52 protein-coding genes, 1 other RNA gene and 3 pseudogenes (2 of these 56 cut by a window edge) are annotated in these 55356 nt (G+C 72.7%); 28 read left to right on the top strand and 28 right to left on the bottom strand.

Annotation, left to right across the window (positions count from 1 at the left end; translation table 11 throughout):
* From ACIHCM_RS02020 to ACIHCM_RS02045, 6 genes are all read right to left on the bottom strand, one after another.
* Positions 1 to 1388, bottom strand: the 5' portion of a protein-coding gene (locus tag ACIHCM_RS02020; RefSeq protein ID WP_399887795.1) for an ATP-binding protein. The gene continues 1363 nt to the left of window position 1, outside the view; only the first 1388 of its 2751 coding nucleotides appear in the window; its start codon is at positions 1386 to 1388; its stop codon lies beyond the left edge, outside the window.
* A 48-nt stretch (positions 1389 to 1436) separates the two neighbouring features.
* The gene (locus ACIHCM_RS02025) at positions 1437 to 1826 is read right to left on the bottom strand and encodes a WhiB family transcriptional regulator (RefSeq protein ID WP_399887798.1); all 390 of its coding nucleotides are present in this window, start codon (positions 1824 to 1826) and stop codon (positions 1437 to 1439) included.
* Between the two features lie 147 nt (positions 1827 to 1973).
* Positions 1974 to 2822 (bottom strand): alpha/beta fold hydrolase, encoded by an 849-nt coding sequence (locus ACIHCM_RS02030; protein WP_399887800.1) that lies wholly within the window; start codon positions 2820 to 2822, stop codon positions 1974 to 1976.
* Positions 2823 to 2920: 98 nt separating this feature from the next.
* Positions 2921 to 4066, bottom strand: a complete 1146-nt coding sequence (locus ACIHCM_RS02035) for an XdhC family protein (protein WP_399887802.1) — start codon at positions 4064 to 4066, stop codon at positions 2921 to 2923.
* 40 nt (positions 4067 to 4106) lie between these two features.
* Complete coding sequence (locus ACIHCM_RS02040) at positions 4107 to 5063, bottom strand: FAD binding domain-containing protein (protein WP_399887804.1); 957 nt, start codon at positions 5061 to 5063, stop codon at positions 4107 to 4109.
* Entirely contained in the window at positions 5060 to 7648 is a 2589-nt protein-coding gene (locus ACIHCM_RS02045; RefSeq protein WP_399887806.1) for a molybdopterin-dependent oxidoreductase, read from the bottom strand. The genes ACIHCM_RS02040 and ACIHCM_RS02045 overlap by 4 nt, the downstream gene beginning before the upstream one ends.
* 494 nt (positions 7649 to 8142) lie before the next feature.
* Here ACIHCM_RS02045 and ACIHCM_RS02050 point away from each other — a divergent pair, with 494 nt between their 5' ends.
* The 4 genes from ACIHCM_RS02050 to ACIHCM_RS02065 all read left to right on the top strand — a co-directional run bounded on the left by ACIHCM_RS02050 (position 8143) and on the right by ACIHCM_RS02065 (position 11405).
* The gene (locus ACIHCM_RS02050) at positions 8143 to 8982 is read left to right on the top strand and encodes an alpha/beta hydrolase (RefSeq protein WP_399887808.1); all 840 of its coding nucleotides are present in this window, start codon (positions 8143 to 8145) and stop codon (positions 8980 to 8982) included.
* A 25-nt stretch (positions 8983 to 9007) separates the two neighbouring features.
* Positions 9008 to 9760 carry an SDR family oxidoreductase gene (locus ACIHCM_RS02055; protein WP_399887811.1) on the top strand — a complete coding sequence of 251 codons (753 nt, stop codon included), beginning with the start codon at positions 9008 to 9010 and terminating at the stop codon, positions 9758 to 9760.
* A 168-nt stretch (positions 9761 to 9928) separates the two neighbouring features.
* Positions 9929 to 10804, top strand: coding sequence for an alpha/beta fold hydrolase (locus ACIHCM_RS02060; RefSeq protein WP_399887813.1), 876 nt, complete (start codon positions 9929 to 9931; stop codon positions 10802 to 10804).
* 31 nt (positions 10805 to 10835) lie between these two features.
* The gene (locus ACIHCM_RS02065; protein WP_399887815.1) at positions 10836 to 11405 is read left to right on the top strand and encodes an HdeD family acid-resistance protein; all 570 of its coding nucleotides are present in this window, start codon (positions 10836 to 10838) and stop codon (positions 11403 to 11405) included.
* A 235-nt stretch (positions 11406 to 11640) separates the two neighbouring features.
* Here ACIHCM_RS02065 and rnpB read toward each other — a convergent pair.
* Both rnpB and ACIHCM_RS02075 read right to left on the bottom strand, forming a co-directional pair.
* Positions 11641 to 12044: RNase P RNA component class A (gene rnpB / locus ACIHCM_RS02070), an RNA gene on the bottom strand.
* Between the two features lie 33 nt (positions 12045 to 12077).
* Positions 12078 to 12637, bottom strand: a pseudogene (locus ACIHCM_RS02075) (Uma2 family endonuclease).
* 146 nt (positions 12638 to 12783) lie between these two features.
* Here ACIHCM_RS02075 and ACIHCM_RS02080 point away from each other — a divergent pair.
* From ACIHCM_RS02080 to eda, 4 genes are all read left to right on the top strand, one after another.
* On the top strand, positions 12784 to 13533 hold the full coding sequence (locus ACIHCM_RS02080) for a MerR family transcriptional regulator (RefSeq protein WP_399887817.1): 750 nt from the start codon (positions 12784 to 12786) through the stop codon (positions 13531 to 13533).
* The gene (locus ACIHCM_RS02085) at positions 13530 to 14150 is read left to right on the top strand and encodes a hypothetical protein (protein WP_399887819.1); all 621 of its coding nucleotides are present in this window, start codon (positions 13530 to 13532) and stop codon (positions 14148 to 14150) included. Before ACIHCM_RS02080 ends, ACIHCM_RS02085 begins: the two co-directional genes overlap by 4 nt.
* Before the next feature lie 13 nt (positions 14151 to 14163).
* Positions 14164 to 14946: a peroxide stress protein YaaA gene (gene yaaA / locus ACIHCM_RS02090; protein ID WP_399887821.1), complete on the top strand. Its 783-nt coding sequence runs from the start codon at positions 14164 to 14166 to the stop codon at positions 14944 to 14946.
* A gap of 74 nt (positions 14947 to 15020) precedes the next feature.
* Positions 15021 to 15656: a bifunctional 4-hydroxy-2-oxoglutarate aldolase/2-dehydro-3-deoxy-phosphogluconate aldolase gene (gene eda, locus ACIHCM_RS02095; protein ID WP_399887823.1), complete on the top strand. Its 636-nt coding sequence runs from the start codon at positions 15021 to 15023 to the stop codon at positions 15654 to 15656.
* Here the strand turns inward: eda and ACIHCM_RS02100 are convergent.
* The 3 genes from ACIHCM_RS02100 to ACIHCM_RS02110 are packed head-to-tail and all read right to left on the bottom strand — an operon-like array spanning position 15631 to position 18571.
* Complete coding sequence (locus ACIHCM_RS02100; protein ID WP_399887825.1) at positions 15631 to 16965, bottom strand: bifunctional RNase H/acid phosphatase; 1335 nt, start codon at positions 16963 to 16965, stop codon at positions 15631 to 15633. The two genes, eda and ACIHCM_RS02100, sit on opposite strands and share 26 nt — an antisense overlap.
* A gap of 11 nt (positions 16966 to 16976) precedes the next feature.
* Entirely contained in the window at positions 16977 to 17720 is a 744-nt protein-coding gene (locus ACIHCM_RS02105; protein ID WP_399888700.1) for a zinc ribbon domain-containing protein, read from the bottom strand.
* On the bottom strand, positions 17717 to 18571 hold the full coding sequence (locus ACIHCM_RS02110; RefSeq protein ID WP_399887828.1) for a Nif3-like dinuclear metal center hexameric protein: 855 nt from the start codon (positions 18569 to 18571) through the stop codon (positions 17717 to 17719). Before ACIHCM_RS02110 ends, ACIHCM_RS02105 begins: the two co-directional genes overlap by 4 nt.
* A 187-nt stretch (positions 18572 to 18758) precedes the next feature.
* Here ACIHCM_RS02110 and ACIHCM_RS02115 point away from each other — a divergent pair, with 187 nt between their 5' ends.
* Both ACIHCM_RS02115 and ACIHCM_RS02120 read left to right on the top strand, forming a co-directional pair.
* The gene (locus ACIHCM_RS02115; protein WP_399887830.1) at positions 18759 to 19988 is read left to right on the top strand and encodes a hypothetical protein; all 1230 of its coding nucleotides are present in this window, start codon (positions 18759 to 18761) and stop codon (positions 19986 to 19988) included.
* A 107-nt stretch (positions 19989 to 20095) separates the two neighbouring features.
* Positions 20096 to 20251 carry a hypothetical protein gene (locus ACIHCM_RS02120; RefSeq protein WP_399887832.1) on the top strand — a complete coding sequence of 52 codons (156 nt, stop codon included), beginning with the start codon at positions 20096 to 20098 and terminating at the stop codon, positions 20249 to 20251.
* Between the two features lie 33 nt (positions 20252 to 20284).
* Here the strand turns inward: ACIHCM_RS02120 and ACIHCM_RS02125 are convergent, their stop codons facing one another.
* From ACIHCM_RS02125 to ACIHCM_RS02135, 3 genes are read right to left on the bottom strand one after another with little or no spacing between them, the layout of a single operon-like run.
* Complete coding sequence (locus ACIHCM_RS02125; protein ID WP_399887833.1) at positions 20285 to 21253, bottom strand: 3-oxoacyl-ACP reductase; 969 nt, start codon at positions 21251 to 21253, stop codon at positions 20285 to 20287.
* 44 nt (positions 21254 to 21297) lie between these two features.
* Entirely contained in the window at positions 21298 to 22374 is a 1077-nt protein-coding gene (locus tag ACIHCM_RS02130; protein ID WP_399887835.1) for a Zn-dependent alcohol dehydrogenase, read from the bottom strand.
* A gap of 24 nt (positions 22375 to 22398) precedes the next feature.
* Positions 22399 to 23256, bottom strand: coding sequence for a MaoC/PaaZ C-terminal domain-containing protein (locus ACIHCM_RS02135; RefSeq protein ID WP_399887837.1), 858 nt, complete (start codon positions 23254 to 23256; stop codon positions 22399 to 22401).
* A 244-nt stretch (positions 23257 to 23500) separates the two neighbouring features.
* Here ACIHCM_RS02135 and ACIHCM_RS02140 point away from each other — a divergent pair.
* Positions 23501 to 23947, top strand: a pseudogene (locus ACIHCM_RS02140) (response regulator); the annotation flags it as partial.
* A 250-nt stretch (positions 23948 to 24197) separates the two neighbouring features.
* On the opposite strand, the gene ACIHCM_RS02145 reads toward ACIHCM_RS02140, so the two are convergent.
* The 3 genes and pseudogenes from ACIHCM_RS02145 to ACIHCM_RS02155 form a co-directional block, all read right to left on the bottom strand.
* Positions 24198 to 24344: a hypothetical protein gene (locus ACIHCM_RS02145; RefSeq protein WP_399888755.1), complete on the bottom strand. Its 147-nt coding sequence runs from the start codon at positions 24342 to 24344 to the stop codon at positions 24198 to 24200.
* A pseudogene (locus ACIHCM_RS02150) lies at positions 24340 to 24525 on the bottom strand (SigE family RNA polymerase sigma factor); the annotation flags it as partial. The pseudogene ACIHCM_RS02150 and the gene ACIHCM_RS02145, both read right to left, overlap by 5 nt.
* A 93-nt stretch (positions 24526 to 24618) precedes the next feature.
* Positions 24619 to 26064, bottom strand: coding sequence for a DHA2 family efflux MFS transporter permease subunit (locus ACIHCM_RS02155; RefSeq protein ID WP_399887839.1), 1446 nt, complete (start codon positions 26062 to 26064; stop codon positions 24619 to 24621).
* Positions 26065 to 26261: 197 nt separating this feature from the next.
* Between ACIHCM_RS02155 and ACIHCM_RS02160 the strand changes: the two genes are divergently transcribed.
* The 6 genes from ACIHCM_RS02160 (at position 26262) to ACIHCM_RS02185 (ending at position 33238) form a co-directional block, all read left to right on the top strand.
* The gene (locus ACIHCM_RS02160; protein ID WP_399887841.1) at positions 26262 to 26831 is read left to right on the top strand and encodes a TetR/AcrR family transcriptional regulator; all 570 of its coding nucleotides are present in this window, start codon (positions 26262 to 26264) and stop codon (positions 26829 to 26831) included.
* A gap of 49 nt (positions 26832 to 26880) precedes the next feature.
* The gene (locus ACIHCM_RS02165; protein WP_399887843.1) at positions 26881 to 28044 is read left to right on the top strand and encodes a GDSL-type esterase/lipase family protein; all 1164 of its coding nucleotides are present in this window, start codon (positions 26881 to 26883) and stop codon (positions 28042 to 28044) included.
* Between the two features lie 153 nt (positions 28045 to 28197).
* Complete coding sequence (locus ACIHCM_RS02170) at positions 28198 to 29937, top strand: MFS transporter (RefSeq protein ID WP_399887845.1); 1740 nt, start codon at positions 28198 to 28200, stop codon at positions 29935 to 29937.
* Positions 29938 to 30211: 274 nt separating this feature from the next.
* A complete protein-coding gene (locus ACIHCM_RS02175) occupies positions 30212 to 31153 on the top strand; it encodes an N-acetylmuramoyl-L-alanine amidase (RefSeq protein ID WP_399887847.1) in 942 nt (313 codons plus the stop codon).
* 159 nt (positions 31154 to 31312) lie between these two features.
* Positions 31313 to 32128, top strand: a complete 816-nt coding sequence (locus tag ACIHCM_RS02180; protein ID WP_399887849.1) for a hypothetical protein — start codon at positions 31313 to 31315, stop codon at positions 32126 to 32128.
* 99 nt (positions 32129 to 32227) lie between these two features.
* A complete protein-coding gene (locus ACIHCM_RS02185; RefSeq protein ID WP_399887851.1) occupies positions 32228 to 33238 on the top strand; it encodes an LLM class F420-dependent oxidoreductase in 1011 nt (336 codons plus the stop codon).
* 4 nt (positions 33239 to 33242) lie between these two features.
* Here ACIHCM_RS02185 and ACIHCM_RS02190 read toward each other — a convergent pair whose 3' ends face one another.
* The 3 genes from ACIHCM_RS02190 to ACIHCM_RS02200 are packed head-to-tail and all read right to left on the bottom strand — an operon-like array spanning position 33243 to position 36836.
* On the bottom strand, positions 33243 to 33995 hold the full coding sequence (locus ACIHCM_RS02190) for a hypothetical protein (RefSeq protein ID WP_399887853.1): 753 nt from the start codon (positions 33993 to 33995) through the stop codon (positions 33243 to 33245).
* Entirely contained in the window at positions 33982 to 35556 is a 1575-nt protein-coding gene (locus ACIHCM_RS02195; protein WP_399887855.1) for a substrate-binding domain-containing protein, read from the bottom strand. Before ACIHCM_RS02195 ends, ACIHCM_RS02190 begins: the two co-directional genes overlap by 14 nt.
* Positions 35553 to 36836 (bottom strand): hypothetical protein, encoded by a 1284-nt coding sequence (locus ACIHCM_RS02200; RefSeq protein ID WP_399887857.1) that lies wholly within the window; start codon positions 36834 to 36836, stop codon positions 35553 to 35555. The genes ACIHCM_RS02195 and ACIHCM_RS02200 overlap by 4 nt, the downstream gene beginning before the upstream one ends.
* Positions 36837 to 36994: 158 nt before the next feature.
* Between ACIHCM_RS02200 and ACIHCM_RS02205 the strand changes: the two genes are divergently transcribed.
* A complete protein-coding gene (locus ACIHCM_RS02205) occupies positions 36995 to 37291 on the top strand; it encodes a hypothetical protein (protein WP_393104262.1) in 297 nt (98 codons plus the stop codon).
* Positions 37292 to 37385: 94 nt separating this feature from the next.
* Here ACIHCM_RS02205 and ACIHCM_RS02210 read toward each other — a convergent pair whose 3' ends face one another.
* From ACIHCM_RS02210 to ACIHCM_RS02220, 3 genes are read right to left on the bottom strand one after another with little or no spacing between them, the layout of a single operon-like run.
* Entirely contained in the window at positions 37386 to 38456 is a 1071-nt protein-coding gene (locus ACIHCM_RS02210) for a prenyltransferase (RefSeq protein WP_399887860.1), read from the bottom strand.
* Complete coding sequence (locus ACIHCM_RS02215; RefSeq protein WP_399887862.1) at positions 38453 to 39187, bottom strand: class I SAM-dependent methyltransferase; 735 nt, start codon at positions 39185 to 39187, stop codon at positions 38453 to 38455. Before ACIHCM_RS02215 ends, ACIHCM_RS02210 begins: the two co-directional genes overlap by 4 nt.
* Complete coding sequence (locus ACIHCM_RS02220; protein WP_399887864.1) at positions 39181 to 40722, bottom strand: glycosyltransferase family 4 protein; 1542 nt, start codon at positions 40720 to 40722, stop codon at positions 39181 to 39183. Before ACIHCM_RS02220 ends, ACIHCM_RS02215 begins: the two co-directional genes overlap by 7 nt.
* Positions 40723 to 40953: 231 nt before the next feature.
* Between ACIHCM_RS02220 and ACIHCM_RS02225 the strand changes: the two genes are divergently transcribed.
* The gene (locus ACIHCM_RS02225; RefSeq protein WP_393104254.1) at positions 40954 to 41592 is read left to right on the top strand and encodes a TetR family transcriptional regulator; all 639 of its coding nucleotides are present in this window, start codon (positions 40954 to 40956) and stop codon (positions 41590 to 41592) included.
* 333 nt (positions 41593 to 41925) lie between these two features.
* Here the strand turns inward: ACIHCM_RS02225 and ACIHCM_RS02230 are convergent, their stop codons facing one another.
* The gene (locus ACIHCM_RS02230) at positions 41926 to 42159 is read right to left on the bottom strand and encodes a ferredoxin (RefSeq protein ID WP_399887866.1); all 234 of its coding nucleotides are present in this window, start codon (positions 42157 to 42159) and stop codon (positions 41926 to 41928) included.
* Positions 42160 to 42162: 3 nt separating this feature from the next.
* Positions 42163 to 43620, bottom strand: coding sequence for an aldehyde dehydrogenase (locus ACIHCM_RS02235; RefSeq protein ID WP_399887868.1), 1458 nt, complete (start codon positions 43618 to 43620; stop codon positions 42163 to 42165).
* Positions 43621 to 43797: 177 nt separating this feature from the next.
* Here ACIHCM_RS02235 and ACIHCM_RS02240 point away from each other — a divergent pair, with 177 nt between their 5' ends.
* The 8 genes from ACIHCM_RS02240 to ACIHCM_RS02275 all read left to right on the top strand — a co-directional run bounded on the left by ACIHCM_RS02240 (position 43798) and on the right by ACIHCM_RS02275 (position 52375).
* Positions 43798 to 44820, top strand: coding sequence for an MBL fold metallo-hydrolase (locus ACIHCM_RS02240; RefSeq protein ID WP_399887870.1), 1023 nt, complete (start codon positions 43798 to 43800; stop codon positions 44818 to 44820).
* Positions 44821 to 45031: 211 nt separating this feature from the next.
* Positions 45032 to 45736, top strand: a complete 705-nt coding sequence (locus tag ACIHCM_RS02245) for a GNAT family N-acetyltransferase (RefSeq protein WP_399887872.1) — start codon at positions 45032 to 45034, stop codon at positions 45734 to 45736.
* A gap of 301 nt (positions 45737 to 46037) precedes the next feature.
* The gene (locus tag ACIHCM_RS02250; RefSeq protein ID WP_399887874.1) at positions 46038 to 47246 is read left to right on the top strand and encodes a prenyltransferase/squalene oxidase repeat-containing protein; all 1209 of its coding nucleotides are present in this window, start codon (positions 46038 to 46040) and stop codon (positions 47244 to 47246) included.
* Positions 47243 to 47878: an SCO2322 family protein gene (locus ACIHCM_RS02255; protein ID WP_399887876.1), complete on the top strand. Its 636-nt coding sequence runs from the start codon at positions 47243 to 47245 to the stop codon at positions 47876 to 47878. Before ACIHCM_RS02250 ends, ACIHCM_RS02255 begins: the two co-directional genes overlap by 4 nt.
* On the top strand, positions 47871 to 49091 hold the full coding sequence (locus ACIHCM_RS02260; protein WP_399887878.1) for an energy-coupling factor transporter transmembrane component T: 1221 nt from the start codon (positions 47871 to 47873) through the stop codon (positions 49089 to 49091). Before ACIHCM_RS02255 ends, ACIHCM_RS02260 begins: the two co-directional genes overlap by 8 nt.
* A complete protein-coding gene (locus ACIHCM_RS02265) occupies positions 49088 to 50806 on the top strand; it encodes an ABC transporter ATP-binding protein (protein WP_399887880.1) in 1719 nt (572 codons plus the stop codon). Before ACIHCM_RS02260 ends, ACIHCM_RS02265 begins: the two co-directional genes overlap by 4 nt.
* Positions 50803 to 51699 (top strand): ECF transporter S component, encoded by an 897-nt coding sequence (locus tag ACIHCM_RS02270; protein ID WP_399887882.1) that lies wholly within the window; start codon positions 50803 to 50805, stop codon positions 51697 to 51699. Before ACIHCM_RS02265 ends, ACIHCM_RS02270 begins: the two co-directional genes overlap by 4 nt.
* Positions 51700 to 51958: 259 nt before the next feature.
* Positions 51959 to 52375 (top strand): transglycosylase SLT domain-containing protein, encoded by a 417-nt coding sequence (locus tag ACIHCM_RS02275; RefSeq protein ID WP_399887884.1) that lies wholly within the window; start codon positions 51959 to 51961, stop codon positions 52373 to 52375.
* Positions 52376 to 52486: 111 nt separating this feature from the next.
* On the opposite strand, the gene ACIHCM_RS02280 is transcribed toward ACIHCM_RS02275, so the two are convergent.
* The gene (locus tag ACIHCM_RS02280; protein ID WP_399887886.1) at positions 52487 to 53722 is read right to left on the bottom strand and encodes a cytochrome P450; all 1236 of its coding nucleotides are present in this window, start codon (positions 53720 to 53722) and stop codon (positions 52487 to 52489) included.
* Between the two features lie 161 nt (positions 53723 to 53883).
* Between ACIHCM_RS02280 and ACIHCM_RS02285 the strand changes: the two genes are divergently transcribed.
* The gene (locus ACIHCM_RS02285) at positions 53884 to 55053 is read left to right on the top strand and encodes a steroid 3-ketoacyl-CoA thiolase (RefSeq protein WP_399887888.1); all 1170 of its coding nucleotides are present in this window, start codon (positions 53884 to 53886) and stop codon (positions 55051 to 55053) included.
* Here ACIHCM_RS02285 and ACIHCM_RS02290 read toward each other — a convergent pair.
* Together ACIHCM_RS02290 and ACIHCM_RS02295 are read right to left on the bottom strand one after the other, a co-directional pair.
* Positions 55037 to 55315, bottom strand: coding sequence for a DUF397 domain-containing protein (locus ACIHCM_RS02290; protein ID WP_393104236.1), 279 nt, complete (start codon positions 55313 to 55315; stop codon positions 55037 to 55039). The two genes, ACIHCM_RS02285 and ACIHCM_RS02290, sit on opposite strands and share 17 nt — an antisense overlap.
* Positions 55275 to 55356, bottom strand: the end of a protein-coding gene (locus ACIHCM_RS02295; RefSeq protein ID WP_399887890.1) for a helix-turn-helix domain-containing protein. Its footprint extends 767 nt past the window's final position; 82 of the gene's 849 nt are visible here — the last part of the coding sequence; its start codon lies beyond the right edge, outside the window — the gene reads right to left on this strand; its stop codon occupies positions 55275 to 55277. The genes ACIHCM_RS02290 and ACIHCM_RS02295 overlap by 41 nt, the downstream gene beginning before the upstream one ends.

The raw sequence follows: 55356 nt of genomic DNA on the forward strand, positions 1-55356 counted from the left end.
CGGATCCGTCTGACATCACCCAGGAGGCCGGGCGCGACGACCTCCTGCACTGCCGCCAGCCGGCCCGACTCGACCGGCCCCAGCAGCCGGGTGTCAGCCTGCGCGGCAAGGTCGGCGGCATCGCTGCGCCGCCCGACCTCGCAGGCCAGCTCGGCGGCGTGGAGCAGCAGCGAGGTGCGGCGGGTGCCGCTCTCGGCGAGGTCCGCGGCCCGGCGCAGACCGGTGACAGCGGACATCAGCGCGCCCCGCGAACGGCACCGGGTGGCATAGGCCTCCAGCCGTACGGCCATGTCCTCGTCGGTGCCCAGCACGGCCGAGGCACGGTGCCACAGCTCGCGGTCGGGAAGGTCGGTGAGCTGGTCGGCCAGGGCGGTGTGGGCGTCGAGCCGGACCGTCAGCGGGGCGCGGGAGTAGATGGCGGAGCGCATCAGCGGGTGAAGGAACCTCAGCCCGGTACGGGCGAGTTCGACGAGGTCGGCGTCGAGGGCTTCCTGCAGCTCGGGCGTCCCGACCTCGCGCCGGGCGACGGTGCTCGCGGCGGCGAGCAGGCGCCCCGTGTCACAGGTGACGTCGGCGGCGAGCACTGTCAGCAGCACCCGGGCCGCATCGCCGAGTTGTGCCGTGCGGGCCGCGAACGCCGTCTCCAGACGGGTCGTGAGCGGCATCATCTCCTGGTCCACGGCCGAGCCGTCCCACACGCGCGGCAGCTCGACCAGGGCCAGCGGACTTCCCGCGGCCTCGGCGAGCAGCCGGTCCCGTACCGGTGCCGCGAGCGTCGGTGCGGTCGAGTCGAGCAGGGCTGCGGCGGACTCGGCGTCCAGCGGCCGCAGATAGAGCTCGGGCAGGCCGGTGCGGCGCAGCGGGTCGGTGAGGCTCACGGTCCTCGTGGTGCCCATCGCGAAGACCCGCTCTCCGCCGATCCGCCGCCCGATGAAGGCGAGCACGTCGGCGGACGGGGTGTCGATCCAGTGCACGTCGTCGAAGAGGGCGACGACCGTCCTGTCGACCGCCGCGTCGGTGATCAGCTCAAGCGCCGCCAGCGCGACGGTGTACAGGTCGGCCGGTCCGTCCTCCTGACCGAACGCGCGCCGAAGGGCGAGGCGTTGCAGTTCCGGAAGCCCGGCCGTCCGGTCGAGGAGCGGGTGCAGGGCCTGGTGCAGGACCGCGTACGCCAGCTCGCACTCCGACTCGACGCCGGCTGCTGTGATGATCAAGGCGTCTCGTGCCACGGCTTCCCGCCGGAGGGCGTCCAGCAGTGCGGTCTTGCCCATTCCGGCCTCGCCCCGCACAACCAGTGAGGATCCGCGCCCGGCGGCGGCCTCGTCAAAGAGGCGCCTCAGTTCGGCGAGCTCGGGGTCGCGGCCCATGAGCGGCTGCGCTGTCGTCATGCACACCATTCTTCGGACGCGGCAGGGGCATGACGTAGGTCAGTTGACTTATGGCGTCCTTGAGCTGCGTTCGCCGCTTCCTCCGGGAGTCCGCGCCACCGGCCGACCGACCGGGTCGGTGGGGGCGAGGGAGCGGCGGTCGGCCTCGGTGAGTCCGCCCCACACCCCGTAGCGCTGGCCGCAGGCGACGGCGAAGCGGGCGCACTGCGTACGGACCGGGCAGGCCGCGCACACCGCTCGTGCGGTGCTCTCCCGGTGCCGGCGGGCGCTGCCGCGTTCGCCGGGCGGCGAGAAGAAGACCGAGGTGTCCATGTCGCGGCAGGCGGCCAGGGACTGCCACTTCCACACGGCCAGCAGGGGCACGACGACCACCTTCGGAGGCTTCCCCCCGGTCGGGAGCGGTGTCGTGTCGGGCGTCAGGGGATCGTGGTCGTTCATACACCGATGGTGCGCCCGGCTGTCCGTGCCCGGATCGGTCGGATGACTGCACCGCGCTACCCAACCGGCAGGCCCCGGCCGTGCGGAGACACGAACGCGCCCCGGCAGCAGGTGCGACTGCCGGGGCGTGTCGGGAGGGGGTGTGGCTCAGGAGGACGTCGAGCGGGCGGCGCTCTCGATCAGGCTGGTCACGGCGCCGGGGTGGGAGACCATCGGGACGTGCGAGCTGTCGATCTCGACGGTGTGGGAGCCGGCACGCTCGGCTTCGAAGCGCTCCAGCTGCGCGCCCAGCGTCTTGTCCTGCTTTGCGACGAGCGCCCAGGACGGGATGTCCCGCCAGGCCGCTGCGGTGGCGGAGTCACCGAAGGCGGAGGCGCTGATCGGGCGCTGCGAGGCGGCCATGATCCGGGCCTGGGTGGACGGTACGTCGGCCGCGAAGACGGCCCGGAACTGGACGGGGTCGATGGTCAGTTCGTAGCCGCTCGTCCCGTCGGCGTTGCTGAACGGCGCCGGCCGCAGCGCGGGCCGCAGCTGGGCGTCGGAGAACTTCGACGTGAGGGCGGCCAGGTTCTCGCCGTTGTCGGGCATCATCGCGGCGATGTACACGAGGGCCTTGATGTTCGGGTTCCCGGCCGCGGCCTGGGTGATCACGGCGCCGCCGTAGGAGTGGCCCACGAGGACGACCGGGCCGTCGATGTTGGCCAGCACACTGGAGACGTACGTGGCGTCCTGCGGCAGCCCGCGCAGGGGGTTGGCCGGCGCGATCACGGTGTAGCCGTCGTCCTGGAGCCGCTTGGCGACGCCGCCCCAGCCGGACGCGTCGGCGAAGGCGCCGTGCACCAGGACCACTGTGGGCTTGGGCGAGGACCCGGCGGACTGCGTGGTCTCCTCGGCCAGGGCCCCGGGCGCGATGGCCAGGGCGACGAGTCCGGCCGCGGCGGCGGCCGCCACGGCGGCGATGAGGGGCGGTCGGGTACGGGAGGCGTGGGCGGGCATGGTGGTCCTTCCGGATGTGCGGGGAGGTGGCACGACAGGAACGTATGGCCGGGCCGCTCAGGGAGAATCGGTCAGTTGACTGCCGGACGGCGGTTGAGTCACCGGTGAATGGGGCCGTCGCCGTCGGTGAGCGGCAGGCAGTCGCCCCCGCGGTTGCGCGCGACGATCTCGGCCACGATGGCGACGGCGGTCTCCTCGGGGGTGCGGGCACCCAGGTCGAGGCCGATGGGGGAACGGAGTCTGCCGAGTTCGGCCTGGCCGAGTCCGGCCTCGCGCAGCCTGGTGAGGCGGTCGTGGTGGGTACGCCGCGAGCCCATGGCCCCGATGTAGCCCACCGGTGTCCGCAGGGCACGCTCCAGGAGCGGGATGTCGAACTTGGGGTCGTGGGTGAGGACGCAGATCGCCGTGCGGCCGTCCAGCGTGCCGGCGGCGATCTCGCGGTCGAGGTAGTGGTGCGGCCAGCTGACGACGACCTCGTCGGCGTGCGGGAAGCGGGCCTTGGTGGCGAAGACGGGCCGGGCGTCGCAGATCGTCACCCGGTAGCCCAGGAATCCGCCTTGTCGGGCGAGGGCGCCGGCGAAGTCGATGGCGCCGAAGACGAGCATCCGCGGAGGCGGCGTATGGGATTCGACGAAGAAGGTGACGGCCTGCCCGGAGTGCGGATCGCAGGACCGGCCGTCCGGCGCGAGTGAGAACACCCCCGTCCTGCCCGCTTCGAGCAGGGCGCGGGCCTGTGCCACCGCGGTGCGTTGGAGACCGTGACGCCGCGGGTCTTCCCCGGGTCCGAAGGGCAGCGCCCCGAAGTGGCGGTCGGGGTGAACCGTGAGCGTCGCGTCCAGCAGGGGGGCCGGCGCCTCGATGACCCGCAGGACCGCCACGGGCTCGTCACCGGTGAGGGCGGCCAGCGCGGCGTCGAAGGCCGGCTCTTCTTCCGGCGGTACCGGCCGGACGAGGACGTCGATGACGCCGCCGCAGGTCAGGGCTGCGGCGAAGGCGTCCTCGTCGCTGTATCCGAAGCGCTGGCGCACAGGTTGTCCGGTGCGGATCACCTCGAGACACAGTTCGTACACGGCCGCCTCCACACAGCCTCCGGAGACGCTGCCCACGGCCTCGCCCTCCGTGTTGACCGCCAGGGCGGCACCGGGCGGGCGGGGGGCGCTGCCGGAGACCGCGACCACGGTGGCCACGGCGAAGCCTTGGCCTGCGGCTCGCCAGGCCCGCAGTTGCTCGGCGATGTCGTGCATCGGCGGAGTCCGTCTTTCCCAGGTCGGTTCTGAGCGGGTGTCAGAGGTGCTCGGCGCGGGTCGCCGTTTCGAGCACATCGAGGACGGTGTCGCGGAGCAGTTCCACCTTGAAGCGGGTCTGCGGCAACGGAGCACAGCGGGCCATGGCCGCGCTCGCGGCGGTGAGGAGGCGGTCCGGGGTCGGCTCGCGGCCGAGCAGTGCGTCCTCCACCTCGGGCAGCCGCAGGGGGGTGTGGGCGACGCCGCCCACCGCGACCGCGACCGAGGTGACGATGCCGTCGGACACCGCCACCCTGGCCACCGCCTCGACGAGCGGCCATTCCGCCTTGGCCCGGCTGATCGCCCTGTTGTACGCGGCCAGTTCGCCGGCGAGCGGAGCGGGCAGGGTGACGGCGGTGAGGATCTGCTCGGGGCCGAGCAGATGGTCACGCGTGGGGTCGGATCCGTCGCCGTACAGATCGGCGACCGGCATCAGGCCCTGTGCGTGTACGTCGATCACGGCGTCGTAGGCGAGCAGGGCGATCGCGATCGACGAGGGGTGCGGGGCGACGCAGGGGCCCTGGTCGATCACCGCGGCGTGCAGGTGGACGCCGGTGCGGGCGGGGCAGCCGTCGCCGCCGTCGCGGTGGCAGCTGAAGTGCGGATTGCGGTAGTACACACAGCGGTTGTGCTGGAGGAGGTTGCCGCCCAGCGTCCCGGCGGTGCGGATCTGCGGTGTCGCCAGGGCGCCCGAGGTCATGGTCAGGGCCGGGTAGTCGGCCCGCAGGCCGGGGTCCTCGGAGAGCTCGGCGACACCGGTCAGCGCGCCTATCCGCGTGGTCCCGTCGTCCTGGCGGGTGATGCCGTGCAGGGCGGGCAGCAGGGGGATCAGGACCGAGCCGCCGCGTGTGACTCCGCCGCGCCGGCGGGCGGTGGTGTCCGTGCCTCCGGCGCGCAGTTCGCCGCCGTGGTCGAGTACGAGGGCCGCGGCCTCGTCGAGGGTGCTGGGCTGGTTCACGGGCGCAGTCCTTCCAGGAGGCGGTCCGGGCGGATCGGCAGATGAAGAGGGCGCCGGCCGGTGGCGGCGTGCACCGCGTTGCCGATGGACGCGGCGACGGGCAGTCCGGAGATCTCGGCCAGGCCCACGCCGCCGCCGTCGACGTGCTCGAAGCCCTCCTCGTGGAAGTGGATCTCTATCTCGGGGATGTCCCCGATGCCGGGGATGCGGTAGTCCTCGAGGTTGTCGCTCAGTACGACACCGGTGACCGGGTCGGCGACTCGCTCCTCGTACAGGGCGTAGCCGATGCCCTGGATGATGCCGCCCTGGCACTGGCTGCGGGCCAGGGCGGGCTGGTAGATCCGGCCGGCGGCGATGCCGCCCCACACGCGCGTGACCCTGGTCTTTCCGAGGCGGGTGTCGACCTCGACCTCAGTGACATGGACGGATCCGGTGAATCCCCGGCCGAGGGCCACGTGGTCGACGGCGGGAGTGATGTAGCCGTGGCGGTCCCGTGGCCGCTTCCCGACCACGCGGAGGCCGTCGGCGCCGGGGAGCAGGCGCTCCACCGAGCCCGTGCCGCCGGGTCCGGCCGGGGCCCCCGCCATGAGGGCGGAGCGCAGACGGGCGGCGGCGTCGCGGGCGGCGGGCGCGACCGAGGTCGTGGTGCGGCTGCCGCCGGAGCCGGGTCCGTGGACGGTGGTGGTGCGCCCTATGTCGACGCGCACCCGCTCGGGGGGCAGGCCGAGTTCGGCGGCGACGACTCCGGCGATCACGGACCGGGAGCCCTGTCCGATGTCCTGGGTGGCCGAGCGGGCGACGACGACACCGTCCTCGACGGTCAGCTCGACCTGGCTGCCGGGATCGACGAAGTACACCCAGTTGGCGGCGGCGACGCCCACGCCGCGCCGGAACCGGCCGGTCTGGGAACCAGTGGCGGGCCGATCGGTCCACAGCGGAAGAGCGGCCGCCACCTCGTACAGGGCCTGGCGCCTGGCATTGCCGTCCCAGCGTTGGCGCAGCGCGATGGGGTCCTCTCCGATGCGGTGGGCCGTCTCGTCGATGGTCTGCTCCAGCACCCAGGCCAGCGGCGGTCCGCCGGGCGCGCGGAACGGGGTGCCGGGCGGGCGGTTGGTGACGATGTCGTAGTCCCGCAGCCGCCTGGGGGCGTGTCCGTAGATGAACTTCGCCAGGGCCGCCACCCCGGATCCGACGGAGACGCCGCCGTCGCCGTGGACGTCGAGCGTCAGGGCGGCCAGGTTGCCCTCCTCGTCAGTGAGCATGGCGATCTCGGAGCGGGTGCCGGGCCGGTGGCCGCCGTCGGTGAGCTCCTCGGCCCGGCTCAGTACGACCCGGACCGGGGCGGCGTAGAGGCGGGCGAGTTCGGCCGCGGCGATGGTCTCGATGCTGATGGTGAGCTTGGAGCCGAATCCGCCTCCCACGTGCACCGCGTGGACTTCCACCTGCTGCGGCCGAAGCCCGAAGTGCTCGGCCGCCCGTTCGGCGATCACCATGATGTTCTGGGTGGACACCCACAGCCGCAGGCCGCCGTCGCCGTCCCACGAGGCCAGCGCGGCGTGTGGTTCCAGTGCCGTGTGGGTCTGCGGTTCGGTCGTGAACGTGGCCTCGACCAGCCGTCGTTGCTCCCCCTGCGTGCGGGCCTGCTCGATCCGCCGCTGGGCGGTCCCGCCGCGCCAGTGCAGCTGCACCGGGCCGCGTATGTTGCCGTCCCATCCGGCCGGTATCAACGGCCCCTCGGCGGAGCTCGGCGCGTTCCTCGACTCCCGTTTGGTGGGGTAGACGACCGGGCTGTCGGGTTGCTCGGCGTGGCTCACGTCGATGACGGCCGGCAGGATCTCGTAGACCACCTGGACCTGTTCGGCGGCGGCCAGGGCCGCGTCGAGGGTCTCGGCGGCGACGGCGGCGATCGGCTGGCCGGCATAGCGGACGATACGGCCCTCGGGCAGCAGGTCGGCCAGTTGCCGACCGCCGCCGGTCACGGACGTGACGCGGGCGTGTGCGTGCCGGGAGCGGATGATGACACCTTCGAGGAGGCCCTCCGGGCGGACGTCTGTCGTGTACCGCGCGGCACCGGTGACCTTCTCCATGGCCTCCACGCGGGCCGGCGGAACCTCATCGCCGTCGTGGGCTCCGGTGCAGGCCGCGGCGACCGCGCGGTAGATCCCCTCGTAGGCACCGCAGCGGCACAGGTGCCCCGCCAGTGCGGCGGCGATCTCGGCCCTAGACGGGGCTACGTCGCCGTGCTCGGCCCGCCACCGGTCCACGAAGGCCGACGCCTCCATGACGAACCCGGGCGTGCAGTACCCGCACTGCAGGGCGTCGTGCGCGGCGAACGCCCGTTGCACCGGGTGCTTGCCCCCCAGCCCCTCCACCGTGGTGACGGACGTGCCCTCAAGTGCGGCCGCCGGGGTCAGGCACGACACCCTGGGAACACCGTCGACCTGCACGGTGCACGCCCCGCACACGCCCTGCCCGCAGACCAGCTTCGTCCCCGTCAGATCCAGGGTCTCGCGCAGAAGCTGGACCGCTGTGGCCTCCGGTCCGCTCGCGACCTGGTGCGTGGTTCCGTTGACCGTGACATCCATGGGCAACTCCCTTGGAATAGCAGGCCCGAAGGCCTGTGGCGTGTCCCGACCCCGGGGGGCCGCCTGCTTGCAGTGAGCCCACCCTCGGGGATGCGGCCCGGTGCCGGGTTGCCCGTGAGCGCACATCCGGATACCGACGACGCACAGACGGGCGGGGCTCTGTCCCGGACCAGGCCCAGCAGGTCCGCGCGCGGCCGTGCGCTCGCGGAACACCTCGGGGAAACTCGCGAGCGTGGCCCCGGACAGCCCGTTGCTGTGGGCTCACCCGACGGCGCGTCATCGATCCGCGGCGGGTGTGGTTCGCGGTCAGCACATGGGTGTGCATGCCCAGCAAGCAGCCCCCGCCACGGTCGCCGAACGATTTGCTGCCCACGTTCTGCTTCTCAGCGCCCAGCGCTGTTCCGAACGGGCACACCTGCCGCCGGGCGCTGTTTCCGGCGCCCGCGCACGGTGATTCTGGGAGCCCGTATTTCGTTGATCGAGAGGTGATCCCCGTGTCCGCTGCACACGACGCCGAGCTGATCGAACAGGCCAATGCGTCCGGTCGGCCGCCGGTCGTCTTCGTCCACGGTCTGTGGCTGCTGCCCAGCAGCTGGGACCGCTGGGCCGCGGTCTTCGCGGAGGCCGGCTATGCGCCGATCGCCCCCGGCTGGCCGGACGACCCGGAGACCGTCGAGGAGGCCAACGCGCACCCCGAGGTCTTCGCCGGGAAGGGCGTCGCGGAGGTCGCCGACCACTTCGCCGGGCTCATCGGCAAGCTGGAGCGCAAGCCGGCCGTCGTCGGCCACTCCTTCGGCGGCCTGATCACGCAGATACTCGCCGGACGCGGCCTGTCGGCGGCGTCGGTGGCGATCGACCCCGCCCCCTTCCAGGGCGTGCTGCCGCTGCCGGTGTCCTCGCTGCGCGCCGCCCGCCCCGTGCTCGGCAACCCGGCCAACTTCCACCGGGCCGTGCCGCTCACCTACGAGCAGTTCCGCTACTCCTTCGCCAACGCGGTGAGCGAGGAGGAGGCCCGGGAGCTGTACGAGACCTTCGCCGTTCCGGCCCCGGGCGAGCCGCTGTTCCAGGCGGCGGTCGCGAACCTCAACCCGTGGAGCGAGGTGAAGGTCGACAGCACCAACGCCGAGCGCGGTCCGCTGCTGCTGATCTCCGGCGAGAAGGACAACACCGTGCCGTGGGCGATCGCCAACGCCTCGTACAAGAAGCAGATGCGCAACGAGCACGCCGTAACGGAGATCACCGAGATCCCCGACCGGGGCCACGCGCTGACCATCGACAACGGCTGGCGTGAGGTCGCCGACACCGCCCTGGCCTTCGTCCAGCGCTTCCACTAGAGCGCGGCCGGGAGACAGTACGACGATGGAGCTCAAGGACAAGGTGGTCGTCGTCACCGGCGCGGCGAGCGGCATCGGGCTGGGTCTGGCCGCCCGGTTCGTCGCGGAGGGCGCGACCGTCGTCGCCTCCGACATCGCGGTGGAGGCCGGGACGGAGCAGGCCGAGCGGATCGGCGCGCGCTTCGTCCCGGCGGACGTCGGGACGGAGGCGGAGGTCAAGGCGCTGGTCGAGTGCGTGCTCGGTCGTGAGGGCCGGATCGACCTCTTCTGCTCGAACGCCGGTTTCGCCCCGCACATGGACCCGATGTCGGACCAGTCGCTCTGGGACGCCATTGTGAACGTCAATTTCAACAGCCAGCTGTGGGCCGCCCGCCATGTGCTGCCGCATATGCTGGAACGCGGTCAGGGCTATCTGCTCAACACCGCTTCCGCGGCGGGTCTGCTGACCGAACTCGGCAATCCCGGATATGCGGCGACCAAACACGCGTGTGTCGGTCTGGCCGAATGGCTCGCCTTCGCCTATGCCGATCGGGGCATCCGGGTTTCGGTGCTCTGCCCGGAGGGTGTGCGCACGCCGATTCTGGACGACGCGCCGTATCTGCTGCACAACGCGATCACCGTCGAGGAACTCGCCGACACCGTGGTCGAGGCGCTGCACGACGAGCGGTTCATGATCGCCACGCATTCCTCGACGCTTCGGCAATTCCAGCAGAAGGCCGCCGACTACGAGGGATACATCGAGCAGTTGATGGTCATGCGAAAGGAAGTGGTGGACTGATCCGTTATTTCCGGGGCCGTCCCGGGGTGTTCTGAACCGCCCCGGAGATGTGCATTCTCGGAATTCCACGGATGCGCGGGCGGTCAAGTCGACCACCCGGCAGCAGAATAGCCTCTCCCTTGGAAAGCAGACCGGCCGAAATCGGCCGACGGAATTCCGGGAGAGCACATGAAGGATACGAGAGTCCGTCACCTCACCACGGCCCGGGGACTGGCCGCGCTCGCCGCGACAGGAGTCGTGTTCGCGGCCTTGCTGACGCCGATGGCCTCGGCCGGCGAGACGGACGGGACAGCGCAGTCCGCACAGTCCGCGAAGTCGGAGAAGTCCGCGCCCAAGCCCACCGTGGTCCTGGTGCACGGCGCGTTCGCGGACAGCTCGGGCTGGGGCGGCGTGGTGCAGCGGCTGCAGTGGCGTGGGTATCCGGTCGTCGCGGTCGCCAACCCGCTGCGCGGTCTGCCGACGGACTCGGCGTATCTCGCGGGGGTCCTGCGCAACCTCGACGGCCCGGTGGTGCTGGTCGGCCACTCCTACGGGGGTGCGGTGATCAGCAGTGCCGCCGCGGGGATGCCGAACGTCAAGGCGCTGGTGTACGTGGCGGCGTTCATGCCCGACAAGGGCGAGGTTCTCGGCGAGCTGGCCGCCAAGTTCCCCGGGTCGGAGCTGCAACCCGCGCTGAACACGCTGCCGTTCAGCAACGCCGACGGCAGCCAGGGTCTGGAACTCACCATCAAGCCCGACAAGTTCCGCTCGGTGTTCGCAGCGGACCTGCCCCGCCGGACGACGTCGGTGATGGCGGCGACCCAGCGCCCGCTGAGCGCTTCGTCGTTCACGGACGTCCCGCAGGCCGCGGCCTGGCGGACGATCCCCTCCTGGGCCCTGGTCGCCGCTCAGGACAAGGCGATAGCCCCCGACCTGGAGCGTTTCGAAGCGCGCCGCGCGGGCTCGCGCACGGTCGAGGTGAACAGCTCGCACGCGGTGATGGTGAGCCACCCGGACGCGGTCACCGCCCTGATCACCACCGCCGCACGGGCCACCGCCCGCTGACCCCGGACCGAGAGGAGGCCGAGGAGGAACGATGGACACAACGGCGACCGTATCCACCGACGATGTCACGGCCGGGTGGACCCGGGCAGGCTGGCAGTTGCTGGTGACCGGCGGTGCCGCGGCCATCACGGTGGGCGTGCTGGTGCTGGCCTGGCCGGGACCGAGCCTGGCGGTCGCGGGCGCACTGTTCGGCGTGGCCCTGCTCGCCGGCGGGGTGTTCCAGCTCGCCGGTGCCTTCGCACCCCATGTCCCGGGATATCTGCGGGCCCTGGGAGTGATCAGCGGCGCGCTCGGGGTGCTGCTCGGCCTGCTGTGCTTCCGTGGGCCCGCGCAGTCGGTCCTGCTGCTCGCGCTGTGGATCGGCATCGGCTGGCTGATGCGGGGCGTGATGCAGATCTCCGTGGCGATCTCCGACCGCGGGGTACCCGCCCGCGGCTGGCAGATCTTCTCCGGCGTCGTCAGCGTGCTGGCCGGAGTCGTCCTGATCGTCTCGCCGCTCGGCTCCATCGCCGCGCTCACCCTGCTGACCGGTGTCTGGCTCATCGCGCTGGGCGCCGTCGAGGTGATCCACGGGGTGTTGCTCCGCGTCCGTACGCGCTGAGGCGGGCTCGAAGGAGAAGAAGCAGGCGCCCCGCCCGGCGCGCGGCACTGCGGCGAGCGCCGGGTGCCGGGCGTCTGAACATGGCAGCCCATCACCGGCCTGTAGGCCACCTACGGTCCACTCAACTCGTCGAACCCCGGCCTCGTCGCAACTCACGGGAATCCCCTGCGCCTGTTCTCCTGGGACTTTTCAGGGACTTTCAGCGCTGCCCGAGGGACAAAGCCGCAGGTAGCGGCAGACGAGTCGGGCTGTACGCCGGGTTCTGTTCCGGGGGTTCCTCGCGGAGCCCCCGGTGACGGCCATCCATCTAGGACCGGTGTTGCCACCGGCCTCGTGCGGTCTACCCGCGGACTCGGGCGGGCAGCCCTCGAACGTCCGCGCAGAGCGCTTTTTACAGCGTTCCTTTTGACCTTGCTCCGGGTGGGGTTTACCTAGCTGCCCAGGTCACCCTGGGCACTGGTGGTCTCTTACACCACCGTTTCACCCTTACCGAGGACCGAGGTCCCCGGCGGTCTGTTCTCTGTGGCACTGTCCCGCGGGTCACCCCGGGTGGCCGTTAGCCACCACCCTGCCCTGTGGAGCCCGGACGTTCCTCGGGGAGATCCACAAGGACCTCCACGCGGCCGCCCGCCCGGCTCGTCTGCCGTGTCGCCCATGGTACCGGGCGAGCGGTCAGAGGAAGTCCGCGGTCTCCAGGTCGAAGGCGAAGGGTGCCGGGAGGGTGAGGGGTTTGCCAAGGGGGCGGGTGAGGTGTTCCCGGTAGTCGCCCCTTTGCGGTGTGCTGAACAGGGTGATCGCGGAGTCGTCGCGGTCGACCAGGAGGTAGAGGGGAATGCCGCCGCGGGCGTAGCAGCGGCGCTTGGTCTCGCGGTCCGCCCCGGGCCTGGTGGACGTGACCTCCAGGACCATGGCGACGCCGTCGCAGGGCATCCAGGGGTCGGCGCCCCGGAAGAGGCGGAGTTCTCGCGGGACGAACGTGCCGTCCGGGATGACGTGGTCCTGCGGATGGCCTTCCGCGTTCCGCAGCTCAGGCCCTTGTTACCGGAGAACTGGATCTCCGCCCCGGATCGCCGGTGCATCTGGCCCACGATGCGGCTGATGCAGTGTTCATGGTGCCCGTCGGGCACGGGAGTGATGACAAGGTCCGCCTCGATGAGTTCCGCCCTGAGCCCCTCGGGGGTCTCCAGGTCCACGAACCAGTCCAGCAGGATCTCCTGCGTGATCGGATCCATAGCCGTTGCCACCGTGGCGAGCGCCTCCTGTCTCGGTCGTCCGTCAGCGTGGGGCAAGCGGCTGATCACCGCACCGGGGATCCCGGATCGTTCCCCCGATCGTGTCCGCTTGACCCTGCCGCAACGTCAACGTCTCTACTGAACCCATGCGAATCGGAGAACTCGCCGCCGCCGTCGGCGTCACCACGCGGACCGTGCGGCACTACCACCATCTGGGCCTGCTGCCCGAGCCGGAGCGGCTGGCGAACGGGTATCGGGACTACACCCTGCGGCACGCCGTCGTGCTGGCGCGGATCCGGCGGCTGACGGAGCTGGGGCTGGGGCTCGCCGAGGTGCGGGACGTGCTCGCCGAGGACGCGGGCCGGGATCTGAGTGAGGTGCTGGAGGAGCTGGACGCGGATCTCGCGCGGCAGGAGGCGGCGCTCCGGGAGCGCCGGGAACGGTTGAAAGCTCTGCTCGACGCGGCCGAGCTGCCCGCCGAGGGGCCGGTCTCGCCCGAGCTGGCGGAGCTGTTCGCGGGGCTGGCGCCCGCCTCCGACTCCCCGATGGCCGCGAAGGACCGGGAGATCTTCGCGCTGCTGGAGACCGCGGCCGGCCCGGAGGAGCGCGAGCGGCTGCTGGCCGCCGTCGGGGGCGCGCTGACCGGGCCCGACGCCGTCGCGCGGGCGCACGAGGCGTACGCCCTGCTCGACGCGCTCGCCGAGGCCGCGACCGACGACCCGCGGGTGGAAGAGGCGGCGCGCGCGCTCGCGGGGCTGATGCCGCCCGAGCTGGTCGCCGCGGAACCCGTCGAGCACGAGCACGGCTTTCTGCGCGCCATGTACGCCGACCTCGCACCGGCCCAGGCGGAGGCCATCCGCCGGGCGCTGCGGCTGGCCTCACGGGGGCCGCGATGAGGGCCACGGCGAGAACGGCGTACCGGCTCGCGTGGCATGAGGTGCAGCTCTACGTGTGCCTCGCGCTGTGGGTGGCCCGTCGGACCCAGGGCACCCGCGGCGGGCGGGCGTTCGGCTACGCGGGTGGGCAGAGCGCGCTGCTGATGGGGTTCGCGTTCGTGTGCGTCGTCGAGACCGTCGTGATGTCCGTGCTGCTGTCCCGGTGGCCGGCCGTGCACCATGTGGTGCTGGTCCTGGACGTGTACACCGTGCTCTTCGTGATCGGTCTGCACGCCGCGTCCGTCGTACGGCCGCACGTGCTGGAGCCGGGAGCCCTGCGCGTCCGTAAGGCCGCCCACCTCGACCTGCGGATACCGCTGGAGCGGATCGCGGCCGTCCGGCGGGAGCTGCGTCTGACCCACGAGAAGGCCGACGGCGTGCTCGACGTCGAGATCGGCGGGCAGACGACGGTCACGCTGGAGCTCGCCGAGCCCATCACGTACACGACCTTCCTCGGCCGGCGGCGGGAAGTGAGTCTGGTGCGGGTGTACACCGACGGGGCCGACGACCTCGTCGGTGCCCTCACCCGGGCGCTCAGCGGTGCGGACACCAGGCCGTACCCTGGCGCGGAGGTCTAGAGAAGGAGAATCCGTGCTGGTCCTGCTGCCGCCCTCGGAGGGGAAGGCGTCCTCCGGCCGGGGCGCACCGCTCAAGCTGGAGTCGCTCGCGCTGCCCGAGCTGAACGACGCCCGGCAAGCCGTCCTCGGCGAACTGGTCGAGCTGTGCTCCGGCGACGAGGACAAGGCGCGCGAGGTACTGGGACTGAGCGAGGGACTGCGCGGCGAGGTCGCCAAGAACACCGCCCTGCACACCGCCGGGGCCCGGCCGGCCGGTGAGATCTACACGGGCGTGCTGTACGACGCCCTGGACCTGGCGTCGCTGGACACGGCCGCCAAGCGGCGCGCCGGGCGCTCCCTGCTGGTGTTCTCGGGGTTGTGGGGCGCGGTCCGGGTGACGGACCGGATCCCGTCGTACCGCTGCTCGATGGGGGTGAAGCTGCCCGCGCTGGGCGCGCTGGGCGCGCACTGGCGTTCGGCGATGGCCTCCGCGTTGCCCGAGGTGGCCGGGAGCGGGCTGGTGCTGGACCTGCGGTCGTCGGCGTACGCGGCGGCGTGGAAGCCGAAGGGCGGGATCGCGGGGCGGACGGCGACGGTACGGGTGCTGCACGCGCCGACGCGCAAGGTGGTCAGCCACTTCAACAAGGCGACGAAGGGGCGCATCGTGCGCAGCCTGCTGACGGCCGGGGCGGCGCCGAAGGGACCGGCGGAGCTGGTGGAGGTGCTGCGGGAACTCGGGTATGTGGTGGAGGCCGAGGCACCCGCCGGGGCGGGGCGGCCTTGGTCGCTGGATGTGCTGGTGGACGAGATCCACTGAGACCCCGCACTCGACTGTTGCAGTATGCGCAACGACCTTTGCGCATACTGCATCGCCCAGGCACGATGTGCCGCATGACCGACTCCGTGCTCGATCTCGCCCCTGTCGTTCCCGTGGTCGTCCTCCAGGACGCCGCCGACGCCGTACCGCTCGCGCGGGCGCTGGTCGCCGGGGGGCTGCCGGCGATCGAGGTGACCCTGCGGACGCCGGCCGCGCTCGACGCGATCCGGGCGATCGGCGGGGCGGTGCCGGACGCGGTGGTCGGGGCCGGGACGGTGATCACTCCGGGACAGGTCGAGGACGCGGTCGAGGCCGGGGCGCGCTTTGTGGTGAGCCCGGGCTGGACGGACGTACTGCTGGGGGCGATGCGGCGGTCCGGGGTGCCGTGTCTGCCGGGGGTGTCGACGACGTCCGAGGTGGTGGCGCTGCTGGAGCGCGGGGTGCGGGAGATGAAGTTCTTCCCCGCGGCCGCCGCGGGCGGTACGGCGTATCTGAAGTCGCTCGCCGGGCCGTTGCCGCAGGCGCGGTTCTGCCCGACGGGCGGAATCGGGTTCGCGTCGGCACCGGAGTATCTGGCGCTGCCCAACGTCGGCTGCGTCGGCGGGAGTTGGATGGTCCCGGCGGACGCGGTGGCGGCGCGGGACTGGGGGCGGATCGAGCAGCTGGCCCGGGAGGCCGCCTCCCTCAGCGCAGGTGAGAGGTGTCGTTGAGCAGGCGCACGCTGGCGTTGCCGTCGGCGTAGTACGCGACGACCGACAGGGACGCCGCCGACAGTTCCATGCGGAACAGGGACTCCGGCGGGGCGCCCAGGGCGAGCCGTACGAGGGTCTTGACCGGGGTGACGTGCGTGACGAGCAGGACCGTGCGGCCGGCGTACGCCGCGATCAGCTTGTCGCGGGTGGCGGCGATCCGCGTGGCGGTCGCCGCGAAGCTCTCGCCGCCGCCGGTGGGTTCGGCGTCCGGCGAGCCCAGCCAGGCGCTGAGGTCGTCGGGGTGACGCTGGTGCACCTCGGCGAAGGTCAGGCCCTCCCACGCGCCGAAGTCGGTCTCGCGCAGGCCGTCGTCGATGCCGACCTCCAGGCCGAGCCGTGCGGCGACGATGGCGGCGGTCTCGCGGGTCCGTGCGAGCGGAGAGGCGACGACCGCCTGGATCGTGCCGCGCCGCGCCAGCGCGAGGGCGACCCGCTCGGCCTGCTCGCGGCCGATGTCGGAGAGGGAGGGGTCGCTGCCGCCGCTGCCCGAGAAGCGCTTCTCCGGCGTGAGGGGCGTCTCGCCGTGCCGGAGCAGCACGAAGGTGGCGGGTGCGCCCATGTCGGGGGCACCCCAGCCGACCTGCGGCGTGGCGACGTTCCGCGCGGCGTTCATGTCGGCGCCCTCCCCGGAACCTTCGGCACCCCCGGAAACGGAGCCCCCGGCATGGGAGCCCGCGGAGCCCGAGCCCTCGGAGCCGTAGCCCGTGGAACCGGAGGCATCGGGCTCAGGAGCCGCCGTACCGGACCGCCCCGCCGGCGCCGCACGCTTCGCCGCGCCCGCCGCCGCGTCCCCGGGCGGCCCCTCGGGCTCGGCAACCGCCGGTGTCGCGGCCGCCGGGGAAGGCGTCCAGGTCTCGCCTCGCGCCCCCGCGTCCATCGCCTCGTTGGCCAGGCGGTCCGCCTGCTTGTTCCGCTCCCGCGGGATCCACTCGTACGTCACCCGCCCCGCCGTGAAGACCCGGCCCGCCTCCATGGCCAGGGGCTTCATGTCGGGGTGCTTGATCTTCCAGCGGCCGGACATCTGTTCCACGACCAGCTTGGAGTCCATCCGGACACGCACCGACGCGCCGGGGTCGAGGGCGTGGGCCGCGCGCAGGCCGGCCAGGAGCCCCCGGTACTCGGCGACGTTGTTCGTGGCGACGCCCAGGTACTGCGCCGTCTCCGCCAGCGTCTCGCCGGTCGCCGCGTCGATGACCACGGCGCCGTAACCCGCGGGCCCCGGGTTGCCCCGCGATCCGCCGTCGGCCTCGATGATGAACTCCCGCACCGCAGCGTCCCCTACAGCCCCGACTCGGACGTGCGCACCAGGATGCGGCGGCAGTTCTCGCACCGCACCACCGTGTCCGGCGCCGCCTGGCGGATCTCGCTCAGCTCGGTGATGGCGAGCTCCTGGCGGCAGCCCTGGCAGGTCCGCTGGTAGAGCTTGGCCGCGCCGATGCCGCCCTGCTGCGCGCGCAGCTTGTCGTAGAGCCCCAGCAGGTCCGCCGGGACCGAGCCCGAGACGACCTCGCGCTCCTTCGTCACCGACGCCGTCTCGCCGTCGATCTCCTCGAACGCGGCGTCCCGGCGCGCGCTCGCGTCGTCGATCTTCGCCTGGACGGAGCCGACCCGCTCGGTCAGCTCGGCGACCCGCTCCTGCGCGGACTCCCGGCGCTCCATGACCTCCAGCACGACGTCCTCCAGGTCGCCCTGCCGCTTGGCGAGGGAGGCGATCTCGCGCTGGAGGTTCTCCAGGTCCTTCGGGGACGTCACCGCGCCGGAGTCGAGGCGCTGCTGGTCACGGACGGCCCGCTGGCGCACCTGGTCGACGTCCTGCTCGGCCTTGGTCTGCTCGCGGGCGCAGTCGCTCTCCTCGGTCTGCGCGGCCACCAGCAGGTCGCGCAGCTGGGTCAGGTCCTTGGTCAGCGACTCGATCTCGGCGTGCTCGGACAGCGACTTCCGGCGGTGCGCGAGCTGCTGGAGACGGACGTCGAGGTCCTGGACGTCGAGGAGTCGGATCTGGTCGGCGGGCGCGGCGTTCAGTTGGGGGCTCCAGGAGTTGTCGTCGGGTTGGACGCCGCGTGGGCGGTCCATGGGTCGGTGACCGTCTTCGAGACGTGGACGCGCAGGTCCCAGCCGTGGCGGTCGGAGATCTCGTCGAGCTGGGCGGCGCCCAGCTCGCACCAGGGCCACTCGGTGGCCCAGTGCGCCGCGTCGAGCAGCGCGAGGGGACTGTGGGCGCGGGCCTCGGACGCCGGGTGGTGGCGCAGGTCCGCGGTGAGGAAGGCGTCCACGCCGGCCGCCCGGACGGCGTCGAAGAGGCTGTCGCCGGAGCCGCCGCTGACGGCGACCGTGCGGACGGTGGCCCCGGGGTCGCCGGCGACCCGGATGCCCTGCGCGGTGGCGGGCAGCCGTTCGGCGGCGAGGGCGGCGAACTCGCGGACGGTCAGCGGGTGGTCCAGTTCGCAGACCCGGCCGAGGCCGCGGCGCCCCTCGGGGTCGCTCGCGTCGGGGACGAGGGGCCGTACGACGCGCAGGTCCAGCGCGCCGGCCAGCGCGTCGCTGACCCCGGGGTCGGCGGTGTCGGCGTTGGTGTGGGCGACGTGCAGCGCGATGTCGTTCTTGATGAGGGTGTGCACGACGCGGCCCTTGAAGTGGTCCGCCGCGACCGTCGTCGTACCGCGCAGGTAGAGCGGGTGGTGGGTGACCAGCAGGTCGGCGCCCAGCTTCACCGCCTCGTCCACGGTCTCCTGCAGCGGGTCGACGGCGAACAGCACCCGGGTGACCTGCCGGTCCGGTTCGCCCACGACGGTGCCGACCGCGTCCCAGGACTCGGCCCGCTCGGCGGGCCACAGGTTCTCCAGCGCGGCGATGACTTCAGACAGACGGGGCACGGAACACAGGCTACCTGGCTGTTCTGTGCCGTTGAACCTGTGCCGCCGCCCCCGCCACGCTCAGCACACCGGCCCCTGTTCCCTCCGCGGAACCGCCGGACCGCCACCCTTATGTGTGAAGCCGCGGTCGGCCGGTGCCCCGCCTGTGCATCCGAAAACTAGCTTCGTTACCGGAGGTGACCGAACGATGACTGCATGTGTTGTCGAGGCCACGGCCGGGGACGAGGACGCGTCCTCCCCGCAGCCCGGCTGCGTGATCACGGTGGACGGCGCGTACGCGGCCCGCCTCGCCCGCAGCGGCGACTCCTGGTTCCCGGAGCGCTGGACGCTGGACGGCCCCGAGCCCTACGCCGTGCCACTGCCCGGCAACCAGCCGGAGGAGCCCGGCACCGAGGTGCAGCCGATGGGCGACGGCCGGGTGCTCATCCGCCGCCTCACCGCCGGGCGGCACGCCTTCTCGCTGCTCTACCCGACCGGCCCCGGCACCGGCGAGCTCCCCCTCGGCGCGGTCGAGTGCCCCGGCCCCGGCACCCGGCTGCGGCTGTTGCCGCCCGCGCCGGGCGGCGACGTGGCGTACGCGCTCGCGGTCGGCCCGGACTCCAGCTCCGTGTGGCTGGTCGCGGGCGGCGCGTTCGGGCCGGAGCACGTCGCCCAGCTCCCCGGGCGGTGCTCGGGCGGGGTCTGGCTGGACCGGACGGGGCGGCTGCTCGCCCTGGACCGGGAGTCCGGTGGCCGTACCAAGACGGTCGTGGTGGACCTCGGGCGCGGTGGTGAGGTGTCGCCGCTGCTCCAGATCGCCGCGGGCAGCGACGACCGGCTGCTGCTCGCGGACCCCGACAGCGGGCTGCTGCTCATCCGGTCCGACGCGCCCTGCCCCGGCGACGGCGGCCGGCTGGGCTGGGGGGTGCTGGGCAGCACGCTGCCGGTGCGCTTCCCGGACTGTCTGCGGGCGGCGGCCGAGTGTGCGGTGACGCCGTTCGCGATCCAGCCGGGACAGGTGCTGACGCCGGAGAGCTGCGGTGTGGCGCTGCGCATCGACGGTCCGGACGGCAGCTGGGTGGGCGTGTGGCGGCCGGCCGAGCGTCAGGTACGGCATCTTCCGGCGCCGCAGGGGTGGCTGGCGGGCGCCGGCCTGTGGACCAGGGACGGTGTGCTGCGGCTGCCGTACGCCACCGAGGGGGCCGCGTGCGGGGTGGCGGAGTGGGCGGTGCCCCGGGAGGCGCCGCGCGCGGGCGACGGGGGCGGGCGGGCGGGGGGCTCGGGGGACACGAGCCCGGAGGATCCGGTTCCGGACGGCGCGGCTTCGACGGCTCGAACAGCTGCGGAGCCGTCGGAACCGGGTCCTCCGGAGCCTGCCGCGCCACGTCCGGTGCCCTTGCAGCAGGCGCCGCTGGCAGGTCGTACGGCAACTAGGTAACGAAGTAGTGGCGGTTGGCGTGTGCGCCTGGATCCGGCCGGAGGTGCCCTGGTTAAACTCGCCCGGCTTGAGCAAAAAAGATCATGTTGACGGGGTGACTTCTTCCGATGAGCGACGCCAGCACGTCCCAGCCGCTGCCCGACGTCCAGGACTCCACCGGCCACGGCCGGCACCGGGGTCCGGTCGCGACGCACGACACCGAGTCGGCTCCTCGCGGCCGGCACCGCAAGCCGGTGGAGCAGCAGACCGAGTCGGCGGCCTGACGGTATGTCGATCGGCTGGAACCAGGGCCCCGTTCACCTTCCGGTGAGCGGGGCCTCGCCGTGTGCCGCCCCGTGTTCGCGCCGGAGACCGAGCACCTCCGTCGCCGCGAACGTCTCCCCCCGCTCCCGCTCGGCGAAGTGCGCGGTGAGCAGCGTGTCCAGTTCGTCGTACGTGAACGTCTCCTGCTTGCTGTCGAACTTCGCCCGCACCCGGGGCCGTTCGACCACGGCCACCATGCCGCCGTGCACGACGAGGAGCTGTCCGCTGATCCGCCCGGCGGCCGGTGCCGCCAGATAGCCGACGAGCGGGGCGACGTGCTCGGGTGCGAGCGGGTCGGGTCCGGTGGGTACGTCGGTGAACACGTCCTCGGTCATCCGGGTCCGTGCGCGCGGGCAGATGGCGTTCGCCGTGACGCCGTACTTCGCCAGGGCGTGCGCGGTGGACGTCGTCAGCCCGACGACGCCGCCCTTGGCCGCCGCGTAGTTGGGCTGTCCGGCGGAGCCCGCGAGGAAGGCCTCCGAGGAGGTGTTCACGATCCGCCCGTACACGGTGCCGCCCGCCGCCTTCGCCCGCTCCCGCCAGTACGCGGCGGCGAACCGGGTGGTGTTGAAGTGGCCCTTGAGGTGGACCCGTATCACCGAGTCCCACTCCTCCTCCGTCATGGAGAAGACCATGCGGTCGCGCAGGATGCCCGCGTTGTTCACCAGGATGTCGAGCTTGCCGAACTCCTCCACGGCCGACTCGACCAGTTCCTGCGCCTGTCGGTGGTCCGAGACGTCCCCGGTGTGGGCGACGGCCGTGCCGCCCGCCGCGCGGATCTCGGCGGCGGTCTCCTCGGCGGGACCGGCCGAGGCCTGTCCCGTGCCGTCCCGGCCGGGCTGCCCGTAGTCGTTGACGACGACGGCCGCGCCCAGCCGGGCCAGCTCCAGCGCCTCGGCCCGGCCGAGGCCGCGCCCGGCGCCGGTGACGATCGCGGACAGCCCCGCGAGTGGCAGTGACATACGAGCCCCTTCGGTGAACGTACGAGCCCTTGGGCAGCGGATGCTCAGATCTCGATGCAGGTACGCAGGGAGGTGCCGGTGCGCATCTGGTCGAGGGCCTCGTTGATCCCGGCGAGCGGTACCCGGTGGGTGATCAGGCCCGCGAGGTCGATCCGGCCCGCGCGCCACAGCGCGATCGTCCGCTCATAGGAGCGCAGCACGTCGCCGCCGCCGTACATCGACGGCAGGATCCGCTTCTCGTCGAAGAACAGCTCGAACATGTTGAGCTGGAGGAAGTCGTCCATGGCGCCCGCGCCGACGACGACCAGGGTGCCGCCGCGCCGGGTGGACTCGTACGCCGTCCGGGCGGTGGCCGACTTCCCGACGACCTCGAAGACGTGGTCGAAGCCCTCGCCGGCCGTGAGCTGCTGCTTGACGTCGGCCAGTTCCTCCGGCGGCACGGCCCGGGTGGCCCCGAACCGCAGCGCGGCCTCGCGGCGCCCGGCGACGGGATCGACGGCGACGATCTCGGCGGCGCCCTTCAGCCGCGCGCCCTGGATCGCACAGATCCCGACACCGCCGCAGCCGATGACGGCGACCGACGCGCCGGCCTGCACGTCGGCCGTGTTGAGGGCGGCGCCGAGGCCGGTGGTGACCCCGCAGCCGATGAGGGCGGCGATGTCGTAGGGCACGTCGTCGGGGATGGGCACGGCACAGCGGGCGTCGACGACGACCTCCTCCGTGAAGGTGCCGGTACCGGCGAAGCCGAACAGGTCTCCGCCGGGGCGCCGGTAGTTGGGGGTGCCCGCGTTCATGAAGCCGGCCAGGCACAGCTGGGTCTGGCCGCGCCTGCACGCCGGGCAGGTGCCGCAGGCGGGCAGCCAGCAGACGACGACCCGGTCGCCGGGCTTCAGGCCGGTGACCCCCTCGCCGACCTCGGCGATCTCGCCCGCGCCCTCGTGTCCCGGCACGAACGGTGCCGGCTGCGGCAGTACCCCGTTCATCGCGGAGAGATCCGAGTGGCACAGCCCCGTGGCGCGCACCCGGATCCTCACCTTGCCCGGGCCGAAGCCCACCGCCTCGACGTCGTCGAGTATCTCGAGCTTCTCCTGGCCGATCTCGTGCAGTACGGCTGCGCGCATGGTGCGGCTCCCCTCAAGAGTCCTTCACGTGTGCTGGACGACGGTGTCGGCCAGGACCGGCGCGTCGTCCCGTTCGGCCGAGCTCACGGCGACCCGGACGCCCGCTTCCTGCCGCCACATACGGATGCGCAGGGTCTCGCCCGGGTAGACCACGCCCGCGAACCGTGTGGTGTACGAGCGCACCCGGGTCACGTCGCCGCCGAGCAGCGTGTCCACGACCGCCTTGAGCGCCATGCCGTAGGTGCACAGCCCGTGCAGGATGGGCCGCTCGAACCCGGCGACCTTGGCGAACTCGGGGTCGGCGTGCAGCGGGTTCCAGTCGCCGGAGAGGCGGTAGAGCAGGGCCTGGTCCTCGCGGACGGCCCGCTCCACCGTCCGCTCGGGCGGCCCGGCGGGTGGGTCGAGGCGCGGGGACGGGCCGCGGTCGCCCCCGAAGCCGCCCTCCCCCCGCAGGAAGATCTGCGCGTCGTTGGTCCACAGCGGGCCGTCGGCGTCGGCGGCCTCGGTGCGCAGGACGAGGACGGCCGCCTTGCCCTTGTCGTACACGCCGGCGATGCGCGAGGTGGCGGTCGCGCTGCCCGTCGCCGGGATCGGCCGGTGCACCTGGAGCGACTGGCCGCCGTGCAGGACCCGGGCCAGGTCGACCTCCACACCGGGCATGGACAGCCCGCTGATCACCCCGGGTGCGCCGGAGCCCGCGACGGTGGCGAAGCTCGGCAGCACGTGCAGGCGGGATTCCAGGGTGTAGCGCAGTTCGTCGGGGTCCGTGGCGGGGAGCCCGGCACCGATGCCGAGGTGGTAGAGCAGGACGTCCTTGGCGGTCCAGGCGATCTCGCCGGTCCGGGGTTCGGCGGCGAGCGCCTTGGCTGCGTCGATGGGCATGGGGCTCCTGAGTGCTCGCGGGGCTGGGAACCTCGGTGCGACCGTCCGCACCGTCGGCCGCACCGAGGTCGTCACGAGGCCGTGAAACCCGCCAGATCTAGAACGCGTTCCAGTACGGCGAACCTCTGTATAGCCGAGCCGGTCGGAGTTGGGAAGGCTCCTGACGGCATGTCAGGTGAGCTTTGTTCAGCTTCTCGCACGGGCGGCGGCCACTCCCTGCGCCTACGCTGAGCCCGTGAACGAGATGCCCCGTGACCACCGGCCCGCGAGGTCCGTCAGGGTGCTGCTCGCCGGGGACGGGACGATCAGCGGCGGAGGGCTCGCCGCGCTCCTCGGCCTGGTGACGGACCTCCACGTGGTCGCCCAGGTGCACACGGGGGACGCCCTGGTGGACGCCGCCCTGGTGCACCGCCCCGACGTCGCCCTCCTCGACGTGGAACTCCCCGGCATCAGCGGCCCGGACGCGGCGGCCGCCCTGCGCGAGCAGGTGCCGGACTGCCGGGTACTGCTCCTCACCACCTACGCCCGCCCCGGCCTGCTCCCCCAAGCCCTGGCGTCGGGCGCCGCCGGCCTCCTGGTCAAGGACGGCCCCCTGGAGGACCTCACCACCGCGATCCGCCGCGCCCTCACCGGCGAAACGGTGATCGACCCGACTCTCGCGATCACGACACCCCCGGCAGAACCCCGGCCACCGGCGGCCTGACCCCTCACCCCGGCGACCCCGCGCCGTCACTCGCCCGGACTCGTTGCGCCTGACGCGGCGCCCGCACGGTCTCGTACCGCCTACCCCGTGACCCTCACGGACTCGTACGCAGAGCCTTCCGGCGCCAGGCACACGAACCAGTGGACCGAGGAGCCCGCGGCGGGCCGGATCCATGGGTCGTCGACGCTCGCCGACGAGTCCGCGGGGGCCCTCTCGACGTCCTCCGTCGTGCCGTCCTTCAGGTGCAGGTGACCTGCCGGGCGGTCGTGGCGACCTGGCCGATGACCAGGCGACTCGAAGCGCCGGACCCCGAGCCCAGGGGAAACGCGGCCGCCTGGACGTCCCGTCCCGCCGGTGGATCCCGGTCCGGCTGGAAGCCCGTCATCAGCGCGTCGGACTCCCACCCTGCGCCAGGCGGCATAGACCTGTTCGAGCGTCGACCGGACGAGGTCCTCCGCCGCGTGCTGCTCCCCCGTGAGGAGAAACGCCGTACGCATCAGCCGCGGCCGGCGGCCGATGACGAAAGCCTGGAACTCCTCGTCCCCGGCCCTGTCACGATCCCCCATGTGCACCTCCTGGATACACGGAGGAGTCCACGAGCCCCACGAACCGTTGCCCCGTCACGCCGGGAATCCCGACTCGCCCCACCCCGGGGGGGGTCACCCGGTGCGGACCGCCACCTTCCGCGGCAGCCAGACCGCCATCAGCACCGCCCCCGCCACCAGCACCCCCGCGCTCGCGCGGAACGCCAGGGCGTAGCCCTCGACCAGTGCGGCGGGGCTCGCGGTGGCTGCCTCCAGGGGCGAGCTGTCCTCGGTGCGGGCCGCCGCCAGGGTGGACATCACGGCCAGGCCGAGCGAACCGCCCATCGTGCGTGAGGTGTTGACCAGGCCGGAGACCAGACCGGCGTCCCCCGGCGCCGCCCCCGACGTGGCCAGCGCGGCAAGGGGCGTGGCCGCCAGGCCGGCCCCCAGCATCATCAGGATCCCCGGGATCATGATCGCCGTCAGATACGCGCCCTCCGCGGTGATCGTCGACTGCCAGCCGAAGCCCACCGCCGCGACGACGGTCCCGAGGACGGCCACGTTCCGCGCGCCCGCGAACCGCATCAGCCGCGGCGCGAGCTTGGAGCCGGCCACCACCGCCAGGGAGCTGGGCACCAGGGCGAGTCCGGCCTCCAGCGGCGTGTACCCGAGCACGTTCTGGGCGTAGAGGGTCATGAAGAACCACATGCAGAACATCGCCGACCCGCTGAGCAGCATGGCGACGTTCGCCGACGCCACGGACCGCAGCCGGAACAGCCCCAGCGGCATCAGCGGAGCCGCCGTACGGGCCTCGACCAGCAGGAACACCCCGATCAGCGCCAGCCCCACGACCAGCGGCACCAGCGTCGCCGCCGCCGTCCACCCCTCGGCCTCGGTCTGCGAGATGCCGAACGCCAGCACGCCCAGCCCGGCCGTCACCAGCAGCGCGCCCGGCAGGTCCAGCCGCCGCCGCTCCCCGGCCCGGCTCTCCGGCAGCCCGCGCAGCGCGCCGAGCAGGACGATCGCCCCGACCGGCACGTTGATCAGCAGCACCCAGCGCCAGGACAGGCCGTCGACCAGCAGCCCGCCGACCAGTCCGCCCGCGGCGCCGCCGCCCGCGCCGACCGCCGTCCAGGTGGCGATCGCCCGCGCGCGGGCCGCCCCCTCCGGCACCGCGGCCGTGAGGATGGTCAGCGTCGAGGGCGCCAGCACCGCCGCGCCCAGTCCCTGCAGCGCCCGGGCGGCCAGCAGTTCCCACCCCTCCCGTGCCAGCCCGCCGCCCAGCGAGGCCAGCGTGAACAGCGCGAGCCCGACGAGGAACATCCGCTTGCGCCCGTACAGATCACCGGCGCGTCCACCGAGCAGCATGAAGCCGGCGAAGGCGATCGCGTAGGCGTTCACCACCCACTGCAGCCCGGAGCCGCTCAGCCCGAGTTCGGCCCGCATCGAGGGCAGCGCCACGTTCACCACGGACACGTCGAGCACGACGAGGAACTGCCCGGAACAGGCGAGCGCGACCACCATCCAGGTGGGGACGCCGGTACGACGGGATATGCGGGGGTCCGCTGCGGCTCGGAGCATGGGGGCCATGGTCTCAACCGCCGCGCGCCCGGCGCATCGGGAATTCGCCCCACAGTTCCTCGGTCCTGCGGCGTAGGCATCAGGTTCCGCGAAGGATCCCTCCAAGGCCGTCAGTACTTGCTGTAAGCCATCGGCACTTGCCTAATATCTTTAGGCAAGTGCACAATCGCATTCGGTTGGCGAAGGGAAGGAAGCTGATGGCTCGCGCAGGACTGACCGCCGAACGCCTCACCCAGGCCGGCGCCGAGCTCGCCGACGAGGTCGGCTTCGACCAGGTGACCGTCTCCGCGCTCGCCCGCCGCTTCGACGTCAAGGTCGCGAGCCTCTACTCGCACGTGCGCAACTCCCAGGACCTGCGGACACGAATCGCCCTGCTGGCCCTGGAGGAGATGGCCGACCGCGCCGCCGACGCGCTGGCCGGACGCGCCGGCAAGGACGCCCTGACCGCCTTCGCCGGCGTCTACCGCGACTACGCCCGCGAACACCCCGGCCGCTACGCCGCCGCCCAGCTCAGACTCGACCCCGAGACGGCCGCCGCCGGCGCGGGCGTCCGGCACTCCGCCATGACCCGCGCCATCCTGCGCGGCTACGACCTCACGGAACCCGACCAGACCCACGCGGTCCGCATGCTGAGCAGCGTCTTCCACGGTTACGTCAGCCTGGAGCTGGCGGGCGGCTTCAGCCACAGCGCCCCCGACTCCCAGGAGTCCTGGAACCGGATCATGGACGCCCTCGACGCCCTCCTGCGCAACTGGCCCACGACCTGACCCCGCGACCGCGCCCCCGCAAGCCCCCGAGACGACACAGGCAGAGGCCATGGACTCCTGGATCACCACCCCCCTCACGCCCGCCCACCTCCGCGGCGCCCTCGATGTCGAGCGCACCCCGCACGGCCTGCTCCCGCACCGGCTGCCCGCCGCCGCCCGCGCCCAGAACACCGACGCGCAGCTGGAGATGGCCGAGTCCCAGCCCTCCGGCGTGCGCCTGGCCCTGCGCACCCGCGCCACCGTGATCGAGCTGGACACGCTCCCGACCAAACGGGCCTACACCGGCGCCCCGCCGCGCCCGGACGGTGTGTACGACCTGCTGGTCGACGGCCGGCTGACCGCCCAGGCCACCGCGCCCGGCGGCAACCTCGTCACGACGGACATGACCACCGGGGCCACCGCGCTGCGCTCCGGGGAGCCCGCCGCCGTCCGCTTCGGCGGTCTGCCCGAGGGCGACAAGACCGTCGAGATCTGGCTGCCGCACAACGAGATCACCGAACTCGTCGCCCTGCGCACGGACGCGCCCGTCGAACCCGCCCCCGACTCCGGCCGCCGGGTCTGGCTGCACCACGGCAGTTCGATCAGTCACGGCTCCGACGCGGCGAGCCCCACCACCACCTGGCCCGCCCTCGCCGCCTCCCTCGGCGGTGCCGAACTCGTCAACCTGGGCCTGAGCGGCAACGCCGTACTGGACCCGTTCACCGCGCGCGCCCTGCGGGACACCCCCGCGGACCTGATCAGCGTCAAGATCGGGATCAATCTGGTCAATCTCGACGTGATGCGGCTGCGCGCCTTCACGCCCGCCGTCCACGGCTTCCTCGACACGATCCGCGAGGGACATCCCGCCACGCCCCTGCTGGTGGTCTCGCCCATCCTGTGCCCCATGCACGAGGACACCCCGGGCCCCTGCGTCTTCGACCTCGGCGCCCTCGGTGACGGCCGGCTCCGGTTCCGGGCGGCGGGCGACCCGGCGGAGACGGCCGCGGGGAAGCTCACCCTGAACGTCATCCGCACCGAACTGTCCCGGATCGTGCGGCAGCGCTCGGCCGACGACCCCCACCTCCACCACCTCGACGGCCGTGAACTGTACGGCGAGGCCGACCACGCCGAGCTCCCGCTCCCCGACGACCTGCACCCCGACGCCGCCACCCACCGCCGCATGGGCGAGCGTTTCGCCGAGCTCGCCTTCGGCGCGGGCAGGCCCTTCGCCTGACCCGACGGCCTCCGGGCGCACTGACGAAAGATCAGATCCCCATGAGACGGTCAAGTTTCCTTAGCGACGCGAAGCACCGGAATAGTTGCCCGAGCGCACGGGGTTCACCTTGAACGTATCCACGATCTTCTTCCGGCCCGGAGGCCCCACCCCATGACGCTCACGACGACCGGCCGGCCCACCGCGAGAGCGGGCGGAGCCGTCGTCCCCGTGCTCGCCTTCGCGGGCATCGTTGTCGCGGTGATGCAGACCCTGCTCGTCCCGGTCATCAAGGACCTGCCGCAACTGCTGGACACCTCCCCCAGCAACGCCACCTGGGTCCTGACCTCCACCCTCCTGTCCGGGGCCGTGGCCACCCCGATCATGGGCCGCCTCGGCGACCTGTACGGCAAGCGGCGCCTGCTGGTGCTCAGCCTGACGGTGATGGTGTTCGGCGCCCTGGTCAGCGCGTTCACCAGCACCCTGGTCCCGATGATCATCGGCCGTACGCTCCAGGGCTTCGCGATGGGCGCGATCCCGCTCGGCATCGGGCTGATGCGCGACATGCTGCCGCGCGAGCGCCTCGGCTCGGCGATGGCGCTGATGAGCTCCTCCATCGGCGTCGGCGGCGGCCTCGCCCTGCCGGCCGCGGCTCTGGTCGCCCAGAACGCCGACTGGCACGTCCTCTTTTACGGCGCCGCGGGACTCGGCGTCGCCGCCATCGCCCTGACCTTCCTCGCCGTACCCGAGTCCCCGGTCCGCGCCAAGGGCCGCTTCGACGTGCTGGGCGCGCTGGGGCTGTCCCTGGGGCTGGTGCTGTTCCTGCTGCCGATCACCAAGGGCAGTGACTGGGGCTGGTCCTCGCCCACCACGCTCGGCCTGTTCGGGGCCGCCGCCGCCGTCCTGCTGCTGTGGGGCGTGCTGGAACTGCGCATATCCTCGCCGCTGGTGGACCTGCGCACCACGGCCCGCCGCGAGGTCCTTCTCACCAACCTCGCGTCGATCATGGTCGGCGTCTCCTTCTTCGTCGTCTCCCTCGTCCTGCCCCAGCTCCTGCAGCTCCCGTCCGCCACCGGCCACGGTCTGGGGCAGTCGATGGTCGTCGCGGGCCTGTGCGTGGCCCCGCTGGGCCTGACGATGATGTTCACCGCGCCGGTCTACGCCCGGCTCTCCGCCCGCTACGGCCCCCGCACCACCCTGATCATCGGCCTGCTCGTCATCGCCCTCGGCTACGCCGGCGGCCTCGGCCTGATGAACGCCGCCTGGCAGACCGTCGTCATCTCGGTGGTGATCGGCGCGGGCATCGGCCTCGCCTACTCCTCACTTCCCGCACTGATCATCGGCGCGGTCCCGGCCTCGGAGACCGGCGCGGCCAACGGCCTCAACACCCTGATGCGGTCCATCGGCACCTCCGTCTCCAGCGCCGTCATCGGCATGGTGCTGGCCGACACCGCGGACATCGTCGGGGGCGTCGCCGTCCCCACCAGGCACGGCTTCCAGGTCTCGTTCCTGGTCGCCACCGCCGCCGTCGCCGTCGGCCTGGTCCTCGCCCTCTGCCTGCCCCGACGCCGCCCCTCGGACCTGCCGCAGCCGCGGGCGAGCAGCGAGGAGGAGGCGAACCTGGAACACGCGGTCACGGCGCTGGGGGGCTTCCGCGGCCGGGTCCTGGCCGCCGACGGGACACCGGTCGCCCGCGCCAAGGTCACACTGATCGACCGCCGGGGCCGGCACGCGGGCGCGACCCTGTCCGGCGAGGACGGCGGCTACGCGCTGACAGTCCCGGCCGGGGGCTCCTACGTCCTCGCCGCCCAAGCGGCCGGACACGGTCCGCTGGCCTCCGCCGCGACCCACTCCGGCGACGCCGGCCCGATCGACCTGGACCTCCTTCTCCCCGGCGAGACGGTCACGGCCTGAGCCCCTCTCCCCACTGCCCACCCGCACCCCCGGTCAGGCCTGATGGACCCTGGACCCTGCCCACCGTCCGCCACACCCCGCACAGGGCCGGCCCGGAGGAGACATCGACGCCGGCTGCGAGCGCTGGGCGCTCCGCGGGCGCCGGCCCGCTCGTCGTCCACGGCGTCTTCCCCGACTGCGCCGGTGAGTTCCCGGCCGGGATCCGGCCCGGCCGCCACCCGGAGGGACGTACACAAACCGGGGTGGCGGCGCCCCGGCCGCTAGGGTGGCAAGCGTGTCGTACACAGGTCCGGAGTTCGATTCGCCCACGCCCCGCCGCTCCCGCCGCCGGGTGATGACCGTCGCCGTCGCGGCCCTCGTGCCCGGCGCCCTGCTCGGGTGGGCGGTGTACGAAGCAGTGGGTGGCACCGGCGGTTCGGGAGGGGGGCGAGCGGAGGCCAAGGCGCCCGCCACGAGCCGGCCGTCCCCCTCGTCCGCTGAGCCGTCGCGCACGACCCCGTCGTCCGACGGTGACAAGCCCGCCCCCGCGCCCTCGGGCGGGGACACCCTCAAGGGCAAGGTCGTCGTCATCGACCCCGGTCACAACCCGCACAACTTCGAGCACCCGGCCGAGATCAACAGCAAGGTGGACATCGGGACGGGCAAGAAGGAGTGCGACACGACCGGCACGGCGACCAACGCGGGGTATACGGAGGCCGAGTTCACGCTCGACGTCGCCCGCCGCCTGCGCGCGGTCCTTCAGGACCAGGGCGCCACGGTGAAGCTGACGCAGAACGGCGACCGGACCTACGGCCCGTGCATCGACGAGCGGGCGCGCATCGGCAACGAGGCGAAGGCCGACGCGGTGGTGTCCATCCACGCGGACGGGTCCGGGCTCGGCAACCGCGGGTTCCATGTCATCCTCCCGGCCTCCGTGCACGCGGGTGCCGCCGACACCCGGCCGATCGTCGCGCCCTCGCGCGAACTCGGCGAGCGCATCGCGGGGAGTTTCGTACGCGTCACGGGCAGCGCGCCCTCCAACTACGTCGGGGGCGGCACCGGTCTCGTCACGCGTCAGGACCTGGGCGGTCTCAATCTGTCAACAGTTCCGAAGGTGTTCATCGAGTGCGGCAACATGCGCGATAGCAAGGACGCGGCACTGCTGATCAGCGGAGCCTGGCGGCAGAAGGCGGCGCAAGGGATCTCAGAGGGAATTGTGAGTTTCCTGCGCGGGTAGTGACCGGCGCGATCATCCCGGCGGACAGGTCGTTCGTACGGACGATAGTGTCGTCCCTACGATGAGGGGCCACCCCCGCGCTTCGCACCTTGGGCCTGAGGGCCACTCGGTGACAGCGACGCCTCTACCGACGACGAGACGACCTGCGAAGGACCTGAAGTGAATATCCGCTCCCTCACTCGAGGCGACGGCGTGGTGATCGGAGCAGCGGTGTTGCTGTTCATCGCGTCGTTCCTCGACCTGTACTCGATCGACGGCGCCCCCGACAGCATCGAGATCCCGAGCCTCTGGTCCAGCGGGCCGGTCGTGCTCGGTGTGGTGCTGGCGGGGATCATCGGCGCCGCGCTCGTCGTCGTGGCCCGGGGGCTGCCGCAGACCCCGAAGGTCGCGGGCCTGGAGCTCGGCCAGTTCGGCGTGGCCTTCACGGTGTTCGCCGCGTGGAGCGCCCTCGGCAACGTCTTCGACCCGAGCGGTGGCGCCAACAACTTCGGCGGCGACGAATCCGGCCCCGACGCCGGCATCGGCCTGATCCTGGCCCTGGTCGCCACCCTCGTGATGGCCGCCGCGGCCGTCGCCACCCCGCTGGTCCCCGCCCTCAAGGGCGCCCTCCTCCCGGCCCCCCGCCCGGCCGCCCCCCAGCCCTACGGCGGTCCGCCGCAGGGTGGTTACGGCTACCCGGGCGCGCAGCAGCCCGCCGGGTACGGTCAGCCGCAGCCGGGGCAGCCCGGTCAGCCCTACGGCCAGCCGCAGCAGCAGCAGCCGCAGCCGCCCGCCGGCGACTTCTCCCCGTTCTGGTTCGCGGTGCCGGTGCCGCGCCCGCTGTTCGGTGAGGACGGCTCGCCGTCCCCGATCGCCGAACTCGCCCCGGGCACCTGGTACCTGGCCGTCGAGCAGCGCGGGCAGGCGCTGGTCGCGCAGACGCAGGACGGCCGCCGCGGCGTGCTCCAGGACACCAGCGGCATCCAGCGCGGCTGATCCGCCCGCCGTACGTCCGGCCCCTCGCCCTTCCGGGCGGGGGGCCGTTGTCGTACAGTCGTCCCTCGTTGAGCTGACACTTCGTCAGGAGGCGGCGCTATGCGGCTCGGTCTCGCGCTCGGCTACTGGGGCCGCGGCCCCTCCCCCGACCACCTCACGCTGGCCCGGGAGGCCGAGCGGCTCGGGTACGACTCGGTGTGGACGGCAGAGTCCTGGGGCTCGGACGCCTTCACCCCGTTGACCTGGATCGCCGCCCACACCTCGACCATCAAGCTGGGGACGGCGGTTGCCCAGATGGCCGCCCGCCCGCCGACGACCACCGCCATGCACGCCCTCACGCTCGACCACCTTTCCGGCGGCCGGATGATGCTGGGGCTGGGCCTGTCGGGGCCGCAGGTGGTGGAAGGCTGGTACGGGCGGCCGTTCCCGTCCTCACCGCTGACCGCGACCCGGGAGTACGTGGACGTGGTACGGCAGGTCCTGAGGCGGCGGGCCCCCGTCGAACTCGACGGCCGGTTCCACCCCCACCCGTACCGGGGCGCGGACGGCACCGGGCTCGGCAAGGCCCTCAAGGCCATCACGCATCCGCTGCGCCCGGGGCTGCCGGTGCTGCTCGGCGCGGAGGGCCCGAAGAACATCGCGCAGACCGCGCGGATCGCCGACGGCTGGCTGCCCCTGTACTGGTCACCGCTGCGCACCGAGGTCTACGAGCCCTCCCTCGCCGGCGCCCCCGAGGGCTTCCTGGTCGCCCCGCTGGCGCAGGCGCGGGTCTGCCGGGACGTCGCCGAGGGCCTGCTGCCGGTCAAGGCGATGCTCGGCTTCTACATCGGCGGCATGGGGCACGCCCGGCGCAACTTCCACGCCGAGCTGATGGCGCGCATGGGGTACGAGGAGGAGGCCCGGCGCGTCCAGGAGTTGTTCCTCGCCGGGCGGCGGGAGGAGGCCGTGCGGGCCGTGCCCGACGCGTTCGCGGACGAGATCTCCCTCGTCGGGCCACGGGAACGCGTCGCGCAGCGGCTGGAGTTGTGGCGCAAGGGCCCGGTGACCGATCTGCTCGTGCTGGCCCCGGACCCGCACACCCTGCGGGTGCTGGCCGAGCTGAACTCCTGACGGCTCAGCGGAAGATGGCGACCGGGTCGAGGGTGAGCCTGCGCTGCCCCTCGTCCCAGGCCAGCACCTTGCCCAGGCAGCGGGCGGTGAACCGGCCGGTGTAGTAGTGCTCCTCGCGGAAGTCGCCCCGGCCCTGCGCCTCGAAGCACATGATCTCCACATGGGCGCCGGCGCCGTACGGGGCGCTCAGCCGGACGCCGTTCTCCTCCCGTTTCGCGGTGAAGCCGCCGGTGACGGAGACGTACTCCAGACCGAGCGCGCTCAGCGGTATGTCCCCGTCGGGGTAGCGGCGGCTCAGCCTGTCCGCGCTGGCCCGGTTGAGGACGAGGTCGCCCTCGATGAGGTCGGCGTCCACCACGCGGTCCTCCTTGCGCATGGCGTCCATGACCACGCCGATGACGTTCATGGGGTTGGCCTCGCGGAGGTAGGTGGTGACCTGCTCGCGGGTGACGCCCCGTTCCGCCCTGCCCAGCCAGAGGAAGAGCTTGCCCCACAGCCCGAAGTTGTTCTGGACCTGGAGCCGGTGCGCGACCTCCTGGCTCAGGGACTGGGCGAAGCCACCGACCTCGTAGATGTCCATGACCCGCTGTTTGTGCAGGTAGAAGCACATGTCGAGATGCGTCCCGCCGAGACCTCGCCGGCCGCGCAGCCGCTGCCGGCCGTATCCGAGCACCAGGACGGCACAGATCGCCGTGACGGCCCAGACGAGCAGCCACGGCCACCACAGGCCCCACCACTGACCATCAATGACACCCACGGATCTCCTTGAACGCGTCGGAGAGGGAGGAGAGGCCCGCGTCGACCATGCGGCCACCGGTGGCCCTGGCGGCGCGTTCCAGGGCGGCCGCGTCGGCCTCTCCGAAAAGGACGGGGAAGGTGGGCACCGCCTCCGCGTCGGCACCGAGGGCCTCGTGGCGGCGCAGGAACTCCTCGTAGCCGATGCCCGCGTTGTTCTCGCCGTCGGTCATCAGCACGATGGCGACGGGACGCGCGGGCTCGTCGCGTACGGCGGCGGTGGCGATGCGGTAGCCCCGGTCGAGGGCGGTCCACACGGCGGTGGCGTCGTCGTAGCCGCCGTCGGCGACCAGCTGGTTCAGGGTGCGCAGTTCGGCGTCGCCGCGCACGGTCACCGTGGTCTCCTCCAGCACCCGGCCGCCGAACCGGACGACCGAGAGCCGCTCGCCCCGGTAGAAGCGGGCGAACTTGCCGGTGGCGGTGTCGTCGGCGCCGCTCAGTCCCGCGAAGGCGGCGCGCAGGCCGGCCATCCGCTCGCCGCGCATGGAGGTGGAGAAGTCGAGGACGAAGACGACCTGGTCGGCGGTGCGGCTCCGGGGGTCGCCGTAGTCGGTGACGAGCTGCTCGACGACGGAGAGCCTGTCGGGGAACGACAGGGCGTTGCCGACGTCCGCGCGCAGTTGCCCGGAGGGCTCGACGTCCGGGTGGACCGGGCGCCGGAAGGTCCGCTCCATGAGCGCGCGCTGGGTGCCGGAGCTCAGCAGCCAGTCCACCACCCTGCGGTACGCCTCCCGCTGTTCCCGGTCGAGCAGCAGCAGCGGGAAGTCGGAGAGCACCATGCCGTCGTCGGGGTGCACGATCCGCAGGGGTTCGGCCCGCCGGTCGCCGGCGTTCAGCGCGAGCAGCTCCGCCTCGTGCGCGATCAGCGCGTTGGTCCTGCCCGGCTTGGCCAGATAGGCGTCGATCAGGGCCCGGGAGCCGGCCGCCGTGAGGGTCTGGCCGGAGCGGAAGCCGCGCAGCCGGTCGCAGGAGACGTCCTCCGCGCGCAGCGCGCGTCCCGTACCGGCGGCCGCGGTGGCGACCCCGACGAGCGCGGCGCGGCCGGTGTCGCTGTGCCGGGGGTCGGCCATCCCGAACCGTAAGGTTCCGTCTGCGGCGGCGTCCGCCACGTCGGCCCAGGAGATCCGGCCCCCGGGAGCGGCCTCGCGCAGGGTGTCGGCGACGTCGGGTTCGAGGCCGACGACGACCGGCGAGCGCATGATCGGGGTGGACTCGGGGCGGGTCAGCCGGCCCTCGGAGTCCTGGACGCGCAGCTGGAAGGAGCGGTCGGAGGCGAGCCACGCCAGGTCGTACCCCGCCCCGCCCGGGTACTGCCCTTCGAGGTCGGCGTTGGCCTCGTAGGTCATCTCCAGCTCCACGCCCGTGTCCTGTCGCAGGTCGTCGAGCAGCGGGGCGAGGTCGGCGAGTTCGGGGCTGGCGAGGACGCGCAGGGTGACCGGTGCCTCGTCCTGTGTGCAGGAGGTGAGGCCGGCGAGGAGGGCCAGGACGAGCGAGGCGGTCAGGGCGCGTCCGAGGCGGGTCATGAGACGTCGTCCAGGTCGGGCGGCGGGCAGTCGCCGACGTAGGTGATGATGTCGTCCAGGACCTGCAGGCCGGGTTCGAGCGCCTTCGTCCGGTCGGGGTTCGGGACCGGGACCTGGATGCCGTGCGCGCGCAGGTAGTTGTCGAGTTCCTGGCTGGCGCCGTCCTCACCGGAGAAGCGGATCCGGAAGCCGAGTTCCAGGGCGCGGCGGCGCAGTTCCGCGTCGTGTTCGATCAGCTCGACCAGCCGGTCGCCCCGCGGGCTCAGGGAGATGAGCTGCGGCTCGGTGAGGGCGTAGGGCTTGGGGTAGAGCAGGACGCGGCTGGTGTCCTGGGTGCTCTGCTTGGCCTCGTGGGCTATCTGGTGGGCGAGGTACTGGTGCTCGTAGATCAGGGCGATGGGCGCCAGGGACTCACCGAGGGCGGAGAAGTAGCTGTCGGCCTGCTCGTCGGCCCACATGCCCTGGAGGGTGACGAGGGGCTTGATCTCGGCGGAGATCCGGGCCACCTCGGCGCGGGCGCGCTCGGGGTCGTTGGGGTGGCTGGATCCGGGCGTCTTCTCGCCGCCCGCGACGAAGGCGAGCATGCTGAGGTAGGTGCCGGCGGAGTTGGACTCGCAGACGTTGGACGTGCGCACCAGGACGCTGCCGCTGTTGCGCTCGCCCTCGGCCACCTCGTCGTAGCCGATGCCGTTCCAGGTGTCGGCCTCCTTGCCGTCGCCGTCCCTGGGACCGTCCTCGGGATCGTCGCGGTCGTCCACGCCGTTGAGCAGGGTCATGAACTTCGCCATGTCGAGGTCGTAGTAGAGGGTCGGCGCGCCCGTGGACCGCTGCGGGGTGGCGACGCCCGCCTTCACCAGGGCCTCCGCGTAGTCGCGGAAGCTGCCGAGGACCAGCGGGGAGACGAAGGGGCGCACCGTCTGCCCGGTGTCGTCCGGGCGGTCCAGGATCTGCTTCGCGGCGGGCTGGCCGGAGGGGAAGACGACGTCCAGGCCCTTCAGGGAGCGGGTGGCGATGCCGCGGGAGCCGAGGCGGCGGATGTCCACGCGGATGCCGTGCTTGAGCAGCAGCCGCTGGACCTCGGGGTCCTTGAAGTAGTCGGACTTGGACGCCATCCGCGACTCGATGACCGTGATGCGTTCGAACGGCCGCAGGGTGTTGCCGGAGATCAGCAGGGACAGCAGTCCGGCGAGGGCGAGCGGCAGCGCGACGACGACGAGCCGCGGGACGCGGCGGTGTGTGGTTCTGCGGATGGTCAGTCTCGGTTCCACGGTCGCGGACAACGGCCCTCCTGCCGCTCAAGGGGCCAGGATCATCAGTGACCCCGTGGAACATCATCCCCCGGAGTGGTCAACTCCACCCGAACACGGGAGAAATGAGCGCCGGCCGCGGGCGCGGGACTTGTGGGTTTCAGCCAGGGACGAGCGGCAATCCGTAGGGCATGTCTCCCAGATATCGCAATGGTGCCAACCAGGCAGGCACGGTCATAGCGATCGTCGCCGACATCATGGCCCTCATCCTGGGCCTGTGGATCCTCATGTACTTGCTGGACGCCAACCCAGGCAACGACTTCGTGCAGTTCGTGCACGACGCCGCGCGCTGGCTGGCCGGCTGGTCCCACGACCTCTTCACCTTCGACGCGGCATGGGCACGCGTCGTCGCGGGCTACGGTCTGGCGGCCGTCGTGTACCTGTTCGTGGGCCACGCGATCGCGGGCCGCATGCGCCGCCAGCACTGACTCGCCCGCAGGGGCGCGGGGAACTGGGCGTTCAGCCCCGCACGACCCGCGCTCCCACCGGACGGGCCGAGCCCCCGGGCGCGTCCGAACCCCGTCAGCCGCAGCAGTCCGGATCCAGCCCCGCCGGCAGCAGCTCCCCGCCGAACACCGCGCAGGTGGCCTCGTGCCCACCCAGCGCCGCGACGGCGAGCAGGAGTGAGCCCGCCGTCCACGTGGTCAGCTCACGTGGCCAGATCGCATCGTCCTCGTACACGTAACCCGTCCAGTACAGCCCGGTTCCCGGGTCACGCAGATGCTGGATGGACTGCAGGATCTCCAGCGCACGGTCGGACTCGCCCATCACCCACAGGGTCAGGGCGAGTTCGGCCGATTCGCCGCCGGTCACCCACGGATTGGGTACCACGCACCGCACCCCGAGGCCGGGTACGACGAACCGCTCCCAGCCCTCCTCCACCCGGGCCTTGGCCTCCGCGCCGGTCACCGCGCCGCCGAGCACCGGGTAGTACCAGTCCATCGAGTAGCGGTCCTTGTCCAGGAACCGCTCGGGGTGCCGGCATATCGCGTGACGCAGCATGCCCAGCGCCAGCTCCCAGTCCGGCTGCGGCTCCTCCCGCTGCTCGGCGATGGCGAGCGCGCAGCGCAGCGCGTGGTGGATGGACGAGCATCCGGTGAGCAGCGCGTCCGTGACGGGCGTCCCGTCGTCCTGTCGCTTCCAGCCGATCTGCCCGCCGGGCTGCTGGAGCGACAGCACCCATTCGACGGCCGCGTGGACCACGGGCCACATTTGGTCGAGGAAGGTGTCGTCGCCGGTGGAGAGGTAGTGGTGCCAGACGCCCACGGCGGTGTAGGCGACGAAGTTGGTCTCGCGCCCGGGGTCGGTGACGTCGTCGTGCGCGCCGTCGGCGTACGCCGCGTACCAGGAGCCGTCCTTGCTCTGATGGGCCGCGAGCCACAGGTACGCCCGCTCGGCGGCGTCGTGCTCGCCCGCCGCGTCGAGCGCCATCGCGGCCTCGACATGGTCCCAGGGGTCCAGGTGGTGTCCGCGGAACCACGGGATCGCCCCGTCCTCCCGCTGCACGGCGAGGATGCCGCGTACGGTCGCGGCGGCCTCGTCGGCGGTGAGGACCCCGGGCAGGACCAGGTGTTCCGTCCGGGGTGTCGTCACGCGGCGCCCACCGGGGGCAGGTGCGGCTTGGTCGCGTAGGCCACGAAGCTCTTGCCGATGAGCGGGTTCAGCGCCTGCTCGGCGACCCGGGTGGCCAGCGGCTTCTTCATGATGTCCCAGACCAGCAGCTTGTGGTACGCCCGGACCGGCAGCGCCTTGTCGTTGTCGACGCCGAACGCGCACTTCAGCCACCAGTACGGGGAGTGCAGGGCGTGGGCGTGGTGCGTGCCGTACGGCTTGAGGCCGGCCTCGCGGATCCTCGCGAGGAGTTCGTCCGCCTTGTAGATGCGGATGTGGCCGCCCTCGACCTCGTGGTAGGCGTCGGAGAGGGCCCAGCAGACCTTCTCGGGGCCGTAGCGCGGGACGGTGATCGCGATCCGGCCGCCGGGCTTGAGGACCCGCACCATCTCGGCGAGTACGCCCTTGTCGTCGGGGATGTGCTCCATCACCTCGGAGATGATGACGACGTCGAAGGACTCGTCGGGGAAGGGCAGGGCGAGGGCGTCGCCCTCCATGGCGGTCGCGGTGGCGCCCGCGGGTGCCTCCCCCGCCTCCTTCATCGCCGCGAACCACTTGGCGACCTCGCGGATCTCCTCGCCGTTCTGGTCCAGCGCGACGACCTGCGCGCCGCGCCGGTAGCACTCGAACGCGTGCCGTCCCGCACCGCAGCCGAGGTCCAGGACGCGGTCGCCCGGGGCGAGCGGGAACCGGGAGAAGTCGACGGTCAGCACGTGGTCCTGCTTTCGCGGTAGACGCCGGTGGTACGGGTGGGGGTGGCCTCGGAGGGCGTGGCAGCGGGGCTCGGCGAAGCTCCGCCGGCGACCTGGCCCACGGGGTTCTCGGCGCCGCTCACGACACCGCCGGCCGCGCCCGCCCGCGAACCCGCGCCCGCCATCGGGGCGGGGCGTCGCTCCGGGCCTGCGCAGGGGCCGGTCACCGCGTCGCTGCCGGGCCGCCGGGGACTCCCGGCGCGGGCGATCGCCTCCCGGTACCGGGCCACCGTGCCCTCGGCGGCGCGCGCCCACGTGAAGTGGCTCAGGACCCGCTCGCGTCCGGCCGCGCCGAGCCGCGCGCGCAGCTCCGCGTCGCCGAGGAGCCGGCTCAGCCCGGCGGCCAGCGCGTCCGCGTCGCCCGGCGGCACGGCGAGGCAGGTCTGCCCGTCCTGGCCCGCCACCTCGGGAATCGCCCCGCCGGTCGTGGCGAGGAGCGGTGTGCCCGTGGCCATCGCCTCGGCCGCCGGCAGTGAGAAGCCCTCGTACAGCGACGGCACGCACGCGACCTGCGCCGAGCGCACCAGGTCGACGAGTTCGGCGTCCGAGATCCCCTTGACGAACTCGACGGCGCCTTCGAGCCCGTACCGCTTCACGGCCTGCGCGACCGGCCCCTCGGTGGGCCGCTTCCCGACGACGACGAGGTGGGCCCCGGGATGCTCGGTGCGCGCCTTGGCCAGCGCCTCGACGAGGAAGACCAGCCCCTTCAGCGGCACGTCCGCGCTGGACGTCGTGACGATTCTCCCCGGCACCTGCGGCACCGACGGGTCTGGCGAGAACAGGTCGGTGTCGGCGCCGATGTGCACGACGTGGACCCGGTCCGCGCGGACGCCGAGATGGCCGGCGATCTCCTGGCGTGAGGTGCCGGAGACGGTGAGGACGGACGGCAGGCGCCGCGCCACCCGCTTCTGCATGCGCGTGAAGCCGTACCACCGCTTCACGGACAGCCGCCGCTTGAAGCCCTCCGCCGCGTCCAGCTCCAACTGCCGGTCGACGGTGATGGGGTGGTGGATCGTCGTCACCAGGGGCGCGCCGACGTCGCCCAGCAGCCCGTACCCGAGCGTCTGGTTGTCGTGCACGACGTCGAAGTCGCCGCGGCGCGCCCGCAGATGACGGCGTGCCCGCAGGGAGAAGGTCAGCGGCTCGGGGAAGCCGCCGGTCCACATGGTCGCGACTTCGAGGGCGTCGATCCAGTCCCGGTACTCGTCACGCCCCGGCGTGCGGAAGGGGTCGGGCTGGCGGTAGAGGTCGAGGCTCGGCAGCTCCGTGAGGCTCAGGCCGTCGTAGCCCTCGTCGAGGACGGGGTAGGGCTGGGCGCCGATGACCTCGACGTGGTGGCCGAGGCGGGCCAGTTCGCGGGAGAGGTGCCGGACGTAGACGCCCTGGCCGCCGCAGAACGGGTTTCCCTTGTATGTCAGGAGCGCGATGCGGAGCGGTCGCAAGCCGTCGGCGGCGAGGGCCTCCAAAGAGCCCGCCTGACTGGCCTCAGCGGTCACTCTGGGCCCCCTTCTCCCTGCACTGTCCCGCGAGATTACGCCGGGACGCTAACCTAGAACAAGTTACAGACTTGATCGTTCAAGAGGCTCTGAATCTACCGGCAGGTAGCGCCGCTGTGAGCAGTGGATCAGGTGATTCACGCCACGGCTCGCCGGGGCACGCGGCGGCGGTCCGCGCCTGCCATGCTGTCTGATCGCACGCCCTCACGGACTGTCACGAAACGGGACCTCATGCCTGCGGAAGCCAAGGTGGAAGCCAGTAGAGCGCGGTCCGCCGCCCCCGCCGCGCCGCCCCTCACCGAGCGGCAGGAGGCGCGCCGGCGCCGCATCCTGCGGGCCTGCGCCCAGTTGGCCAGCCGGGGAGGTTTCGACGCGGTGCAGATGCGCGAGGTCGCGGAGTCCTCACAGGTCGCACTCGGCACTCTCTACCGCTACTTCCCGTCGAAGATCCATCTGCTGGTCGCCACCATGCAGGACCAGTTGGAGCACATGCACGGCACGCTGCGCAAGAAGCCCCCGACGGGCGAGACGGCGGCGGAGCGGGTCGCGGAGACCCTGATGCGCGCCTTCCGCGCGCTCCAGCGCGAGCCGCATCTGGCCGACGCGATGGTCCGCGCCCTCACCTTCGCGGACCGCAGCGTGAGCCCCGAGGTGGACCAGGTCTCCCGGCAGACCACGGCGATCATCCTGGACGCCATGGGCCTGGACGACCCCACCCCCGCCCAGCTCTCCGCGGTCCGCGTCATCGAGCACACCTGGCACTCGGCGCTGATCACCTGGCTCTCGGGCCGCGCCTCCATCGCCCAGGTCAAGATCGACATCGAGACGGTCTGCCGCCTGATCGACCTGACGACCCCCGAGGACGCGTAGCCGGGCCCGCCCGGCGCGCTCAGGCCCGCACGGCCCGGGAACGGGCATGAGAAGGACCTACGAGACGGGTTCCCTTCGCCGGTATTGCCCGGATCAGGTGGCTGGGGGTCGCCTTCCGGTCGCACGGCCTCTCGGTCGTACGTCCTTCCGGCCTCTCAGCCCGACCGTCGACGTCGGCACCAGCGGAAGCCGAAGCCTCTCGCAGGAGTCGGCTACTCCGGTCGAACTCCCTCACTCGCCTCGTAGGCCTGTAATCAGATTAAGTCCTCCGCGCGCAATGGGAACCCCCGAACCGGAATTTTTTACCCGAAATCCCCCCTGCTCCTCCGCCCGCTACTCCTCCGGCGGGAACACCGCCTCCCCGCTGTCCCGCAGCGTGATGGTGATCGCCTCGACGGGGCAGTTCTCGGCGGCCGCCAGGACGCCCTCGCCGGCGTCCGTCGCGGGCTCGATGGGGCGGGACTGGCGCCCCGCGTCGAGCCGGAAGGCGTCCGGGGCATGGTGGACGCACTGGGCGGAGCCGATGCACAGGGAGCGGTCGACGCCGACCTGCCAGCGGTCACCCATCCCTCAGCCCTCCCAACCGGACGGCAGATGGATCATCTTGTGCTCCAGGTACTCGCCGTAGCCCTCCGGGCCGAACTCCCGTCCCAGACCGGAGTTCTTGTAGCCGCCGAACGGGCCGAGCATGTCGAGGCTGAAGGTGTTGACCGAGTAGGTCCCGGTGCGGACCTGGCGGGCGACCTCGATGCCACGCTCCACGTCGGCCGTCCACACGCTGCCGCTGAGCCCGTACGCGGAGTCGTTCGCGATCTTCACGGCCTCCGTCTCGTCGCCGTACGGCAGCAGGCAGATCACCGGGCCGAAGATCTCCTCGCGGGCGATCCGCATGGAGTTGCCGACGTCGCCGAAGAGGGTCGGTTCGACGTACCAGCCGCGCTCCAGGCCGGCCGGGCGCCCGCCGCCCGTCAGGATCTTCGCGCCCTCCTCCTGGCCGATGCGGATGTAGTCGAGGTTGCGCCGCTGCTGGCGCTGTGCGACCAGTGGCCCCACCTGTGTGGCCGGGTCCAGCGGGTCCCCGACGACGAGCGCGCCCGCGGCCGCCGCGAACGCCTCCGCGAACTCCGCGTAGCGCGAGCGCGGCAGCAGGATGCGCGTCTGCGCCACGCACGCCTGCCCGTTGTTCATCCAGGCCGCCGGCACGATTCCCGCCACGGCCGTCTCGACGTCCGCGTCCGGCAGCACGACCGCCGCCGACTTGCCGCCCAGCTCCAGGGTGACGCGGGTCAGGTTGCGGGCGGCGACCTCCATCACGCGGCGGCCCGCCGCCACCGATCCGGTGAACGACACCTTGTCGACCGCGGGGTGGCCGACGAGGTACTCGCTCACCTCGCGCTCCGCGGGCAGGATCGACAGCACTCCGTCCGGGAGCCCGGCCTCCTGCGCGATCTCGCCGAGCAGGTACGCGTCCAGCGGCGACTCCGGAGACGGCTTGAGGACGACCGTGCACCCGGTCAGCAGCGCGGGCGCGAGCTTGGCGGCGGCGACGAACTGCGGGACGTTCCAGGGCACGACCGCCGCGACGACGCCCACCGGCTCGCGCCGCACCAGCAGCCGCCCGAGCACGCCGTCGCGCGCCTCCTCGTAGGTGAAGCCGCGGGCGACCCGGATCGCAGCGTCCCAGACCATCATCGCGCCGAGCGCCTGCGCGAGGACGCTCCAGGAATACGGCGACCCGTTCTGGGACGAGATCACCCGGGCGATCTCCTCGTGCCGGGCGGCGATGCCGTCCTTGATCCGCCCGACGACGTCGATCCGCTCGTCGAGGGACATCCGGGGCCAGGGTCCTTCGTCGAAGGCCCCGCGGGCGGCCGCGAGCGCCCGGTCCACGTCCTGCGCCGAGGCGTGCGGCACCCGCCCGAGCACCTCCTCGGTGTGCGGGGAGACCACCTCGATGACGTCCTTGCCGAGGGGGTCGGTCAACTCCCCGCCGATGAACAGCTGTCCGTGTTCCACGAGCTCGGTCATGGCGACTGCCTCCCTGATCCCCGGCGCCGCCCTCCCTGACACTCCATCAGGTATGCGGACTACGAAGACTGATACCAGCTCCCCCCGGAGGAGTCCACGGCCCGGAACCGGTGACTCGGGCTCCCATGGAAACGTGTTCTAGTTATAGTGGCCGCACGGCGGCGATCGGGGGAACCCATGACGCAGGTGCACGACCACGGCGGCGGCGTACGGTCCCTGAAGGTCCCCATCCCGGACAATCCGCTCGGCCACACCCTCGTCCACGTCGTCGACACCGACGCCGGCCCGGTACTGATCGACACCGGCTGGGACGACCCGGCCTCCTGGGACACCCTCGTCGCCGGGCTCGCGGCGTGCGGCACCTCGGCCGCCGAGGTGCACGGCGTGGTCGTCACCCACCACCACCCCGACCACCACGGCCTCTCGGGCCGGGTGCGGGAAGCTTCGGGGGCGTGGATCGCCATGCACGCGGCGGACGCGGCGGTGGTGCGGCGCACCAGCGAGGCCCGTCCCGAGCGGTGGTTCTCGTACATGGCGGACAAGCTCACCGCGGCCGGCGCTCCCGAGGCCCATGTCGCCCCCCTGCGCACCGCCCGCGGCCGCCTCCCCGGCCTCTCCCCCGCCCTGCCCGACCGCGAGATCGTCCCCGGCGAACTGGTCGGCCTCCCCGGCCGCCGGCTGCGGGCGATCTGGACGCCGGGCCACACGCCGGGCCATGTCTGCCTGCACCTGGAGGAGGAGCACCCCGCCCGGCTGCCGGGTCACGGGCGCCTGTTCTCCGGCGACCACGTGCTGCCCGGGATCACCCCGCACATCGGCCTGTACGAGGACCCGGACGACACGACCGTCACCGACCCGCTCGGCGACTACCTGGCCTCGCTGGAGCGCGTCGCCCGTCTCGCGCCCGCCGAAGTCCTCCCCGCGCACCAGTACGCGTTCACCGGCGCCGCCGCCCGGGTGGCCGAGTTGCTCACCCACCACGAGGCCCGCCTCACCGGCCTGCTGGCGCTTCTGACGCAGCCGCTCACCCCCTGGCAGCTCGCCGAGCGCATGGACTGGAACCGCCCCTGGGCCGAAATCCCCTACGGCTCCCGCACCATCGCCGTCTCGGAGGCGGAGGCCCATCTGCGCCGCCTGGTCAAACTGGGGCGGGCGGAGGCCGTGCCGGGCAGCGACCCGGTGACGTACGTGGCGGTGTGACGCCCGCGTGGCACCGGGGCGCGACTCCGCCGGGGCCCGGCGGTAGATTCGGCCGGGACCCCTGGGCGGTGGCGGCCACCGGGCCGTCCCGTCCCGCACCATCTCTCATCCCTTTCTCTTCACCGGCCTCTTCACGGGGCTCCCACGGGGGCACTTCACGAGGCCGCTTCACGGGGCCTCGTCACGGGCCCGTCTCTGCAGAGGAGTTCGCATGCTGTGGGCGCGACTGCGGCGCCGCGGGGCCGCGGGGCCGCTCCCCGCGCCAGGGCCGTGCGCGCCCGGCCGGCACACGGTGCACACGGGGCGTCTGCTGCTCTACACCCCGCAGACCCAGCTGGACCTGCTCGCGGCGGTCGCCGCCGGTTCGGACGACGCGGCGCAGCGGTGGCTCGGGATGCGGGACGAGGAGATCGTGGCCGACGCCCGGTTCCGCAGGACCCTGGTGCGGATGCGCCCCGGCGGCGATCACCGGCGCCTCCCCGCGGAGTTGCTCGCCGCGTTCGAGCTCGACCCCGAGGGCAGTGCGGTCCTGGTGGCGGTGCGCCGGGACGACGGCCGCTATGCCGGGGCGCTCCAACTGGACCACGTCACGGGCCAGACGGGCGGCTGGCTCGCGCCCCACGCACGCGGCCAGGGCCTCGGCGCGGAGCTGTTCGCCGCGGGCGCCCTGCTCGGCCACGCCCACTTCGGCATGGACACCGTCCACGCCGGCACCGAGGCGACGAACGCGGCCTGCCGGGGCGCCCTGTCGCGCGCGGGCTTCGTCGCCGCGGAAGGGCCACCCCGGCACACCCTGCGCGACGGCCGCGAGATCCACGCGATCTGGTTCCGCCACGAGTCCGGCCCGCTCGCCCGCTGCCGTGCGGCGGGCCGCGCAGATGCCCGCGACCCCCACGTGGACCCGGCCGGGGTGTGACCGGCGCCCCATGAGAGGTGCTGCTCAGGCCGGGTAGAGTGGCCCGGTCGTCATCACACCCGTACGGGGGAAAGCCGGTGCGAATCCGGCGCTGACCCTCCCCCCAGTGCCTCAAAGGCCTGGGCGGTGCCCCCACCGTGAGCAGCCGAAGCTGTGAGCCGGACCGCCCCGCACGGAATCGTGACCGGCTCGAGTGCACCGGCAACCGGCGGGTGCACGGCACCGTCGAGGTATACGGAGCCGGGCCGCCCGGGGGTGCCCGTGCTGCGCGGCTCCCCGCAGGGAGAGGCACCCGCCGATCATGAACGTCGTCCGCCGCAGCGCCGCGGCCCTGGCCGTCACCGCAGTGATCGGTGCCGCCGCGACCCCCGCCGCCCACGCCGCGAGCCCCTCGCCGTCGCTGCCCTCGGGTCTGTACGGCACGTCCGACCCGACTTACGACGGCGTCTGGCGGCAGTCGCTCGCCCTGCTCGCCCAGGACACCGTGGGCGTCGAGCCCGCCTCGGAGGCCACGGACTGGCTGGCCCGGCAGCAGTGCGACAACGGCGGCTTCGCCGCCTTCCGGGCCGAGCCCGGCAAGGACTGCGACGCCAAGACCATGGTCGACACCAACAGCACGGCCGCCGCCGTCCAGGCCCTCGCCGCGCTCGGCGACCACGACGCCGCCACCGGCAAGGCCGTCGACTGGCTGAAGTCCGTGCAGAACAAGGACGGCGGCTGGGGCTACACCCCCGGCGGCCCCAGCGACGCCAACTCCACCGCCGTCGTCGTCGGCGCCCTCGCGGCGGTGGGCGAGAAGCCGGACGCCGTCGTCAAGGACGGCAAGTCCCCGTACGACGCTCTGCTGAAGCTGTCCATACCCTGCGACGAGAAGGACGGCGGCGCCTTCGCCTACCAGCCCGGCAAGAAGGGCGAGCCGGCGGCCAACGCGGACGCGACCGCGGCGGCCGTCCTGGGCGCGCTGGGCAAGGGCCTGGCGGCCGAGGCGGGCAAGAAGGCCGAGCCGAAGTGCGCCGACGCCGGCACTCCCGAGCAGGCCGCCGCCAACGGCGCCGCCCACCTCGCCGAGACCCTCGCCAAGGACGGCCACCTCACCTCCGCCCTCCCCGGCGCCGAGGACCAGCCCGACTACGGCAACACCGCCGACGCGGTGGTCGCGCTGGCCGCGCAGGGCGGCGCCGAGCAGGCGAAGAAGCCCCTGACCTGGCTGGAGCAGAACGCGACGGCCTGGGCCAGGCAGAGCGGCCCCGCCGCCTACGCCCAGCTGATCCTCGCCGCCCATGCCGCCGGCGCCGACCCGCGCGAGTTCGGCGGCACGGACCTCGTCAGCCGGCTCAACGCGACGGGCCCGGCGCCGCAGGCCGTGGTCGAGAACCGGGTCGAGGCGAAGGACCAGGCGAAGGACGAGGACACCACCTTCGGCGCGTGGTGGTACGTCGGTGTCTTCCTCGTCGTCGGCATCGGCATCGGCTTCCTGCTCAGCGGCCGCAACAAGAGGCAGCAGCCGTGAGGTTCCGCCGTATCGCCGCCCTGCTCCTGGCCGCGCTGTTCCTGCTGCTGAACACCGGCCAGGCGCAGGCCGCCGGCTACCGCTACTGGTCGTTCTGGGAGCGCGGCGGCGACGCGTGGACGTACGCCACCGAGGGCCCCGCCACCGCCCGCCCCGCCGACGGCGACGTCCAGGGCTTCCGCTTCTCGATCAGCGAGGACTCCCAGGACGCGTCCCGGCCGCGCGGCACGGCCGACTTCGCGACGATCTGCGCCGACACCCCGGCCCGGGACGGCAGGAAGCGGGTGGCCCTGGTCATCGACTTCGGTACGGCGCCGGACGCCCCCTCCGGCGAAACCCCGCCGCCCGCCCGCACGGCCTGCGCCCAGGTGGCCCACGACGCGACGACGGCCGAGGCCCTGGCGGCGGTGGCCAGGCCCCTGCGCTACGACACCAACGCCCTGCTGTGCGCCATCTCGGGCTACCCGCAGAAGGGCTGCGGCGAGCAGGTCTCCGCGGAGCGGAAGCCGGCGCGGGAGGCCGGGGAGGAGAGCGGCAGCGGCCCGTCGCTGGGCGTGGTCGCCGGGCTGGCCGCGGTGGCGGTACTGGGCGCGGCGGCCGGCTGGCAGGCCCGCCGGCGCAGGCATGACTGACACGGACCGCCGCCGGGGCGCCGCCGGCCGGGGTGGGCGCGGCCGGTCCCACCCGGTGCCGGAAGGTGCCCCGGCTCCCCCGCACCGGCGGGGCGCACCCGTCCACCCGGGCGCCTGGTGGCTCTGGTCCCTGGCCCTCGGCACCGCGGCGACCCGCACCACCAACCCGCTCCTGCTCGCCCTCCTCGTCGCGGTCACGGCCTACGTCGTCACCACCCGCCGCCCTCACACCCCGTGGGCCCGCTCTTACGGCGCCTTCGTCAAGCTGGCCCTCGCCGTCCTCGTGGTCCGGCTCCTGTTCGCCGTCGCCCTCGGCTCGCCCCTGCCGGGCACGCACACCCTTCTCACGCTCCCCGAAGTCCCGCTGCCGGACTGGGCGCAGGGCATCCGCCTGGGCGGCCGGGTCACCGCCGAGACGCTCGTCTTCGCCCTCTACGACGGCCTGAAGCTGGCGGCGCTGCTGATCTGCGTGGGGTCGGCCAACGCCCTCGCCAGCCCCACCCGCCTGCTCAAGTCCCTCCCCGGCGCCCTCTACGAGATGGGCGTGGCCGTGGTCGTCGCCCTCACCTTCGCCCCGCACCTCATCGCCGACGCCCAGCGCCTGCGCGCCGCCCGCCGTCTGCGCGGCCGCCCGGACCGGGGTGTACGGGGGCTGCTCCAGGTGGGCCTCCCCGTCCTCGAAGGCGCCCTGGAACGCTCCGTCGCCCTCGCCGCCGCCATGGACGCCCGCGGCTACGGCCGTACCGCGCAGGTCCCGCCGGCGGTCCGGCGTACGACCGCCGCCCTCACGCTCACCGGTCTGCTCGGCGTCTGCGCCGGAACGTACGGCCTGCTCACCGCCGCGGGCGGCACCTACGGTCTGCCCGTCCTGCTCACCGGCCTCGCCGCCGCGCTCGCCGGCCTGCGGCTGGGCGGCCGTCGCACCCCCCGCACCCGCTACCGGCCCGACACCTGGAACGCCCGTTCCTGCCTGGTCGCCGCCTCCGGCGTCGCGGTGGCCGCCCTGCTCGCCCTCGCCGCGTCCGTCGACCCCGCGGCCCTGCACCCGGGCGTGATTCCGCTGGTCGCCCCCACCCTGCCGCTCTGGCCCGCCGCGGCCGTACTCCTCGGTCTGCTCCCCGCGTTCGTCACGCCCGCCCCGGAAGTACCCGCCCCGGAACCGCTCGCTCCAGAACCACTCGCTCCCGAGGAAGCCGAGGAGAAGCCCTCATGATCCGCTTCGAGGACGTCTCCGTGACCTACGACGGAGCGGCCGAACCCACCGTGCGCGGAGTTGACTTCGAGGTTCCGGAAGGCGAACTCGTCCTCCTGGTCGGCCCGTCCGGCGCCGGCAAGTCCACCCTGCTCGGCGCGGTCAGCGGTCTGGTCCCGCACTTCACCGGCGGCACCCTGCGCGGCCGGGTCACGGTCGCGGGCCGCGACACCCGCACCCACAAGCCGCGCGAACTGGCCGACGTCGTGGGCACGGTCGGCCAGGACCCGCTCTCCCACTTCGTCACGGACACCGTCGAGGACGAACTCGCCTACGGCATGGAGTCGCTGGGCCTCGCCCCGGACGTGATGCGCCGCCGTGTGGAGGAGACCCTCGACCTGCTCGGCCTCGCCGATCTGCGCCACCGCCCGATCGCCACCCTCTCCGGCGGCCAGCGGCAGCGCGTCGCGATCGGCTCGGTGCTCACCCCGCACCCGAGGGTGCTCGTCCTGGACGAGCCGACCTCGGCGCTCGACCCGGCCGCCGCCGAAGAGGTCCTCGCCGTCCTCCAGCGGCTCGTGCACGACCTCGGTACGACGGTCCTGATGGCCGAGCACCGTCTGGAGCGGGTCGTCCAGTACGCCGACCAGGTCGCCCTCCTCCCGGGGCCCGGCGCGGCCCCGCGCCTCGGCACCCCGGCCGAGATGATGGCCGTGTCCCCGGTGTACCCACCGGTGGTGGACCTCGGCCGCCTGGCGGGCTGGGACCCGCTTCCCCTGACGGTCAGGGACGCACGCCGCCGGGCCACGGACCTACGGCGACAGCTCGACGGACGGGACGGCATCGCTCTGGAGGGACGCGGGGAACCACGCGAGCAGCCGCAGCGGACCCGCACCCGCGAGCGGTCCGCACCCCCCGGGACAGGGGGCGTCACCCCCCTCCGCCGCCTCCGGGGCAGACGCGAAACCACCCCCGCGCCCTCCCTCCACGCTGCCGAAGTACACGCCCTCGCCGTCACCCGCGGCCGCGTCCGCGCCCTGCACCGCGTCGGCCTCACCGTCTCCCCCGGCGAGACCGTCGCCCTCATGGGCCGCAACGGCGCCGGAAAGTCCACGCTGCTCTCCGCGCTGGTCGGCCTGGTCCGGCCGTCCTCCGGGAGCGTCCGCGTCGGCGGCGTGACGCCGCACCGCACGGCGCCCCCGGAACTCGTACGCCGGGTCGGCCTCGTACCGCAGGAGCCGCGCGACCTGCTCTACGCCGACACGGTCGCGGCCGAGTGCGCGGCCGCCGACGCCGACGCGGGCGCCGCGGCCGGGACGTGCCGGGCGCTGGTGTCCGACCTGCTTCCCGGCATCACCGACGGCACGCACCCCCGCGACCTCTCGGAGGGCCAGCGCCTCACCCTCGCGCTGGCGGTCGTCCTCACCGCCCGCCCGCCACTGCTGCTCCTCGACGAACCGACCCGGGGGCTGGACTACGCCGCCAAGTCCCGCCTGGTCACGCTGTTGCGCGAGCTGGCCGCCGAGGGCCATGCGATCGTCCTGGCCACCCACGACGTCGAGCTCGCCGCCGAACTGGCCCACCGGGTGGTCCTGCTGGCCCAGGGCGAGGTGATCGCGGACGGCCCGACGGCCGACGTGGTCGTCTCGTCCCCCTCGTTCGCCCCGCAGGTCACCAAGATCCTGGCCCCGCAGCGGTGGCTCACGGTGCCCCAGGTCCGGGAGGCCCTGTCGTGACCGGTCCCGTCCGCCTCGGCCCGCGTTCGCTCGTCGCGCTCGCCCTCACCAGCGCGGTCGGTGCCGCCGCCTTCTTCTGGCCCTTCCTCGCCCCGCCCACCTCCCAGGTGGCGGCCCACGCCCAGGACGCGCCGTGGCTCTTCGCGGGTCTGCTGGTCCTCCTGATGGGCGTGGTCGCGGCGACGATCTCGGAGTCGGGACTGGGCCCGAAGGCCGTGGCGATGCTCGGTGTGCTGGCGGCCACGGGTGCGGCGCTGCGGCCCATCGGTGCGGGCACGGCGGGCATCGAGCCGATGTTCTTCCTGATGGTGCTGAGCGGGCGGGTGCTCGGGCCGGGCTTCGGCTTCGTGCTCGGCGCGATCACGATGTTCGCGTCGGCGCTGCTCACGGGCGGGGTGGGTCCGTGGATGCCGTTCCAGATGCTGGCGATGGGCTGGTTCACGATGGCGGCGGGCCTGCTCCCGGCGCCGGACCGCCTCCGCGGCCGCGCCGAGCTTCTCCTGCTGGCCTGCTACGGCTTCCTCGCGGCCTTCGCCTACGGCACGATCATGAATCTCGCGGGCTGGCCCTTCATGGGCGCGCTGGCCTCGAACATCGCCTTCGACCCGGACGCGCCGGTCGCCGCCAACCTGGCCCGCTTCCTGGCGTACTGCCTGGCCACGTCCCTCGGCTGGGATCTGGGCCGGGCGGTCGTCACGGTCGTCCTCACCGTCACCCTCGGCCCGGCCGTCCTCAAGGCGCTGCGCCGGGCCACCCGCCGGGCCGCCTTCGAGACGCCGGTCACATTCGACCCGCCCGCGGCGTCACCGGGCGGTGAGGGCGCACGCACGGACGGTCACCCGGACGGTGAACCACCCCACATGACCTACGTCACCAACGATCCCCGTTCGTAGATCCGAAAGCCTGTCATGCACGCCGCATCATGGCCTCTGACCTGCACAATGAGAGCCACGTCACACGATGGACTTTTGGCTCGGATGCGGCCGCAACTAGTAAAAGGGGTCATTGCGGACAGTTCGTTCGGCTGTTTCTCTGGATGACGTCGCAGGGCGCCGACCGGCCCACAGGGTCCCGGCATCCAGGCATCCCCACCACGCACCGTGTGGTTCCGGCTTGCCGCGACACCCCCGTCCCCGACGAAAAGGTTCGCCTGTGTCCGCCTCCATCCTCCGCCGCATCGCCGCCCCGAAGAAGGCCCTCACCGGAGTCGCCGTCGCCGCAGCCACCGCCGGCATGGCGCTCTCCGCCGCCCCGGCCCACGCCGCGCCGGCCGCCACCCCCGCCCAGGCCCAGGCGATCGCGAAGAAGATGATCCCGGACGCCACCCAGTACAAGGCCTTCAGCAAGATCGTCGAGCACGAGAGCGGCTGGGACGTGGACGCCACCAACGCGTCCTCCGGCGCCTACGGCCTGGTCCAGGCCCTGCCCGGCAACAAGATGGCCACCGCCGGCTCCGACTGGAAGACCAACGCCCAGACCCAGATCGAGTGGGGCCTGGACTACATGAAGTCCCGCTACGGCAGCCCGGTCGGCGCCTGGAACTTCTGGCAGGCCAACGGCTGGTACTGAGCCGGCCCCACCGTGCCGGCGACCGGCACCCACAGCATCGGCTGGTGCTGAGAACCCAGCCCCCAAGCAGGCGGCGGCCCCCGATCCCCGGGGCCGCCGCCGTCTGTGTGCTCAGCCCGCGCTGACCCGCAGTTCCTTCACACCGTTGATCCACGCCGAGCGCAGCCGCCGGGGATCCCCCGCCAGCCGCAGGTTCGGCATGGCGTCGGCGAGGGCGTTGAAGATGAGGTCGATCTCCAGGACGGCCAGGGACTTGCCGAGGCAGTAGTGCGGGCCACCGCCGCCGAAGCCGAGGTGCGGATTGGGGTCCCGGGTGATGTCGAAGACGTCCGGCCTGTCGAACACCTCGGGGTCGTGGTTGGCCGAGGAGTAGAAGATGCCGACCCGGTCACCCTTCCGGATCAGCTTGCCGCCCAGCTCGGTGTCCTGCGTCGCCGTCCGCTGGAAGGACACCACCGGCGTCGCCCAGCGCACGATCTCCTCGGCGGCCGTCGAGGGCCGCTCCCGCTTGTAGAGGTCCCACTGCGCGGGGTGCGTGAGGAAGCCGTGCATGCCGTGCGTGATGGCGTTGCGGGTCGTCTCGTTGCCCGCCACCGCCAGCATCAGCACGAAGAACCCGAACTCGTCCGACCCCAGGTTGCCCTCGTCCTCCGCGGCCACCAGCGTGGTGACGATGTCCTTTGCCGGGCACTGCTTGCGGTCGGCGGCCATGTTCATGGCGTACGCGATCAGCTCGGTGGCCGACTCCTTGCCGGCCTCCTCCGTGATGGCGTACTCGGGATCGTCGTACGCGATCATCTTGTTGGACCAGTCGAAGAGCTTGGCCCGGTCGTCCTGCGGTACGCCGATCAGCTCCGCGATCGCCTGGAGCGGCAGCTCGCACGCGACCTCCGTGACGAAGTCGAACGGCCCGGAGTGCGCGCGGGCGCCCTCGACTATGGCGTGCGCCCGGGCGCGCAGCCGTTCCTCCAGCGCCCGGATGGCCCGTGGCGTGAACCCGCGTTGCACGATCTGCCGTACCCGGGTGTGCTCCGGCGGGTCCATGTTCAGCAGGATCAGCCGTTGCGCGTCGATCGCGTCCCGTTCGATGTGCTCGTTGAAGCGGATGATCGCCGTGTTGACGGTGGAGGAGAACAGCTCGGGGTGGGTGGAGACGTACTTGACGTCGGCGTGCCGCGTGACCGCCCAGTACCCCTCGTCCTGGAATCCGGCCAGGTTCGCGGGCTGGGAGATCCAGGTGACCGGTTCGGCGCGGCGCAGTTCGGCGAACTCCGGCAGGGGCACGCGGTGGTGCAGCAGATCGGGGTCGGTGAAGTCGAACCCTTCGGGAAGCGCTGGACAGGGCATGGCGGCTCCAGCCATCTGACGAACAGTCAGGAAGTGCCGTGAACGTAACGGCGGACTCCGAAGACTGCAAGACCCTTGCGGTGACCGGCGTCCCGTCCGCAGACTGCACACAGAACTAGAACACGTATCAGTTGCTGGTTCTGGACGAGAGGACCGCCTTCATGGCCGCCGAACCCGTCATCGTCGAAGCCGTGCGCACCCCCATCGGCAAGCGCGGCGGCGCGCTGGCCAATCTGCATCCCGCCTATCTGCTGGGCGAGACGTACCGCGAACTCCTCGGCCGCACCGGCATCCCCGCCGACTGCGTCGAACAGATCGTCGGCGGCACGGTCACCCACGCCGGGGAACAGTCCATGAACCCCGCGCGGACCGCCTGGCTGACCATGGGCCTGCCGTACGAGACGGCGGCGACGACGGTCGACTGCCAGTGCGGCTCCTCGCAGCAGGCGTCCCACATGACCGCCAACCTCATCGCGGCCGGCGTGATCGACGTCGGCATCTCCTGCGGCGTCGAGGCGATGTCCCGCGTACCGCTCGGGTCGGGCTCCAAGCACGGGCCCGGGAAGCCGTTCCCCGACGAGTGGAACGTCGACCTGCCCAACCAGTTCGTGGCGGCCGAGCGCATCGCCAACCACCGCGGGCTGACCCGCGAGAACGTCGACGCCCTCGGCCTGCTCTCCCAGGAACGCGCCGCGGCCGCCTGGTCGGAGGAGCGTTTCAAGCGTGAGACGTTCGCCGTCCAGGTCCCCACCACCGAGGAGGAGCAGCACGCCGGGCAGGGCATGTGGCGGCTCGTCGACCGCGACGAGGGGCTGCGCGACACGTCGGCCGACGCGCTGGCGGGGCTGAAACCGATCATGCCGACGGCCGTGCACACGGCCGGCAACTCCTCGCAGATCTCGGACGGGGCGGCGGCCATCATGTGGGCCTCGAAACGCATGGCGCGTGCGCTGAAGCTGAGGCCGAGGGCCCGGATCGTGGCTCAGGCCCTGGTCGGCGCCGACCCGCACTTCCACCTGGACGGCCCGATCGACGCCACTCGCGCGGTGCTCGGCAAGGCGGGGATGTCACTGAGGGACATCGACGTGGTCGAGATCAACGAGGCGTTCGCGTCGGTGGTGCTGAGCTGGGCGCAGGTCTTCGAGCAGGACCTGGAGAAGGTCAACGTCAACGGCGGCGCGATCGCGCTCGGGCACCCGGTCGGGGCGACGGGCGCCCGGCTCATCACGACGGCGCTGCACGAACTGGAGCGCACGGACAAGGAGTTCGCGCTGGTGACGATGTGCGCGGGCGGTGCGCTCGCCACCGGCACGATCATTCAGCGGTTGTAGCAGCCGACCAGGAGATGAACGTGTTGAAGGCGGCGGGGGCGACGGTGAGTATGGGGCCGGCCGGGATCTTCGAGTCGCGGATGGCGACGGTGGCGCACGAGGATTCGGAGATCTCGACGCAATTGCCGCCCTGGTCACCGCTGTACGTCGACTTGCGCCATGTCAGACCGAGAGGAGCGCACTCGACACACTCGCCCCCTTGGTCCCCGCTGTAGCTGGACTTACGCCACTCGGCCACCGTCTTGATCGCGTTGCTCGCCATAGCGTTCCTCCATCACGCGCCGGATCAACTCCGCCGAGTCC

The organism is Streptomyces sp. NPDC052023, assembly GCF_044548465.1.
Classification (GTDB): Bacteria; Actinomycetota; Actinomycetes; order Streptomycetales; family Streptomycetaceae; genus Streptomyces.

What these genes read in the sequence shown, in the direction of transcription:
- ACIHCM_RS02290 (WP_393104236.1), bottom strand. Translation starts at nt 55,315, where the DNA reads ATGGCGAGCAACGCGATCAAGACGGTGGCCGAGTGGCGTAAGTCCAGC.
- ACIHCM_RS02170 (WP_399887845.1), top strand. Translation starts at nt 28,198, where the DNA reads ATGACGCTCACGACGACCGGCCGGCCCACCGCGAGAGCGGGCGGAGCC.
- ACIHCM_RS02205 (WP_393104262.1), top strand. Translation starts at nt 36,995, where the DNA reads ATGTCTCCCAGATATCGCAATGGTGCCAACCAGGCAGGCACGGTCATA.
- ACIHCM_RS02285 (WP_399887888.1), top strand. Translation starts at nt 53,884, where the DNA reads ATGGCCGCCGAACCCGTCATCGTCGAAGCCGTGCGCACCCCCATCGGC.
- ACIHCM_RS02240 (WP_399887870.1), top strand. Translation starts at nt 43,798, where the DNA reads ATGACGCAGGTGCACGACCACGGCGGCGGCGTACGGTCCCTGAAGGTC.
- ACIHCM_RS02160 (WP_399887841.1), top strand. Translation starts at nt 26,262, where the DNA reads ATGGCTCGCGCAGGACTGACCGCCGAACGCCTCACCCAGGCCGGCGCC.
- ACIHCM_RS02265 (WP_399887880.1), top strand. Translation starts at nt 49,088, where the DNA reads ATGATCCGCTTCGAGGACGTCTCCGTGACCTACGACGGAGCGGCCGAA.
- ACIHCM_RS02085 (WP_399887819.1), top strand. Translation starts at nt 13,530, where the DNA reads ATGAGGGCCACGGCGAGAACGGCGTACCGGCTCGCGTGGCATGAGGTG.
- eda (WP_399887823.1), top strand. Translation starts at nt 15,021, where the DNA reads ATGACCGACTCCGTGCTCGATCTCGCCCCTGTCGTTCCCGTGGTCGTC.
- ACIHCM_RS02060 (WP_399887813.1), top strand. Translation starts at nt 9,929, where the DNA reads ATGAAGGATACGAGAGTCCGTCACCTCACCACGGCCCGGGGACTGGCC.
- ACIHCM_RS02115 (WP_399887830.1), top strand. Translation starts at nt 18,759, where the DNA reads ATGACTGCATGTGTTGTCGAGGCCACGGCCGGGGACGAGGACGCGTCC.
- ACIHCM_RS02280 (WP_399887886.1), bottom strand. Translation starts at nt 53,722, where the DNA reads ATGCCCTGTCCAGCGCTTCCCGAAGGGTTCGACTTCACCGACCCCGAT.
- ACIHCM_RS02120 (WP_399887832.1), top strand. Translation starts at nt 20,096, where the DNA reads ATGAGCGACGCCAGCACGTCCCAGCCGCTGCCCGACGTCCAGGACTCC.
- ACIHCM_RS02135 (WP_399887837.1), bottom strand. Translation starts at nt 23,256, where the DNA reads ATGCCCATCGACGCAGCCAAGGCGCTCGCCGCCGAACCCCGGACCGGC.
- ACIHCM_RS02035 (WP_399887802.1), bottom strand. Translation starts at nt 4,066, where the DNA reads ATGCACGACATCGCCGAGCAACTGCGGGCCTGGCGAGCCGCAGGCCAA.
- ACIHCM_RS02225 (WP_393104254.1), top strand. Translation starts at nt 40,954, where the DNA reads ATGCCTGCGGAAGCCAAGGTGGAAGCCAGTAGAGCGCGGTCCGCCGCC.
- ACIHCM_RS02165 (WP_399887843.1), top strand. Translation starts at nt 26,881, where the DNA reads ATGGACTCCTGGATCACCACCCCCCTCACGCCCGCCCACCTCCGCGGC.
- ACIHCM_RS02185 (WP_399887851.1), top strand. Translation starts at nt 32,228, where the DNA reads ATGCGGCTCGGTCTCGCGCTCGGCTACTGGGGCCGCGGCCCCTCCCCC.
- ACIHCM_RS02230 (WP_399887866.1), bottom strand. Translation starts at nt 42,159, where the DNA reads ATGGGTGACCGCTGGCAGGTCGGCGTCGACCGCTCCCTGTGCATCGGC.
- ACIHCM_RS02250 (WP_399887874.1), top strand. Translation starts at nt 46,038, where the DNA reads ATGAACGTCGTCCGCCGCAGCGCCGCGGCCCTGGCCGTCACCGCAGTG.
- ACIHCM_RS02130 (WP_399887835.1), bottom strand. Translation starts at nt 22,374, where the DNA reads ATGCGCGCAGCCGTACTGCACGAGATCGGCCAGGAGAAGCTCGAGATA.
- ACIHCM_RS02030 (WP_399887800.1), bottom strand. Translation starts at nt 2,822, where the DNA reads ATGCCCGCCCACGCCTCCCGTACCCGACCGCCCCTCATCGCCGCCGTG.
- ACIHCM_RS02055 (WP_399887811.1), top strand. Translation starts at nt 9,008, where the DNA reads ATGGAGCTCAAGGACAAGGTGGTCGTCGTCACCGGCGCGGCGAGCGGC.
- ACIHCM_RS02080 (WP_399887817.1), top strand. Translation starts at nt 12,784, where the DNA reads ATGCGAATCGGAGAACTCGCCGCCGCCGTCGGCGTCACCACGCGGACC.
- ACIHCM_RS02045 (WP_399887806.1), bottom strand. Translation starts at nt 7,648, where the DNA reads ATGGATGTCACGGTCAACGGAACCACGCACCAGGTCGCGAGCGGACCG.
- ACIHCM_RS02195 (WP_399887855.1), bottom strand. Translation starts at nt 35,556, where the DNA reads ATGACCCGCCTCGGACGCGCCCTGACCGCCTCGCTCGTCCTGGCCCTC.
- ACIHCM_RS02235 (WP_399887868.1), bottom strand. Translation starts at nt 43,620, where the DNA reads ATGACCGAGCTCGTGGAACACGGACAGCTGTTCATCGGCGGGGAGTTG.
- ACIHCM_RS02025 (WP_399887798.1), bottom strand. Translation starts at nt 1,826, where the DNA reads ATGAACGACCACGATCCCCTGACGCCCGACACGACACCGCTCCCGACC.
- ACIHCM_RS02155 (WP_399887839.1), bottom strand. Translation starts at nt 26,064, where the DNA reads ATGCTCCGAGCCGCAGCGGACCCCCGCATATCCCGTCGTACCGGCGTC.
- ACIHCM_RS02260 (WP_399887878.1), top strand. Translation starts at nt 47,871, where the DNA reads ATGACTGACACGGACCGCCGCCGGGGCGCCGCCGGCCGGGGTGGGCGC.
- ACIHCM_RS02065 (WP_399887815.1), top strand. Translation starts at nt 10,836, where the DNA reads ATGGACACAACGGCGACCGTATCCACCGACGATGTCACGGCCGGGTGG.
- ACIHCM_RS02145 (WP_399888755.1), bottom strand. Translation starts at nt 24,344, where the DNA reads ATGACGGGCTTCCAGCCGGACCGGGATCCACCGGCGGGACGGGACGTC.
- ACIHCM_RS02245 (WP_399887872.1), top strand. Translation starts at nt 45,032, where the DNA reads ATGCTGTGGGCGCGACTGCGGCGCCGCGGGGCCGCGGGGCCGCTCCCC.
- ACIHCM_RS02125 (WP_399887833.1), bottom strand. Translation starts at nt 21,253, where the DNA reads ATGTCACTGCCACTCGCGGGGCTGTCCGCGATCGTCACCGGCGCCGGG.